The sequence below is a fragment of the Klebsiella sp. JB_Kp004 genome (assembly GCF_040065795.1).
In the GTDB taxonomy this organism is placed as follows: Bacteria; Pseudomonadota; Gammaproteobacteria; order Enterobacterales; family Enterobacteriaceae; genus Klebsiella; species Klebsiella quasipneumoniae.
In genome coordinates this window covers 1-56,548 of the sequence record NZ_JBEAKW010000041.1, presented here as the reverse complement: position 1 = coordinate 56,548, position 56,548 = coordinate 1, and the positions used below count along the sequence as shown (strand labels likewise).

Genomic DNA, 56,548 nt, shown 5'->3' with positions numbered 1-56,548 from the left:
GGCGACTAACGTGCTCAGCCAGCTGCAGCGGATTGGCAATCTGCATAAGCGCCGTCCTGAGCATGCCAGCCTCGGCGTACTGCGCTCGCCGGACATTCCGTCGATCCTCGTGGAAACAGGCTTTATCAGTAACAACGGGGAAGAACGGCTGCTGGGGAGCGATGATTACCAGGAGCAGATTGCGGAGGCGATTTACAACGGTCTGCGCAACTACTTTATGCAGCATCCGCTGCAGTCGGCGCCTCGCGGCGAGGCGGCGCAGACCGCCAGCGCCGCAGCGCCAGGCGGGATGTTGATTAACTAAGGAGCAGGGGATGCCGATTCAGGTTCTGCCGCCGCAGCTCGCCAACCAGATTGCCGCCGGCGAAGTGGTGGAACGGCCCGCGTCGGTGGTGAAAGAGCTGGTTGAAAACAGCCTTGATGCGGGCGCCACGCGAATTGATATTGATATCGAACGCGGCGGCGCGAAGCTCATTCGCATTCGCGATAACGGCTGCGGCATCAAAAAAGACGAGCTGGCGCTGGCCCTGGCTCGCCATGCTACCAGCAAAATCGCCTCGCTCGACGATCTCGAAGCCATTATCAGCCTCGGTTTTCGCGGCGAAGCGCTGGCCAGTATCAGCTCGGTGGCGCGTCTGACGCTCACCTCGCGCACGGCGGAACAGCAGGAAGCCTGGCAGGCGTATGCCGAAGGCCGCGATCAGGCGGTGACGGTGAAGCCGGCGGCGCATCCGGTCGGCACCACCCTGGAAGTCCTCGATCTGTTCTACAACACCCCGGCGCGGCGCAAATTTATGCGCACCGAAAAGACCGAGTTCGGCCACATTGACGAGGTGGTCCGCCGCATTGCGCTGGCGCGCTTCGACGTCACCATCAACCTCAGCCATAACGGCAAGGTGATGCGCCAGTATCGGGCAGTCGCTCAGGATGGCCAGCGGGAGCGGCGGCTGGGAACCATCTGTGGCGCCGCCTTTCTTGAACATGCCCTGGCGATTGAGTGGCAGCATGGCGATCTGACCCTGCGCGGCTGGGTCGCCGATCCGCTGCATACCACCCCTGCGCTGGCGGAAATTCAGTATTGCTATGTTAACGGGCGGATGATGCGCGACCGGCTGATCAACCACGCTATCCGCCAGGCCTGTGAAGACAAACTGGGGGCCGATCAGCAGCCGGCGTTTGTGCTGTATCTGGAGATCGATCCCCATCAGGTGGATGTGAACGTCCACCCGGCTAAGCATGAGGTGCGTTTCCATCAGTCGCGCCTGGTGCATGACTTTATCTACCAGGGCGTACTGAGCGTGCTGCAGCAGCAACTTGACGCGCCGCTGGCGGAAAAAGACGACCCGCCGGCGCCCCGTGCGATGCCGGAGAACCGGATCGCGGCGGGCGGCAACCAGTTTGCGCGGCCGTCGGAAGCGCGTGAACCGGCAACCCGTTTCAGCATCACCCCATCGCGTGAGCCTGCGGCCTCCAGCGGCAGGCCGGGCGGCGCGAGCTGGCCGCACGCGCAGCCGGGTTACCAGAAGCAGCAAGGGGCGCTTTATCGTCAGTTGCTCGACACGCCAACGGCGCCAAAGCCCGCATTACAGACTCCGGGCGCGGCGGAACTGGCCGGTCACAGCCAGAGCTTTGGCAGAGTACTGACGATTGTGAGCCGCGACTGCGCGCTGCTGGAGCGCGAGGGCGGCCTGGCGCTGCTGTCGTTGACCGTTGCCGAGCGCTGGCTGCGCCAGGCGCAGTTAACCCCGGGAGCAGAGGCCGTCTGTGCCCAGCCGCTGCTGATCCCCCTGCGGTTAAAAGTGACGGAAGGGGAAAAACAGGCGCTGGCCGCCGCGCAGCCGGCGCTGACGCAGCTGGGGATCGATATGCATACCGATCCCCTGCACGTGACGGTGCGCGCGGTCCCTTTACCCTTAAGACAACAAAATTTACAAATCTTGATTCCTGAACTGATAGGCTACCTGGCGCAGCAAAACGCATTCGACGTCGGCAATATCGCCCAATGGATGGCGCGTAATCTGACGAGCGAACAGACGTCATGGAATATGGCGCAGGCGATTGCGCTGCTGGCGGACGTTGAGCGTCTTTGCCCGCAGCTGGTGAGAACGCCGCCGGGTGGCCTGTTACAACCTGTAGATCTCCATTCGGCGATGAATGCCCTGAAAGATGAATGATGTAACCGAGGCGAGCCTGCCCAAGGCAATTTTTTTAATGGGCCCGACGGCCTCCGGCAAAACCGCGCTGGCGATAGCCTTACGTAAAGTTTTGCCAGTAGAGTTGATTAGTGTTGATTCCGCCCTCATTTATCGGGGAATGGATATTGGCACCGCCAAACCGGATGCCGCAGAGCTGAGCGCCGCGCCGCACCGGCTGCTGGATATTTTGGATCCTGCAGAGGCCTATTCCGCGGCGGATTTTCGCCGCGATGCGCTGGCGGCGATGGCGGAAATTGTCGCCGCCGGGCGAATTCCGCTGTTAGTCGGCGGGACGATGTTGTATTTCAAAGCGTTGCTGGAAGGATTGTCGCCCTTACCGTCCGCTGACCCAGAGGTCAGAGCGCGGATTGAGCAACAGGCCGCAGAGCAGGGGTGGAACGCGTTACATCAGCAGTTACAGGAGATCGATCCCGTGGCGGCTGCGCGTATTCATCCAAATGATCCGCAAAGGCTTTCCCGGGCACTGGAAGTTTTTTTCATTTCGGGTAAAACTTTAACGGAACTGACGCAAACGTCAGGAGACGCTCTGCCATATCAGGTGCATCAGTTCGCCATCGCCCCGGCGAGCCGTGAACTGCTCCATCAACGCATAGAACAGCGTTTTCATCAGATGTTAGCTTCAGGTTTTGAAGCAGAAGTACGGGCGCTTTTTGCCCGCGGAGATTTGCATACGGATATGCCTTCCATCCGTTGTGTCGGATACCGCCAGATGTGGTCATATCTCAATGGCGAGATCCCATATGATGAGATGGTTTATCGAGGTGTTTGCGCCACGAGACAGTTAGCCAAACGTCAGGTCACCTGGCTGCGCGGTTGGGAAGGTGTGCACTGGTTAGACAGTGAACAACCTGAACAAGCGCTCAACAAAGTATTACAGGTTGTTGGTGCGAGCCAGAACTGAACGTGTACAATTAAACGGTATCGTGCGTAATTTTTTTTGAGAATCGTAAGGTTCTGAGTACAAAACAAGCATACATATAAGGAAAAGAGAGAATGGCTAAGGGGCAATCTTTACAAGATCCGTTCCTGAACGCTTTGCGTCGGGAACGCGTTCCGGTTTCTATTTATTTGGTGAATGGTATCAAGCTGCAAGGGCAAATTGAGTCTTTCGATCAGTTCGTGATCCTGTTGAAGAACACGGTCAGCCAGATGGTCTATAAGCACGCAATTTCTACTGTTGTCCCGTCTCGCCCGGTGTCTCACCACAGCAACAATGCTGGCGGCGGTTCCAGTAACTATCACCACGGTGGTAGCGCGCAGGGCTCTTCTGCGCCACAACAAGACAGCGACGACGCCGAATAAGGCTAGTGCTGTTTTTCCACGCCGGGGAGCCAGGTTTTCTGCGTTCCCCGCTGGTATTTTATAAGGGGTTTACGCTTGTTTGACCGTTATGACGCCGGTGAGCAGGCGGTACTGGTACACATCTATTTTTCGCAAGACAAAGATATGGAAGACCTCCAGGAGTTTGAAACTCTGGCCTCTTCCGCCGGTGTCGAAGCAATGCAGGTGATTACCGGTAGCCGTAAAGCACCGCACCCGAAGTACTTTGTTGGTGAAGGTAAGGCAGTCGAAATTGCGGAAGCCGTTAAAGCGACCGGCGCTTCGGTCGTGCTCTTCGATCATGCCCTGAGTCCGGCGCAAGAACGCAACCTGGAACGCCTGTGCGAATGCCGGGTTATCGATCGTACCGGTCTTATTTTAGATATTTTCGCTCAGCGCGCGCGCACCCATGAAGGGAAACTGCAGGTCGAGCTGGCGCAGCTGCGCCATATGGCGACCCGCCTTGTCCGCGGCTGGACCCACCTTGAAAGACAAAAGGGCGGGATCGGTTTGCGTGGCCCGGGTGAAACCCAGCTCGAAACTGACCGTCGTTTATTGCGTAACCGCATCATGCAGATCCTGTCGCGGCTGGAAAAAGTCGAAAAACAGCGTGAGCAGGGGCGGCGGTCGCGCGCGAAAGCCGATATTCCAACCGTGTCGCTGGTGGGCTACACCAACGCCGGAAAATCAACGCTCTTTAACCAGATCACCGCCGCCGAGGTCTATGCCGCGAACCAGCTGTTCGCGACCCTGGACCCGACGCTGCGCCGCATTGACGTCCCTGACGTCGGCGAAACGGTGCTGGCCGATACCGTCGGCTTTATTCGCCACCTGCCGCACGATCTGGTGGCCGCGTTTAAAGCGACGTTGCAGGAGACGCGTCAGGCGACGCTGCTGCTGCATGTGATTGACGCGGCGGATGTCCGCGTGCAGGAAAACATTGATGCGGTAAATACGGTTCTCGCTGAAATTGAGGCCGATGAGATCCCGGCGCTGCTGGTGATGAACAAAATCGACATGCTGGACGATTTTGAACCGCGCATCGATCGCGACGATGAAAATAAACCGATTCGGGTCTGGCTTTCCGCTCAGACCGGGGTTGGCGTACCACTGCTTTTTCAGGCGTTAACGGAGCGCCTTTCCGGTGAAGTGGCCCAGCATACGCTGCGCTTACCGCCGAAAGAAGGGCGACTGAGAAGCCGTTTCTATCAGCTTCAGGCGATAGAAAAAGAGTGGATGGAGGATGACGGCAGCGTGAGTCTGCAGGTGCGCATGCCGATCGTTGACTGGCGGCGCCTCTGTAAGCAAGAGCCAACGCTTGTTGACTATGTGGTTTGACCTTGCAGCTTGCCTGAAGATATTGACCCCTGTGGGGATATCAAAAACAAATATGGAGCATATACATGGCGTGGAATCAGCCCGGTAATAACGGACAGGACCGCGACCCGTGGGGGAGCAGCAAACCTGGCGGCAACTCTGAGGGAAATGGCAACAAAGGCGGTCGCGAGCAGGGGCCGCCGGATCTGGATGATATCTTCCGCAAGTTAAGTAAAAAACTTGGCGGGCTCGGCGGCGGCAAGGGCGGACTGGGCGGCGGCAATAGCGCACAGGGACCTCGCGGACCGATGGGCGGGCGTATTGTCGGCATCGTTGCCGCGGCGGCAGTGATTATCTGGGCGGCCAGCGGTTTCTATACTATTAAAGAAGCCGAACGCGGCGTGGTCACCCGTTTTGGTAAGTTCAGCCATCTGGTTGAGCCGGGCCTGAACTGGAAGCCGACCTTTATCGATAACGTGCAGGCAGTAAACGTGGAGTCGGTACGTGAACTGGCGGCGTCCGGCGTCATGTTGACCTCTGACGAAAACGTGGTGCGCGTTGAGATGAACGTGCAGTACCGCGTCACCGATCCGGAGCGCTATCTGTTTAGCGTCACCAGCGCGGACGACAGCCTGCGTCAGGCCACCGACAGCGCGCTGCGCGGGGTGATCGGTAAATACACCATGGATCGCATTCTGACCGAAGGTCGTACCGTGATCCGTAGCGATACTCAGCGTGAGCTGGAAGAGACGATTCGCCCGTACAACATGGGCATCACTCTGCTGGACGTCAACTTCCAGACGGCACGTCCGCCGGAAGAGGTGAAAGCCGCGTTTGACGATGCCATTGCCGCGCGTGAGAACGAACAGCAGTACATTCGTGAAGCGGAGGCTTACACCAACGAAGTCCAGCCGCGCGCGAATGGTCAGGCGCAGCGTATCCTCGAAGAGGCACGCGCCTATAAGACCCAGACCGTCCTGGAAGCCCAGGGTGAAGTGGCTCGCTTTGCTAAGATCCTGCCGGAATACAAAGCCGCGCCGGAGATTACCCGCGAGCGTCTGTACATCGAAACGATGGAAAAAGTGCTGAGCCACACCCGTAAAGTGCTGGTTAATGACAGCAAAAACGGCAATCTGATGGTTCTGCCGCTGGACCAGATGCTGAAAGGCGCCGCTGCGCCGGCAGCAAAGAGCGATAGCAGTGACGCCAGCGATCTGCTGCGTCTGCCGCCTGCATCCAGCACTGGCAGCGCCAGCACCTCATCAACCTCGAGCTCAACCGGGGGTAGCATTATGGACCAACGCCGCGCTAACGCGCAGCGTAACGACTACCAGCGTCAGGGGGAATAACGATGCGTAAATCTGTTATCGCGATCATTGTCATCGTGCTGGTAGTGCTTTACATGTCAGTCTTTGTCGTGAAGGAGGGCGAGCGCGGTATCACGCTGCGTTTCGGTAAAGTTCTGCGCGACGACGAAAATAAGCCGCTGGTATATGCGCCAGGCCTGCACTTCAAGATCCCGTTTATCGAATCGGTGAAAATGCTGGATGCGCGTATTCAGACCATGGATAACCAGGCTGACCGTTTTGTCACCAAAGAGAAGAAAGACCTGATCGTCGACTCCTATATTAAATGGCGCATCAGCGACTTCAGCCGTTACTACCTGGCCACCGGCGGCGGCGACGTCTCCCAGGCAGAGGTGCTGCTGAAGCGTAAATTCTCTGACCGTCTGCGTTCTGAAATCGGCCGTCTGGATGTGAAAGACATCGTCACCGACTCCCGTGGCCGTCTGACGCTGGAAGTGCGTGATGCGCTGAACTCAGGGTCGGCCGGTACGGAAGACGAGGTTAGCACGCCGGCAGCTGACGACGCGATTGCCAAAGCGGCAGAGCGCGTGGAAGCTGAAACCAACGGCAAAGTGCAGGTGATCAACCCGAACAGTATGGCGGCGCTGGGTATTGAAGTCGTCGACGTGCGTATCAAGCAGATCAACCTGCCGGCGGAAGTGTCGGAAGCGATCTACAACCGTATGCGCGCGGAGCGTGAAGCGGTTGCTCGTCGCCACCGTTCACAGGGTCAGGAAGAGGCGGAAAAACTGCGCGCGACCGCGGACTATGAAGTCACCAAGACGCTGGCGGAAGCCGAGCGCCAGGGCCGTATCCTGCGTGGTGAAGGCGATGCGGAATCGGCAAAACTGTTTGCCGACGCGTTCAGCCAGGATCCGGGCTTCTATTCCTTTATTCGTAGCCTGCGCGCCTATGAGAAGAGCTTCCAGAGCAATCAGGATGTCATGGTCCTGAGCCCGGATAGCGATTTCTTCCGCTATATGCGTTCACCGGATTCGGTGCGTAAATAAGTCGAAGATGACAGTAACCTACAGTGGTTAATGCAAAAAGGCGCCTGAGACAGGCGCCTTTTTTTATGCTACGACGGCGTGAATTAGTTGCCGAGCAGCTTGTTCAGCAGGCCGCCGATCACCGGCAGGCTCGCCAGCGTACTCTCGATGGTGCCGCCGATAGATGAGCCAACGCTTTCGCCCAGGGTTTTGCCCAGGTCCGGCGCCAGATCGGCCAGATTAATGGTGCCAAGCAGCGGCAGGTTGATGCTCAGGGCATCGGTGCCCATCGTCCATACGGCGGCGCCGACCTTGCTACCTAAGGAGGCCAGGCCATCCTGTAACCAACCTGCGCCGCTCACATTTTCGATTTCAAATGCGGTTAATTCTCTCATGATAATCTTCCTGATTATGTAGACGTACCGGGTTGTAGTACGCGACGGCATAGTTACAGTTTAAAAAATATCCATCAATACAATTAGTTGTGAATTATGTTTCACTTTGCTGGTTCATAATGAAGCTGAAATACGGGACAATGTGAAATGAGTGAATGAATTCACTGTGCTGGCCGATGACGCCTGCGAAGGCGGCGATGATACTTTTCAATTAGGGTTGACGATGAACTCCACCATTTGGCTGGCGCTGGCGCTGGTTTTAGTACTCGAAGGGCTTGGCCCGCTACTTTATCCGCGCGCCTGGCGCAAGATGGTCGCCAGCCTGAGCCAGCTCCCGGATAATTTATTGCGGCGCTTTGGCGGCGGACTTGTGGTTGCCGGGATTGTGATCTACTACATGTTGAGGAAATCGATTGGCTGATCAAAAAGTGGTCGGATTTGCCTTATTTTGGATGCAAAAAGTGCTGTAACTCTGAAAAAGCGATGGTAGAATCCATTTTTAAGCAAACGGTGATTTTGAAAAATGGGTAACAACGTCGTCGTACTGGGCACCCAATGGGGTGACGAAGGTAAAGGGAAGATCGTCGATCTCCTGACAGAACGGGCTAAATATGTTGTGCGCTACCAGGGTGGTCACAACGCCGGCCATACTCTCGTAATCAACGGTGAAAAAACCGTTCTCCATCTTATTCCATCAGGCATTCTGCGTGAAAACGTCACCAGCATCATCGGTAACGGCGTCGTGCTGTCTCCGGCTGCGCTGATGAAAGAGATGAAGGGCCTGGAAGACCGTGGTATCCCGGTTCGCGAGCGTCTGCTGCTCTCTGAAGCCTGCCCGCTTATCCTTGACTATCACGTGGCGCTGGACGTGGCGCGTGAAAAAGCGCGCGGCGCGAAGGCGATCGGCACCACCGGTCGCGGCATCGGCCCGGCTTACGAAGATAAAGTCGCTCGTCGCGGTCTGCGCGTTGGCGATCTGTTCGATAAAGCAACCTTCGCCGATAAACTGAAAGAAGTGATGGAATATCACAACTTCCAGCTGGTGAACTTCTACAAAGCAGAAGCCGTTGACTACCAGAAAGTGCTGGACGATGTGATGGCGATTGCCGACATCCTGACCGGCATGGTGGTAGACGTTTCCGACCTGCTGGATCAGGCGCGTAAACGTGGCGATTTCGTGATGTTCGAAGGCGCGCAGGGCACGCTGCTGGATATCGACCATGGTACTTATCCGTACGTAACCTCTTCCAACACCACCGCGGGTGGCGTGGCGACCGGCTCCGGCCTGGGCCCGCGTTATGTGGATTACGTTCTGGGTATCATCAAAGCTTACTCGACTCGCGTAGGCGCGGGTCCGTTCCCGACCGAGCTGTTTGATGAAACCGGCGAGTTCCTCTGCAAGCAGGGTAACGAATTCGGCGCCACCACTGGTCGTCGTCGTCGTACCGGCTGGCTGGACGCCGTCGCGGTTCGTCGCGCGGTGCAGATTAACTCCCTGTCCGGCTTCTGCCTGACTAAACTGGACGTCCTCGACGGCCTGAAAGAAGTGAAAATCTGCGTTGGCTACCGTATGCCGGATGGCCGCGAAGTGACCACCACTCCGCTGGCAGCCGACAACTGGGAAGGTATCGAGCCTATCTACGAAACCATGCCGGGCTGGTCTGAAACCACCTTCGGCGTGAAAGAGCGCAGCGGCCTGCCGCAGGCAGCGCTGAACTACATCCAGCGTATTGAAGAGCTGACCGGCGTTCCGGTTGATATCATCTCTACCGGTCCAGACCGTACCGAGACCATGATTCTGCGCGACCCGTTCGACGCATAATCACTCGCAAGGGGCGCCGTTCGGGCGCCCTTGTTTTTGCTGTTCGCCCGCCCCATTTTAAATAAATTAGCGGCCTGAGCGCTGGCTGGTTTATCATCAATAATAATGATGTCGCTCGACATACCCTGTTTTCTTTTCCCTGAGGTTTATGTGCAGTTAACGAGTTTCACCGATTACGGACTACGGGCGCTGATTTATATGGCGTCGCTGCCGGAAGGACGGATGACCAGTATCTCGGAAGTGACCGAGGTCTATGGCGTCTCCCGTAATCATATGGTTAAAATAATCAATCAGTTAAGTCGCATGGGCTACGTAACTGCCGTGCGGGGGAAGAACGGGGGCATTCGCCTCGGCAAACCAGCAGGACAGATCCGCGTCGGTGACGTGGTGCGCGACCTTGAACCCTTATCGCTGGTCAACTGCAGCAGCGAGTTTTGCCACATTACACCAGCCTGTCGTTTGAAACAGGCGCTAGCTGAAGCCGCGCAGAGTTTTCTCAAGGAACTGGATAACTATACGCTGGCTGATTTGGTTGAGAAGAATCAACCGCTTTATAAATTATTGCTGGTGGAGTGACGCCACTCTGCCGGAGATGACAACGGAGGAACCGATATGTCACAAGATCCATTCCAGGAACGCGAAGCTGAGAAGTACGCGAACCCAATCCCGAGCCGGGAATTTATCCTCGAACATTTAACTAAACGGGAAAAGCCTGCCAGCCGCGATGAGCTGGCCATCGAGTTAAATATTGAGGGCGAAGAGCAAACCGAAGCGCTGCGCCGCCGCCTGCGCGCGATGGAGCGCGACGGTCAGCTGGTCTTCACCCGCCGTCAGTGCTATGCGCTGCCGGAGCGCCTTGATCTCCTCAAAGGAACCGTTATCGGCCACCGTGATGGCTATGGTTTCCTGCGCGTTGAAGGGCGCAAAGACGATCTCTACCTGTCGTCAGAGCAGATGAAAACCTGTATTCATGGCGACCAGGTGCTGGCCCAACCGCTGGGCGCGGACCGCAAGGGCCGCCGCGAAGCGCGCATTGTCCGCGTCCTGGTGCCGAAAACCAGCCAGATTGTTGGCCGCTACTTTACCGACGCTGGCGTCGGCTTCGTCGTCCCGGACGACAGTCGCCTGAGCTTCGATATCCTGATCCCGCCGGAAGAGATCATGGGCGCGCGGATGGGCTACGTGGTGGTGGTCGAGCTGACCCAGCGCCCGACCCGCCGCACCAAAGCCGTGGGGAAAATCGTCGAAGTGCTGGGCGACAACATGGGTACCGGCATGGCCGTCGATATGGCGCTGCGCACCCATGAAATTCCATACGTCTGGCCGCCGGCGGTAGAAAACCAGGTTTCCGGCCTGAAAGAGCAGGTGCCGGAAGAGGCGAAAGCCGGGCGCGTCGATCTGCGCTCCCTGCCGCTGGTCACCATTGACGGCGAAGATGCCCGCGACTTCGATGACGCGGTGTACTGCGAGAAGAAACGCGGCGGCGGCTGGCGCCTGTGGGTAGCCATTGCCGACGTCAGCTACTACGTGCGTCCGGGGACGCCGCTGGACGCTGAAGCGCGCAGCCGCGGAACCTCGGTCTACTTCCCGTCGCAGGTGGTGCCGATGCTGCCGGAAGTGCTGTCTAACGGTCTGTGCTCGCTGAACCCGCAGGTCGATCGCCTGTGCATGGTGTGCGAGATGACGATTTCGTCAAAAGGCCGTCTGACCGGTTATAAATTCTATGAAGCGGTGATGAGTTCACATGCTCGCCTGACCTATACCAAGGTGTGGCATATGCTGCAGGGCGACCAGGAGCTGCGTGAGCACTACGCGCCGCTGGTGAAGCATATTGAAGAACTGCATAACCTCTACAAGGTGCTCGATGGCGCCCGCGAAGAGCGCGGCGGTATCTCATTTGAAAGTGAAGAAGCTAAATTCATCTTCAACGCCGAGCGCCGTATCGAGCGTATCGAACAGACCCAGCGTAACGATGCGCACAAGCTGATTGAAGAGTGCATGATCCTGGCGAACATCTCCGCTGCGCGCTTCGTTGAGAAGGCGCAGGAGCCGGCGCTGTTCCGTATTCACGATAAGCCGAGCACCGAGGCGATTACCGCGTTCCGCAGCGTGCTGGCGGAGCTGGGTCTGGAACTGCCGGGCGGCAACAAGCCGGAGCCGCGCGATTACGCCGAACTGCTGACCTCCATCGCCGATCGCCCGGATGCGGAAATGCTGCAGACGATGCTCCTGCGGTCGATGAAGCAGGCGGTCTACGATCCGGAAAACCGCGGCCACTTTGGCCTCGCGCTGCAATCCTATGCCCACTTCACCTCGCCGATCCGTCGTTACCCGGATCTGTCGCTGCACCGCGCCATCAAATATCTGCTGGCCAAAGAGCAGGGGCATAAAAGCAATAGCACGGATACCGGCGGCTGGCACTACAGCATGGAAGATATGCTGCAGCTGGGCGAGCACTGCTCGATGACCGAACGTCGCGCCGATGAAGCGACGCGCGAAGTCTCCGACTGGCTGAAGTGTGACTTCATGCAGGATCAGGTAGGCAATATCTTCTCCGGGGTTATCGCCAGCGTGACCGGCTTTGGCTTCTTCGTTCGTCTCAACGATCTGTTTATCGACGGCCTGGTGCATGTTTCCTCCCTCGATAACGACTACTATCGTTTCGACCAGGTGGGGCAGCGTCTGATCGGCGAGTCCGGCGGGCAGACCTATCGCCTGGGCGACCGCGTGGAAGTCCGTGTGGAAGCGGTCAACATGGACGAGCGTAAAATCGACTTTACCCTGATCTCCAGCGAGCGCGCGCCGCGTAATGTCGGCAAAACCGCCCGTGAGAAAGCGAAAAAGAGCACCTCCGGCAAACCGGGCGGCCGTCGTCGTCAGGTTGGTAAGCAGGTGAACTTCGAGCCGGACAGCGCGTTCCGCAAAGAAAAAGACCAGGCGAAAGCGAAGCCGAAAGGCGAGAAGAAAGCGAAAAAACCGTCGGCGAAAACGCAGAAAATCGCCGCCGCGACCAAAGCCAAGCGCGCGGCAAAGAAGAAGAGCGCCGAGTGATTGACCACCCTTCACTCTGAAGTCTGCTGACGCAGGACGGGGTGAAGGGCGGATAACAGAACCTAAAACGAGTACATCAATGAGTGAAATGATTTACGGCATCCATGCGGTGCAGGCACTGCTGGAGCGCGCACCTGAGCGTTTTCAGGAAGTTTATATTCTGAAAGGCCGTGAGGATAAGCGCCTGCTGCCGCTGATCCACGCGCTGGAAGCGCAGGGCGTGGTGATTCAGCTGGCCAACCGCCAGTTCCTCGATGAGAAGAGCGAAGGCGCGGTACACCAGGGGATCATTGCCCGTGTGAAGCCGGGGCGTCAGTATCAGGAGAACGATCTGCCGGATCTGCTGGCGCAGCTCGATCAGCCGTTCCTGTTGATCCTTGACGGCGTGACCGATCCGCATAACCTCGGCGCCTGCCTGCGCAGCGCCGATGCTGCCGGCGTGCACGCGGTGATTGTGCCGAAAGATCGTTCCGCGCAGCTGAATGCGACGGCGAAGAAAGTGGCCTGCGGCGCGGCGGAGAACGTCCCGCTGATCCGCGTCACCAACCTGGCGCGCACCATGCGCCTGCTGCAGGAGGAGAACGTCTGGATCGTCGGAACCGCAGGTGAAGCCGACCATACGCTGTTCCAGAGCAAAATGACCGGGCCGATGGCGCTGGTGATGGGCGCGGAAGGCGAAGGTATGCGCCGCCTGACCCGCGAGCACTGTGATGAGCTGATCAGCATCCCGATGGCGGGCAGCGTCTCCTCGCTGAACGTCTCGGTGGCCACTGGCATCTGCCTGTTTGAGGCGGTACGCCAGCGCAGCTAAGCTGATCCGCTGACGGAACTGAAAAGCCATCCTCCGGGATGGCTTTTTTGTGACCGCTCTCGCGGGCGAGTATCTCCCTGGATAACCATACTTATGGTTATCGCCATTGATGGAGGGAGACACGATGCACTGGCAAACGCACACCGTTTTTAATCAACCGACCCCGCTGAATAACAGCAATCTGTTCCTGTCCGATACCGCCCTGCGTGAAGCGGTGGTCCGTGAAGGCGCCGGCTGGGATGGCGATCTGCTCGCCAGCATTGGCCAGCAGCTGGGGACCGCAGAATCGCTGGAGCTGGGACGCCTGGCCAACAGCAACCCGCCGGAGCTGCTGCGCTATGACGCCACCGGCGCCCGACTGGACGACGTTCGCTTCCACCCCGCCTGGCACCTGCTGATGCAGGGGCTGTGCGCGAACCGGGTGCATAATCTCGCCTGGCAGGAGGAGGCCCGTGAAGGCGCGTTTGTCGCGCGCGCCGCTCGCTTTCTGCTCCACGCCCAGGTAGAGGCCGGAACGCTGTGCCCGATTACCATGACCTTCGCCGCGACGCCTCTGCTGCAGCACGCCCTGCCTGCGCCTTTTGGCGACTGGCTGTCGCCGCTGCTGAGCGACCGTTACGATCCCCACCTCGCGCCGGGCGGCCAGAAGCGCGGCCTGCTGATTGGCATGGGGATGACCGAGAAGCAAGGGGGCTCCGATGTGCTGAGCAATACCACCCGCGCGGAGAAAACGGCGGAAGGGTTTTACCGGCTGGTGGGACACAAATGGTTCTTCTCGGTGCCGCAGAGCGATGCCCACCTGGTGCTGGCCCAGGCGCCTGCGGGCCTGTCGTGCTTCTTTGTGCCGCGCCTGCTGCCCGACGGACAGCGCAACGGCGTGCGGCTGGAGCGCTTAAAAGAGAAGCTCGGTAACCGCTCCAATGCCAGTAGCGAAGTGGAGTTTTATGACGCCTGCGGCTGGCTGGTGGGCGAAGAGGGCGACGGCGTGCGGCAGATCCTCAGGATGGGCGGCCTGACCCGCTTTGACTGCGCGCTGGGTAGCCATGCCCTGATGCGCCGGGCCTTCTCGGTGGCGCTGTATCATGCGTTACAGCGCCAGGCGTTCGGTAAAAATCTGGTCGATCAACCGATGATGCGCCAGCTGCTGGGGCAAATGGCGCTCCGTCTTGAAGGACAAATCGCGTTCCTGTTTCGTCTGGCGCGGGCCTGGGACCGTCGGGATGATGCCCGGGAAAGCGCCTGGGCGCGTCTGTTTACGCCTGCGGCCAAGTTTGCCATCTGCAAGGCCGGCATCCCGTTCGTCGCTGAGGCGATGGAAGTCCTGGGAGGGATCGGCTATTGCGAGGAGAGTGAGCTGCCGCGGTTGTATCGCGAGATGCCGGTCAACAGCATCTGGGAAGGCTCCGGCAATATTATGTGCCTCGATGTGATGCGGGTGCTGAGCAAGCAGCCGGCGGCGATGGAGCTGCTGGCCGCGGAGTGTGCGGAGGTGAAAGGACAGAACCGCCATCTCGACCGCGCATGGCGTCAGCTGCAGCAATTGCTGAAACGACCCGCCGAAGAGCAGGGCAGAGAGATTGCCCGGCTGGTCTATCGTCTGGGGGCGGGGGCGCAGATGCTGCGTTTCGCTTCGCCGCCGCTGGCCGAAGCCTGGTGCCGGATGATGCTCGACACGCGCGGCGGCATACGTCTTGACGCGCCGACCCTCGACGACCTGCTGCTGCGGGCCATGGGGCGCGGGCGCCAGGCGCCTCAGGCGTAGAGAATGGCCTGCACGCGCCAGCTGTCCGGCTGTTGTTCCTCGTACATCTGAATAATGCGATACCAGGAGGCGCCTTGCTCGTCCGCTTTGCGGGCAATGGCGTGCTCCACATCCTGTTGACTGCCGGAAAGATTAGCGACGGAGATCAGACCGATTTCATTCAGGCCGGTGACGCAATCCGCGCTGGCGAATTCGGCTGACTGCGCGGAGGTGTTGGCCGTCGCAGTGGTTAACAGCAGGCTGGATAGGGTAAAAGATCGTTTCATCGTCAGCTCCATTTCACGTAGTCCCAAGGGCAGTCCGTTGCTAACGTCCTGCCAGGTGGCTGGCCGAACGTTATTATGCACAGGAGAACGTGAATGGACGCAAAGCTGTGTAAAGCAGATTTAAAGACGCCGCCTCGTCATCGACGATAGAGGATCGCCTGCGAATACCACTGGCCGGGTACCATGGTGTCATCGATCATGATGATGACGTAGTAATCGGCTTTGGCCGCTTCTGCTTTGGCCTTCAGCGCCGCTTCGACATCCATCGGCGAACCGTACATCAGTACGCTCACCGTGGCCATTTTCTGCAGGCCAGCCGTCTGGTTGCGCTGGATCTCCTGCGGATGGTCGGTGGCGGGCGGCGGGGCTTCCGGCGTTCCCTGCAGAGCGCTACACCCGCTGAGGACGATAGCCAGTAACCACGGACAAAACCTGCGCATAACCATATCTCGTTTCCTGATAGTGATAGTGTAGTGGTAGCCTTAACAGGATTTCCGGGGAATGTTCCCGAACTGTTATCTCTGACGCGATTTTCGAATGAAAATGTTGTGAAAGCGTAACCGGGTTCTCAACATTATGAATCGTAGCAAACGGGGTTGCCTGGTGAATGCATTTTCCCATGCCGCCTAACCACCATAGAGAAGGGAGACGATAAATGATTGCACTAGAAATGCGCAACCTCGGCGGTGGCGAAATTTTGCATGCCTGCCCGCAGGAGAGTCTGGATAAGCCACTGCCCTGTATCGTCTTTTATCATGGCTTTACTTCGTCAAAACTGGTTTACAGCTACTTTGCGGTGGCGCTGGCCCAGGCGGGTTTCCGGGTGATTATGCCGGACGCGCCGGAGCATGGCGCGCGCTATCACGGTGATGAGACCGGGCGGATGCAGCGCTTCTGGCCGATCCTGCAGCAGAATTTCAGAGAGTTTCCCGCGCTGCGCGAGGCGATTATCGCCGAAGGCTGGCTGGAAGGAGAGCGACTGGCGGTGGCGGGGGCGTCGATGGGGGGAATGACGGCCCTGGGTATCATGACGCATCATCCCGAGCTGAACAGCGTCGCCTGCCTGATGGGGTCGGGCTATTTTCGTTCGCTGTCGCAAACCCTGTTTCCCTCGCCTGGCTTTGATGGCGACAGCCTCAGCGAGTGGGATGTCAGTCATCAGCTGGCGTCGCTCGCCCGGCGGCCGCTGCTGCTCTGGCATGGCGATGCCGACGATGTGGTGCCGCCGGCAGAGACCTTCCGGCTTGAGCAGGCGCTCAGGCAGAGCGATCTTGCCGCCAGGCTGACCTGCGTCTGGCAGAAAGGCGTCCGCCATCGCATCACCCCGGAGGCGCTGGCCACGACGGTCGCCTTTTTCCAGCAGCATCTTTAAACGCGGATCACGCTGACGTCCCTCCTCTGATACCGCTACCCATCTGGCGCTCTATCGCCGTTATCCCGGCCTTGGCGGGGTGGTGCATACCCATTCGACGCACGCTACCGCCTGGGCGCAGGCGGGGCTGGCGATCCCGGCGCTCGGCACCACCCATGCGGACTACTTTTTCGGCGATATCCCTTGCACCCGGGCGCTTAGCGCGCAGGAGGTGGATGAGGGCTACGAGCTGAACACCGGGAAGGTGATTATCGAAACGCTGGGCGAGGCAAACCCGTTGCATACGCCGGGGATCGTCGTCTATCAGCACGGGCCGTTCTCCTGGGGGAAAGACGCCCACGAGGCGGTGCACAATGCGGTGGTGATGGAAGAGGTGGCGCGCATGGCGTGGATTGCCCGCGGCATTAATCCGCGGCTGCAGCCGATTGACAGCTGGCTGATGGAAAAACATTTTCTGCGTAAACACGGGCCGAACGCCTACTACGGGCAGAAGTAAACGACGCGCTCCGGGGCTTTCACCGTCACGGTAAAGCAACTGGTCTGGCCCCGGAGCCGTTTTTAGCCCTGACGATAAGCCGACGGCATAGCGCGCATGCCGATGAGCGTGACCACGCAAATTATCGCGCCAGCGTAAAACGTCGAAGCGGCGCCGAAGGTTTCCCACAGCACGCCTGCGCCGGTACTGGCCAGCAACAGCGCCAGGCCGCTCATCAGGTTGAACATACCGAACGCCGTGCCGCGTAGCGCCGGCGGCGCCGTATGGGCGACCATCGCCGCCAGCAGCCCCTGGGTCATCCCCATATGAATTCCCCACAGCGCGACCCCGACCAGCAGCGTGCTCCAGTGGGCGCTGAGGGCCAGCACGATATCGGCGAGGATCAGCACCAGCAGTCCCCACTGCAGCAGTTTGCTGTGGCTCATGCTGTCAGAGAGCTTGCCGAACGGGTAGGCCGTAACGCTGTAGACCAGGTTCATCGCCACCATTACCAGCGGAATGGTAAACAGCGGGATCTCCATCTGCTGGGCGCGCAGCACCAGAAAGGCTTCGCTGAAGCGGGCGAGGGTGAAGATGCTGCCGATGGCGACCACCCACCAGTAGGCGGCGGAGAGCTTTTGCAGATTTTCGCGCTTCAGCGGATTACTGCGTTGATGGTCGATGGCGGATTTTGGCTCCTGCAGGCCAAAACCCAGCAGGAGAATAGAGAGCACGGCGGGAATAACCGCCACCCAGAATATAGCGTGAAAATCGTTGGCCCAGATAAACATCAGCAGCACCGCCAGCAGCGGGCCGAGAAAGGCGCCAACGGTATCCAGCGCCTGACGTAGCCCGTAGGCGGCGCCGCGGATCTCCGGTGGGGTGACGTCGGCGACCAGCGCGTCGCGCGGCGCGCCGCGAATGCCTTTGCCTACGCGGTCGATCATGCGGGCGCTAAACACCACGCCGGCGGTCGGGGCGATGGCAAACAGCGGCTTGCTGAGCGCGCCCAGGCCGTAGCCCAGCAGCGCCAGCCCTTTGCGCTTACCGACGTAGTCGCTGATCGCGCCGGAGAAGATTTTCAGGATCAGGGCGGTGGCTTCCGCCAGCCCCTCGATAAGACCGATGATAATCACGCTGGCGCCGAGGGTGGTGGCCATAAACAGCGGTAAGAGACTGTGGATCATCTCGGACGACACATCCATCAGCAGGCTGACGCCGCCGAGCACCCAAACGCCTTTGGGGATGCGGCCTAAGGTGGCGAAACGCGGAACCATCAATCACTCCTGAATATCAAATGGCGAGTGGCTGATTAAATCAGGTTGCGATGACGCTGATAAGTTGATTTATAAAATTATTCTCAATTGCGTTTAGCCGCTGGCCTTGCTTCGCCCCTCGCGAGGAGAGGCGAAGAATGGGCCCTCGCGAGGAGAGGCGAAGAATGGGCCCGACATTAGCGGTAAATCACCGCGCTGGCGCGAAGCGGGCCGTTGGTTTCTGGTTCGTGCATCAGGATGGGCTGAAAATATTTCGCCCCCTGCGCATCGCTCAACTGGCTAAGGGCCTGTTCGGCCTCGTGCTCAGTGGCCATATTGTGATTGATATAGATAACGCCGAGGCTCTGCACATCGTCCATGTTGCGGGCCTGTCGTTCGGTGATTTGGATAGCTGCCAACGCGTTGGCGCTGAAGAAAAGCGCAGCCATCATGGCGATGATTTTCAGTTTCATATACTACGCTCCTGACTGACAGTCCTGACGCTGACTCGGGGCTCTCCTGTGGTCATTGGGTTTCTGATTTAAGTGTAATCGCTGATTGAACGGCGTATCGCGACCTTTTCTGATGCAGTTGTTCAAAAAAATGCCGCTTCCTTTGCTGGTTAATTTTAAATCACCCACTTAGCGCCACTTGGCGCTTAGTGCGAATTATTTGTGCAAATGCGCTTGTGTTCCTGGGGGGCCGCCATTAGAATGACGCGTCAATTTTTCAGCCGCCCTTTAACACGTTCCTTGCCTCCATGGGCCGCGGCTGACCCAGACAGGAGGCTGAATAATCCGTAAGGAGCAATTCGATGCGTCATTACGAAATCGTTTTTATGGTCCATCCTGACCAGAGCGAACAGGTTCCGGGCATGATCGAACGTTACACTGGTGCAATCACTGCAGCAGCAGGTACGATCCACCGTCTGGAAGACTGGGGCCGCCGTCAGCTGGCTTATCCGATCAACAAACTGCACAAAGCTCACTACGTTCTGCTGAACGTTGAAGCGCCGCAGGAAGCGATCGATGAGCTGGAAACTAACTTCCGCTTCAACGACGCCGTTATCCGCAGCATGGTAATGCGTACTAAGCACGCTGTTACCGAAGCATCTCCGATGGTTAAAGCGAAAGACGAGCGCCGTGAGCGTCGCGAAGATTTCGCCAACGAAACCGCAGATGATTCTGAAGCTGGGGATTCTGAAGAGTAATCCTGATGACCAACCGTCTGGAGCTGTCCGGCATTATTTGCAGGACTCCACTTCGTAAGGTCAGCCCGTCAGGAATTCCTCACTGCCAGTTCGTGCTTGAGCATCGTTCAGTGCAGGAGGAAGCCGGTTTTCACCGGCAGGCATGGTGTCAAATGCCCGTTATTATTAGCGGTCACGAGAACCAGGCCATTACTCACAGTATAACGGTCGGTAGCGCAGTAACCGTTCGAGGGTTCATCTCTTGCCATAAGGCAAAGAACGGCTTGAGCAAAATGGTTCTGCATGCCGAGCAGATTGAATTGATAGATTCTGGAGACTAGCCATATGGCACGTTATTTCCGTCGTCGCAAGTTCTGCCGTTTCACCGCGGAAGGCGTTCAAGAGATCGACTATAAAGATATCGCTACGCTGAAAAACTACATCACCGAAAGCGGTAAGATTGTCCCGAGCCGTATCACCGGTACCCGTGCAAAATACCAGCGTCAGCTGGCTCGCGCTATCAAACGCGCTCGCTACCTGTCCCTGCTGCCGTACACTGATCGTCATCAGTAATCGGTCACGGTCCATTAATACGACTTTGAGAGGATAAGGTAATGCAAGTTATTCTGCTTGATAAAGTAGCAAACCTGGGTAGCCTGGGTGATCAGGTTAACGTTAAAGCGGGCTATGCTCGTAACTTCCTGGTCCCGCAGGGTAAAGCTGTTCCTGCTACCAAGAAAAACGTTGAATTCTTCGAAGCACGTCGCGCTGAACTGGAAGCCAAACTGGCTGACGTTCTGGCAGCTGCTGAAGCTCGTGCTGCGCAGATCAACGCCCTGGAATCCGTAACCATCGCGTCTAAAGCTGGCGACGAAGGTAAACTGTTCGGTTCCATCGGTACTCGCGACATCGCTGACGCTGTCACTGCAGCAGGCGTTAAAGTTGCTAAGAGCGAAGTTCGCCTGCCGAACGGCGTTCTGCGTAACGTTGGCGAGCACGAAGTGGACTTCCAGGTTCACAGCGAAGTTTTCGCTAAAGTTATCATCAACGTGGTTGCTGAGTAATCGGCCTCTGACGTTCTGGTAACAACAAATCGCCGGCCTTGTGCCGGCGTTTTGCTTTTTAGCGCCCTTCATTTTGCGGCGGCGTAACGCTCGCTGTCGTCTTCGCTGCTAGCGCGCACGCACAAAGCTGCCGTTCGACTGGCGGGTAAACAGCACCTGCTGTCCGTTGCCGGTATCAATAGTGAGCCCGGTGACCACGCCGTTGGCGTTCTGCCGAATCTGCACCGTCTGTCCGCTCTGCAACGTGCTTAATGGTTTACCTGCGCCTTCAACCTGCGCCATGGCGTAAACGTCGGTGGCCGGCAGCCCATGATCGCGGAACAGCTGGGCCAGGGTTTTGCCTGACTCGATGCGATAGGTCCGCCATTGCTGTTCAATACCCGGCGCGGACTGCTGCGATGAGGATTGATAGGGCTGGGAGGCGGCGGGCTGCTGCGTCTGCGCCTGATCCGGCTGCTCATCCTGAATCGGCTCCGGGGCGACCGGCGCCATCTGGTCGGCATCGCTCACGGTAGGCGTATTGGTGATCGGCGGCAGCGGAACGGCCTGATTGCCGCCAGCTTGCGGTTGGGACTGCGACTGCAGATTCAGGTTTGCTTCACGGCTGGTGGACGCCGGGTTTTGGCTATCGTCTGAGGGAAGCAGAATGCCGATAATCACCAACAGGAAGCCAGCGATAATTCCCCGGCGGTGCATCGGGGGCAGTGGGTCCAGGAGGCGAAAATGATCCGGGGCGTGCCAGATTTTCGCCAGGGTAGATGTCAGTTCAAAGCGCCCGGGCATGGCTTTCCTCCTGCTCCGCATATTTTTATCCTGCCTATGAGTATAGATGGCTAACGTCCTGATGACCGGAACAAAGTGAAGTTAACCTGATGCCGCCTATTGTTTCTTTTTCGCTGAGATTTGTCATCATCCGCCGACAAAGTTTTACCCATTTCGCTATGGCTGTTATGCTTCCGGACGCTTTTCTCTTGATGTTTATCACCCAAAAAAGGAACAAAGATGGCAACCCCAACTTTTGACACTATCGAAGCGCAGGCAAGTTACGGTATCGGCTTGCAGGTTGGACAACAGCTGAGCGAATCCGGCCTGCAGGGGCTGCTGCCGGAAGCGTTGGTGGCGGGTATCGCCGATGCGCTGGAAGGTAACCAGCCGCAGGTGCCGGTAGAAGCCGTCCACCGTGCGCTGCGTGAAATCCACGAGCGCGCCGACGCCGTGCGTCGCGAGCGTTTCCAGGCGATGGCCGCTGACGGCCAGAAATACCTTGATGAAAACCGCGAGAAAGAGGGTGTGAACAGCACCGAGTCCGGTCTGCAGTTCCGCGTGCTGACCCAGGGCGAAGGCCCGATCCCGGCCCGTACCGACCGCGTACGCGTGCACTACACCGGTAAACTGATCGACGGCACCGTCTTCGACAGCTCCGTCGCCCGCGGCGAACCGGCAGAGTTCCCGGTGACCGGCGTAATCGGCGGCTGGATTGAAGCGCTGACCCTGATGCCGGTAGGTTCCAAATGGGAACTGACCATCCCGCACAACCTGGCCTACGGCGAGCGCGGCGCTGGCGCGTCGATCCCTCCGTTCAGCACTCTGATCTTCGAAGTTGAACTGCTGGATATTATCTAAACAGCAGAGGCTTCCTCTTCCCCGGCGGCGGGGGAAGCCACAAAAATAGCGTAAAATCCTTAAGTTAAAAATTAATTGGAATTATGTTTTGCATTCATCGCGTATGGGTGTATTTTTGTGAGCTATTTCGCGTTAGATGAGTGATATAACACTCACTTTAAACATAAAATTAACATTATATCTAAATCATAGTATTCATCCCTCCGATTCTTACCTAATATCGACTAGCCCTTGCTGGGGTTAATGACAGACGACAGGCCATCAGAGCCTGAACAACACAGACAGGTACAACAGGAAGAAATCACATGGTAGATCAGGTTAAAGTCGCTGCTGTCGAGCAGGAGCCGACTGAACAATCGCTACGGCGAAATCTCACAAACCGACATATTCAGCTGATTGCAATTGGCGGGGCGATCGGCACTGGATTATTTATGGGTTCTGGCAAAACCATCAGCCTTGCCGGGCCATCCATTATTTTTGTTTATATGATTATCGGTTTTATGCTGTTTTTCGTTATGCGAGCCATGGGCGAATTACTGCTGTCGAACCTCGAATATAAATCCTTCAGCGATTTTGCGGCCGATCTGCTGGGGCCGTGGGCGGGCTACTTTACCGGCTGGACCTATTGGTTCTGTTGGGTCGTCACCGGAATGGCGGACGTAGTGGCGATCACCGCCTACGCGCAGTTCTGGTTTCCCGGACTCTCCGACTGGGTCGCGTCGCTGGCGGTGATCCTGCTGCTGCTGGGCCTGAACCTCGCCACCGTTAAAATGTTTGGCGAAATGGAGTTCTGGTTCGCGATGATCAAAATCGTCGCCATCGTGGCACTGATCGTGGTCGGCCTGGTGATGGTCATGATGCATTTCAAATCGCCGACCGGCGTCGAAGCCTCTTTCGCCCATCTGTGGAATGACGGCGGCTGGTTCCCGAAAGGGCTGAGCGGCTTCTTCGCCGGCTTCCAGATTGCGGTATTCGCCTTCGTGGGGATTGAGCTGGTCGGTACCACCGCGGCTGAAACCAAAGACCCGGAAAAATCCCTGCCGCGAGCGATTAACTCCATCCCGCTGCGTATCATTATGTTCTACGTCTTCGCGCTGATTGTGATTATGTCGGTGACGCCGTGGAGCTCCGTGGTGCCGAGCAAGAGCCCGTTCGTTGAGCTGTTCGTGCTGGTTGGTCTGCCGGCGGCGGCGAGCCTGATTAACTTCGTGGTGCTGACTTCCGCAGCCTCATCGGCCAACAGCGGCGTCTTCTCCACCAGCCGTATGCTGTTCGGTCTGGCGCAGGATGGTCAGGCGCCGAAGATGTTCGCCAAGCTGTCGAAGCGTGCGGTGCCGGCGAAGGGCTTAACCTTCTCCTGCATGTGCCTGCTGGGCGGTGTGGTGATGCTGATGGTCAACCCGAGCGTGATCGCCGCGTTCACCATGATCACCACGGTGTCGGCGATCCTGTTCATGTTCGTCTGGACCATTATCCTTTGCTCTTATCTGGTCTACCGTAAACAGCGTCCGCAGCTGCACGAGAAGTCCAAATATAAGATGCCGCTGGGCAAATTAATGTGCTGGGTGTGCATGGCCTTCTTCGTCTTCGTACTGGTGCTGTTGACCCTCGAAGATGACACCCGTGAAGCGCTGATGGTCACCCCGCTGTGGTTCGTTCTGCTGGGTGCGGGCTGGCTGTTTGCCGGCAAAAAACGTCTGGCGAAATAAAAGAACATTTTAACGTTGCTTGCAACGGACCGTCATAAAAAAGGCCACCCGGAGTGGCCAAATAAGACGGACAATGTCGAGGGCGCCTGCGGGCGCCTTTTTCGTTATTCTCCTGCGAGGGCACGCGGGAACAGCACGTTATTTTCCAGGCTGATGTGCTCCATCAGATCGTCAATCATCTCGTTGATACCGTTATACATCGCTTTCCAGGTGGTGCACGCTTCCGGCGGCGGCGTCACGTTATGGGTGATATGTTTGATCACCTCCAGCAGTTCACCCGCTTCGTCATGCTCGCTTTCCATCACGCTGATGGGGCCCCCGGCCTGGGCGCCCATCCCCTGTTTGATCATCGGGAACAGGATCTGCTCCTCTTTCATCATGTGGCTGGAGAGCTCCTGCTGCAGCATGGTCAGGTACTTCGTCAGCCCTTTCGGCACGTTCGGTTTATCGGCATGGACCCGTTCCACCTTGGTGGCCTGCAGGATCAGCTCCGGCAGCTGTTCGCGGTGCCGATCATGATAGCGAACGATGATATGGTCGATAATCTCCGCGAGAGGCGCCGCGCGCCAGTCGTGGGTGACGGGCTGCTCGGCCAGTTTCGCCAGCTCGGCTTCGATCACCGCGACATCCAGCGCTTTACGCGATGCGGCGCGCGCCAGCGTCTGTTTGCCGCCGCAGCAGTAGTCCATATCGTATTGACGGAACAGGGCGGAGGCGCGGGGGATGGTGAGCGCCAGCTCGCCTAAAGGTTGGTCACGGAAAGCCATAGCAGTTACCTCGTCATCAGGAATATAAGGTGCATTTTAAATGCATCTTTATGGCGAGGGAATACCCCTTAAGAGGGCCCGGCTACTTTTTTTCGTGCGTCAGCGGTTGCAACGTCGGTTTGTCCGGCCTGGCGCGTACGGCGGAGACCACGCCGAGCACCAGCAGCAGGATACCGCTCAGGGTCAGCAGCGGTGGTAAACTTTGCCGCAACAGAAAGGTATACAGTAGCCCGGCCAGGGTTTCGAAAACGATAAGCGGCCCGAGGATCACCGTCGGCAGCCGTTGACTGGCAATATTCCAGCACAGCGCGCCGACCCATGAGCAGAGCACCGCGATGGCCAGCATCAGCGTAATGAACACCGCCGGGCGCGGGCCGAAGGGCAGGGGGAACCCGGCCTGCTGACCGTGCAGCCAGGCGCAGGCGGCGAGATAACCGGCCAGCGAAACCGGAAGCGTCACCAGCGCCTGAGCAGTAGCCCACATCATCGGCGGTTGATGCGGATTCTCCCGCAGCCAGCGGGCGTTGCGCAGCGCATACCAGGCCCAGCAGACCACCGACCCCAGCGCCAGCGCAATGCCGGAGCCGTAGCGCCACGGACTAAAATCAGGCAACCCCTGGCGCAGTTCCGCGACGTTAACGCAGATCAGGCCGATGGCGATGCAGACCAGCGCCGGAAACAGGCGCCGCCACGGCAGCTTTCCGTCGCGCTGGCTGTAGAGCAGATTGGCGAAGACCGGCAATACCACCGGCAGCGTGCCGATAATCATGGTGGAGACCGGCGCCCCGGTGCGCTGAATGGCGCTGGCCAGACAGACGTAATAGATAAGATTTCCCATCATCGTCAGACCCAGCGCGGTCCACCAGTCGTTCCGGCTCAGCTGGCGCAAACGCGCGCGCCCGAGCCATGCCAGTGGCAGGGCGATCAGACCCAGCGCCAGATAGCGTCCCATCGACTGGAGCATCGCCGGATACTCGGGCACCAGCAAAGGCCCGACAAAGATTAATCCCCACATCAGCCCCGCCAGCAGGGCGTACAACACACCACTAATCATCATTGCATCCATTGTCATCACGGTTGTCTGCAGTGTAGAAGGAGGGGGGGCGGGAATATTGTATGAGATTGCGCATCAGCGCCTGGCGACCTGCTTCTGATAGCGTACCGGCGTAATGCCGTAACGCTGGGTGAAGGCGCGGGTCAGATGAGACTGGTCGGTAAGGCCGACGGCTATCGCCACCTCGGCGGCGGGCATGCCGTGGGTGAGAAACGCCTTGGCGCGCCACAGGCGGATGGCCATCAACATCTGATGGGGCGTCACATGATAGTGGGCTTTAAACTGGCGCTGAAAGTGGTACGGGCTAAGCGTCGCCACCTGAGCCAGCTCGTCGAGGGTGATGGGGCGCATATAGTTATCGTGCAGGTAGTCGCGCACGCGGTCGAAGCGATGTCCTGTCTCGCCCTGCGCCGAGGCATGGTGGGCCAGAGGGCGGAAGGTGTCGATGAGGTCGAGCAGCATTCCCTGCTGGGCCAGCGCATCGTCGCTGTGCCACAGGCCATATATTAGCTGGCCAATCCGCCGGGACCGCAGGGGATCCTCGCGGACCACCTCGCTGAACCACCAGTCGCGCACCCCGGTGATGGCCTCCAGACGGTCCGGCTCCAGATAAATCATCCTGTAGCGCCAGCCGTCGGCGGTTTCCGCTTCGCCGGTGTGCAGCTCGTCGGGATTCATGGTAACAATGGCGTTCGCGGCGGCGATATGCTGGCTGCCACGGTAGCGAAAGCGCTCGGCGCCTTGCTCAATCACGCCAATGCCGAAGGCTTCGTGAGTATGAGGTTCAAAGGCGTAGCGGGAGATATGGGCGTGGTAAAGCTCCACCCCGGGCAGCTGTTCGAGATGGCGAAAGCGCGCACGATCTTTTTCATCACTAAATTGGGGTGGTACGCCCTGCATGCCTGCCTCCCGACGGTTGATCTCTTCAATATGAGAGAGGAACCGCCGGGACGCAACCGCAAAAGCTGAGAGGGGCGGTTACAGCATGCCTTTCACGCTTTCGGCAAGGGAAGTGGTCGGACGGCCGATCAATGTACTCAGGGTGTGGCTGTCGTCAAACAGCCCGCCTTTCGAGGCGCCGACGTCGGAGTCCGCCAGCATATCCGCCAGACCCGCCGGCAGGCCGACGCTTTTCAGCGCGGCGGCGAAGTCGGCTTCGCTGAGGTTCTGATAGACCACGTTTTTCCCGCTGTGCGTGCTCAGCTCGGCAGCCAGGTCGCTCAGCGTCCAGGCGTTATCGCCCGCCAGTTCGTAAACTTTCCCTGCATGGCCTTCACCGGCGATAACGCGGGCGGCCGCGGCGGCATAATCCGCGCGGGTAGCGGAGGCAATTTTACCTTCGCCGGCGGCGCCGATAAACACGCCGTGCTCCAGCGCCGGCGGCGCGCTGGCCAGATAGTTTTCGGTATACCAGCCATTGCGCAGCAGGGCGTAAGCGATGCCAGAGTCGGCCAGCATCTGCTCGGTTTCAATATGCTCTGCGGCCAGGCCCAGCGGCGAAGTGTCGGCGTGCAGCAGGCTGGTATAGGCGATGAATGTCACCCCAGCGGCTTTGGCGGCGTTGATGACGTTGCGGTGCTGTACGGCACGCTGGCCGACTTCGCTGGAGGAGATTAACAGCAGTTTATTCACACCCTGCAGCGCGGCGGTCAATGCCGCTTCGTCGCTATAGTCGGCCTGGCGGACGACGACGCCCTGCTGGCTGAGCGCCTGGGCTTTGGCCGGGTTGCGGACAATCGCCACAATCTGGCTGGCAGGAACGGTTTTAAGCAGGTCTTGCAGAACGTAGTGGCCAAGCTGGCCGGTGGCACCGGTAAGGGCGATCATGGGGCTTCTCCTTCGTGTTTATTGGCAGTTGTGGTAAGCTAACACCTTAACTAACTTTTAGTAAGTACGTACAAAAAGGTAAGTATGAAAATGGCCGAACCGACGCTGAGCGATAAACTGCGCAACGGCAATCTGTTTGCGGAACAGTGCCCGTCGCGCGATGTGCTTAAACATGTCACCAGCCGCTGGGGCGTGTTGATTCTGGTGGCGCTGCGCGAGGGGACCCATCGCTTCAGCGATCTGCGGCGCAAAATGGGCGGGGTCAGCGAAAAGATGCTGGCGCAGTCGCTGCAGGCCCTGGAGCAGGATGGTTTTATCGACCGCGTCTCTTATCCGGTGGTGCCGCCGCACGTTGAATATAGCCTGACGCCGCTCGGTCTGCAGGTGAGCGATAAGGTGGCCGCCCTGGCGGACTGGATCGAGGTTAATCTGCCCGCGGTGCTGGCGAGCCACGGGGAGTGAAAATGTATCACTCCCTGTAGCCCCGGTAAGCGCAGCGCCACCGGGGAACAGGCATTACTGACTCAAATCCAGCTGATAAATGGCGAAGCCGATATCATCGGCGGCCATCTGGCGCATCGGATACTGGGCTTTCTCTTTGATAAACGCCGTGGCTTTGTCGCCAGGCGAGGTCTCAAAACGAATATCCAGCGGTGTCTTACTGTGGATCGGCGCCAGGCGCCAGTTGTTATCCGCCGCCGGATGGATCGCGCCATCCTTCTTCGATTGCGCGCCAATCCACGCCGCCAGCACCGAACGGTTTTCATCCGGTGAGGCAAAGGCGATATGGCTTTCGCCGGTGCCGGCGAATTTACCGCCGTAAGCGCGATAGTTATTGGTGGCGACCAGGAAAGTGGCCTGCGGATCGACCGGTTTGCCATTGAAGGTCAGGCCCTTGATGCGCTCTGCCTGCGGATGGATCATCTGGCACTCGCCGTCGTAGCGGGCCGGCTGGCTAACGTCGATCTGGTAGTTCACCCCGTCAATCACGTCGAAGTTATAGGTGCGGAAGCCGTCCCAGTTGATCAGCGACTGCGGCTTGCTGCTGGCCGGGTCTATCTGGTTAAACTGCCCGGCGGAGCACTCAAGCCACTCCTTGACCTCCTTCCCGCTGACCTTCATCACCACCAGGGTGTTGGGGTAGAGATAGAGGTCGGCGGCGTTGCGGAAGGTGAGCTGGCCTTTTTCCACTTCCACGAAGCTCGCCGGATCGTTTTTACGCCCGCCGACTTTAAACGGCGCGGCGGCGGAGAGCACCGGCAGTTTCGCCAGATCCGGGTCGCCCTGAATGTAGTGTTCGACGTAGGCTTTTTGCGCCATGTTGACCACCTGCACCGTCGGGTCGTCCTGCACCAGCGCCAGATAGCTGTACATGTTGTCGGCGGACTTGCCGATCGGCTGACTGACGAACTCGCGAGTGGCGTCGTGATCGGCTTTCAGCACCGCCACCAGCTTGCCGTCTTCCGCCGCCAGCGATTTCTTCGCCACCGCGTCGTAGATTGGCCGCGCTTCCGCTTTACTCTGAGTCACCTGCCATTTTCCGCTGTCGTTGTTCAGCACCAGATCGACCACCCCGAGGTGATCGCCCCACATTCCCGGCATTACCGCCGGCACGCCGTTCAGCGTCCCTCTGGCGATATCCGCGCCTTTAATGTTGGCGAAGTCTTTGCCGGGGAACACCGCATGGGCGTGGCCGAACATGATGGCGTCAACGCCGGGCAGCTGGCTTAAGTAGTAGACCGAGTTCTCGGCCATCGCCTGATACGGGTCGGCGGAGAGGCCGGAGTGCGCGACCACCACGACCACGTCAGCGCCTTTCGCCCGCATCTCCGGGATATATTTGCGCGCGGTTTCGGTAATGTCGTTGACCGTCACTTTGCCGCTAAGATTGGCTTTATCCCAGGTCATGATCTGCGGCGGCACAAAGCCGATATAGCCGATGCGCAGGGTATGGGATTGACCGTCGCTGTCCTGAACCGGGGTGTCCTGGATCAGGTAGGGGGTGAACAGCGGTTTGCCGGTTTTGGCATCGATGATATTGGCGTTCACGTAGGGGAATTTCGCCCCCGCCAGCGCTTTGTGCAGGAAGTCGAGGCCGTAGTTGAATTCATGGTTGCCCAGGTTGCCGACGGCATAATTCAGGGTGTTCATCGCCTTATACACTGGATGAACATCGCCCTCTTTCAGCCCCTTAGCGGCCATGTAGTCGCCCAGCGGGCTCCCCTGGATTACATCCCCGTTATCCACCAGTACGCTGTTTTTCGCTTCTGCCCGCGCCTGTTCGAGCAGGGTGGCGGTACGCACCAGGCCGAATTTCTCCGTGGCGGCATCTTTGTAATAGTCAAAGTCCATCATATTGCTGTGCAGATCGGTGGTTTCCATGATCCGCAGGTCGACCGTTGCGGCGCTGACGCTGGCGGCGATCAGCGTGGCCAGGAGCGTTGCGCTAAACTTAATCATCAGAGGCGTCCTTTTTTTATGAGCGATAGCACAGAAGAAAATGTATTTATATTCTGTTGCTTACAGAAATGTGAATCTTGCCAGAAAAGTGGGCAGCGAAACCGCCATCGTTATCACAGATAGCGGAACTTGCGGTGATGCGATATAAATAAAACAACGAGTTAACGCCACTGTAACCAGACGAGGTGGAGAATGTTAGAACAAGTATGTCAGCTTGCACGGAACGCGGGCGATGCCATCATGGAAGTTTACGATGGAAACCAACCGATCAACGTCGCCAGCAAGAAAGATGATTCTCCGGTCACGGCGGCGGATATCGCGGCGCATAAAGTCATTGTCAGCGGCCTGCAGGCGCTGGATGCCACCATTCCTGTTTTGTCGGAAGAGGACCCGCCGGCCTGGGAAGTGCGTCAGCACTGGCAGCGCTACTGGCTGGTCGACCCGCTGGACGGCACCAAAGAATTTATTAAGCGTAACGGCGAGTTCACCGTCAATATCGCGCTGATTGAAAACGGCAAGCCGACGCTGGGCGTGGTCTACGCGCCGGTGATGAAGGTGATGTACAGCGCGGAAAAAGGCAAAGCCTGGAAAGAAGAGTGCGGCGTGCGCAAGCAGATCCAGGTCCGCGATGCCCGTCCGCCGCTGGTGGTGATCAGCCGCTCCCATGGCAACGATCCCGAGCTGCAGGAGTACCTTGAGCAGCTGGGCGAGCACCAGACCACCTCTATCGGCTCCTCGCTGAAGTTCTGCCTGGTGGCGGAAGGTCAGGCCCAGCTCTATCCGCGCTTCGGGCCGACCAGCACCTGGGACACCGCCGCCGGCCATGCGGTCGCGGTCGCCGCCGGGGCGCATGTTCACGACTGGCAGGGGAAAACCCTCGACTACACGCCGCGTGAATCCTTCCTCAACCCCGGCTTCCGGGTCTCTATTTATTAAGCAGCTTACGCAGCAGGTCGATCACCTGCTGCACCTCCTGCTGGGTGAGCGCGCCGTCTTTGGCCCACTGTACGCGCCCGCTCTTATCCAGCACCACAATCGCGGAGCTCTTCTCGTCCAGCTGCCAGGCTTTCCGCACCAGCCCGTTGCTGTCGACGATAAATTGCGACCACGGGAAGAGCTGTTTATTACTCTCGATACTGTTGCGCACGAACATGCCGGTGCCCGGGATGGCATCGTCGGTATTGACAATGGTGGTGGTCTGATAGCGATCGTGTGGGAAGCTCGCCGCTTTAATCGCCTCGATCAGGTTGGCATTTTTCTCTTTTGCTGACGAGCGACCAGCGATGTGCTGGATGACTCGCACTTTTCCCACCAGCTGCGAGCTATTCCAGTTTTTATAGCTAAACTTATCATTATCCAGAATAAGTTCGCCCCGATCCGCGACGCCGACCGGCGCCACGCGCTGGCCGTCGACAAAGTTATGCGCTGAGGCCAGCAGCGGGAAGAGGAGTAACGAGGCGGCCAGTATGCTACGTAGGGTCATGCGGAATCCTTAATCATTTTTGTGCAGGTGATCCGACCACTTGGTCTCGCTTAATGATAAGTGCGATTGGCGACGATTACCCGCAATGAGGATGCCAGTTTGCGTGTTGACGCACAAATTAGTCGAAAAACGGCGACTTATACTTACTTCATCGTATGTCCGAAACGAAAATTCTGAATTATTGTCATCAAACGGTAAATAAACTTATACACACTGGGTCCCTCTGAGATTGTGGACTATAGTTTTAGGGCATTAAAATTTGCGCTCCCGATACGTGGGCTAACTGTGGCACCACAGGAGCGTAACCCTGGCAGGAGAGAAGAATGAAAATTTTCCAACGCTACAATCCGCTGCAAGTGGCGAAGTACGTGAAGATCCTGTTTCGTGGACGGTTGTACATCAAGGACGTTGGCGCATTTGAATTTGATAAGGGCAAAATCCTTATCCCGAAGGTCAAGGACAAGCTGCATCTGTCAGTGATGTCCGAAGTCAATCGTCAGGTGTTGCGTCTGCAAACTGAGATGGCATAACCTGACACGTAGCAGTACGTAGTAGGTAAAAGACGGCTCCCGATGGGGGCCGTTGATGTTTTCAGCCCTTCATCTCCGCATAGCGTTTGCGATACTCCCCCGGTGGAATGCCGTTGTGTTTACGAAACAAGCGGGTGAAATAGACCGGATCGCTGTAACCCACCGATAAGGCAATCTTGTTAAGCGGGAGTGTGGTGCTCTGAATGAGCCACCTGGCGCGGTTGATGCGCTGAGCTTCCCGCCAGGCGTAAACCGTCTGCCCCAGCTCATTTTTGAAAAGGTGCGCCAGACGTGAAGGAGAGATAAATACCATCGCCGCCAGGGTCTCGATTTTTACCTCTTGCGCGATATGGGCGTTAAGGTAGTCGCAGACGGCGTTAATTCGCGGATCGTGGGCGTGGCGGTTGCTGATGGGCTGTTGCTGAAAACAGCGGAGGATCAACCTTTCCAGGGCGTTCATCGCCAGCGCTTCCGACAGCGGCGCGGAGGCCGAGTGGTGGCGTATCACTTCATGGAACAGATCGCGCAGGTGCTGGAGCTGGTCGGGGTCAGCAACGGTCGTTTTGCCGATGCCGTGCGTGGTTTGGTCCCATTTTAGCCAGTCTATCCAGTAGGGGCGGGGAATAAAGTAGATCCAGAGATGGTCCCAATACTCGCTGTGTTCGTCTCTGCCGTAATGATGAGGCACGCCGGGGGGAAACAGCAGCAGATCGTTTTCCCGACAAAGAAGAAAGCCATCGCCCGCTTTCGCCCGCGCCTGGCCACGCAGGGTCAGATTGATGATGTAACCTTTCATCCCCTGCGGACGATTAATGTAGTAGTCCAGTTTGGAGCCGCGGGTTATCGGCGTGAAGCCCGCGACAACCCAGGCATTGAAGGTAAAGGTTTTCATCAATGGCGAGAAATTAAGTAGCTCATTGATATCAAGTTCCATTCTCTCCCCCACCTGAGCGTCGCAGCGTCATTACCTTTCGATGATAGTAAATTCCCATGCCCTGAGGCGCAACGGCTGGCCGCAGCGCACTGTTTCCCCGCTCAGCAGGTCGTTCCCCGCCGTTTCGCTACCGAAATCGAGCGTCTCGCCAGAGTAATTGAACAGGAAGTGGATGGTTTTCCCGGCACGATTACGCATCTTTTTGACCACTAATGGGTAGCGATAGGCGGAAGTGCGCGAGCGCAATGCGAGATCGGCAGTGAGTACATCAAACAGCTGGCTAATCAATCGCTTCTGCGGCAGGAAGCCAACGTACATCGCTCGTCCCCGGCCATAATCCGCTTCGGTGGCGGCCGCGTACTCGCCCCATGCCGGATGCTGATAGCGCAGCAGAGTGCGGGTCCCGGCATCGGGCGTCAGCAGCTCCATCCACAGCTCAGCCTGATTGTCGTTGCGGCAATCAATATCCGCGCAGCATGAGCTTACCGTTGTCCCTTCCGGCAGGGTGAACTGGCTGTAGCTGACGCCGCAGCTCTGCCGCAGGATCCCAGGCTGCGCGCTGCGGCGCACTTTGACGTTTTCATCGCTAAAGCCCGATTTAAAGCCGATAAGCGCTCTGCCGCCCTCGGCGATATAGTGGTTGATACGCGCCAGCAGGCTATCATCGGCAGCGTACAGGCCGGGAACGATCAGCACCCGGTAGCGAGAGGTCTCCTCGTTGACGTCGTGGATGATATCGAGGCTGATATTGTGGTCATACAGCGCATCGTGGAAGCGGCGGAAAATATCGTTATAAATATTGCCCTCGGCGTCGCCGGGGCGGAACTGGTTAAGGGCGTCCATTGCCTCATTGCTTATCAGCAGCGCAACGTCGTTTTCGGCCTTCAGCTCCGCCAGCTGCGGCGACAGGCGGGCAAAGTCAGCCCCGATAGTGGTGGCCTCCTGCCAGGTCGGATTACGCGAGAAGTCGTGGCTGAGCAGCCCCTTCCAGTAGGTTTCGAAGGCGTTATGAATCGAATGCCAATGCCAGTAGGAGACCATGGCGGCGCCGGAGGCGATATGGCTGAACGCCTGCAGGCGCAGCTGGCCCGGGAAGGGAGTCCACTGGGCGAAACCCTGCGCCTGCGTTTCCAGCACGAAGTAGTTCTGGCCCGGCTTAAGCGAGCGGGTGATGGCGCCGCCGAAGGCGATTTCCCGCCCGGTCAGGTGCGCCTGGCTCGGGTGATAGATATCAACACCGGCGATATCCAGTGCCTGCGCTGCCGCAAAATGGTCGACCCGCGGCTGCACGCCGTAAGAGTAACCGCGCCATTCAAAATCGAAGTTGTGGGTGACGAACTGGTGCGGCTGGGCGTACTCGCGCACGATCTCCGCCTGCCAGGCCAGATACTCGGTGACCTGCTGGCGCTGATAATGGAAAAAGGCGCAGGCGAGGCTGGCGTTGATGGTATTTTCCACCGGCGGAAAATCCTGCCAGCGGTCAATGCGGTTGCTCCAGTAATCCAGACCGAAATCGTGATTCAGCTGCCGGAGGTCAGGATATTTCTCCTGCAGGCTGCGCACAAAGCCCTCCTGCATATAGCGGCCGATATTGTCGTAATGCTTGGTTTCGTTATCCAGTTGCCAGCCGATAATTGCCGGATGGTGCTGCACATGGACCATCAGCGTGCGGATAATTTTTTCGGCATAGCGGCGAAAGGTCGGGTTGACGATATCCATGATCTGCCGTGGGCCATACTTTTGCTGCCCTGTGACGGTGGTGACCAGAATATCGGGATGTTTCGCCGCCAGCCAGGCCGGGACTGCGTAGGTCGGCGTCCCGACGATGACCGCGATGCCGGCCTCATGCATCGCCGCCAGCACCCGGTCGATATGGTAGAAATTGTACTGGCCCTCTTTCGGCTCCAGCGTACTCCATGTGGACTCGGCGATACGCACTACGTTAATGCCGGTTTCGCGCATTAAGGCAATATCCTTGGCCAGCCGATCTTCCGACATATATTCATCGTAATACGCCACGCCATAAAATAACTGAGACATGCAGACTACCTCCTGACATTAATTCGCGGGCACAGGTTGTGAAGAGAACACGCGCGCTTTATCCAGCGTGATAAACGAAATGAGCGTGAAGCACAGGGCGATACTTCCCAGCACGATATAGCTGCTGGTAAAGCCCATTCTCTGGTACATATGGCCGATGCCGGTGGAGAGGAAAATAGAGCTAAAGCTTTTTGAAAACTGAAAACCAATTAAGTAAACCGTCGCAGAAAGCAGGGGGTTAAAGTTAGCGGTAATATATTTAAGCGCCGCGACGAGTAACACCGAGCTTTCGAATCCATGGAGAAGTTTAATCAGGCTGATGGATATCGGGCCAATAGCCCACGCGGAACCGATAATGCGCAAGCTCATAATCAGCCCGCAGTATAACAGCGCATTTTTGGGGCCGATTTTATTCACAAACCACGGCGCAAAGAACATGACGACGGCATCAAGGAAAATCTGCCCTGTCGTTAAATAACCGAAGACTTCTGCGCCCCGGGCTTTACTCTCAAAGAAGTGGCTGTAGTAGATAGCGAACTGCTGGTCATAGGTTTCATAGACCGCGCCCACGCCAATCACATAGAGCGCGAAGAACCAGAATTTTTTAATTTTCAGCAGCGAGGCGGCATCGCGGAGGGTGACCGGAGACGTTTTGCCAGACAGTAGCCCCTGCTGCTGATGGGTGCTGATCTGCATTTTCCAGACAATCACCAGCAGGCAGACACCTGCCGCGCTGGCCAGCCAGAAAATCATGTTCTGATCGATGCCGTAGAGCTTTCCTGCCGCAAAGGTGCCGATCGCGGCGCCGATGCCGCCGAACATCCTCGCCCGACCAAATTCGAAGCCGGAGGCGCGGCTGACCTTATCGATGTAGGCTTCGCAAATCCCGCAGCCTGCGCCGTAGGCCATGCCAATATAGAGGCCGCCAGCCAGTGCGCCGAGGAACACATTTATTTTTAACAGAGGCGCGAAGACATAGATCCAGTATGGGGCGAATAAGGTGATAATGATCGCCAGCATCCACATCAAATTCTTACGATACACCAGCTTATCCGATATAAAACCGAATAATGGCTGAACGCAGACGGCCACAATGGCGGTGAAAGAATAAACCAGACCGACGTCCGTGTAGTTAATACCGATGGTTTCCGTTAACCACAGTGATAAATAGGGGTAGCAGCATCCCCAGCCTATAAAGAAAAACAGGAAAAACAGACAGCTGATAAAGTAATTTTTATTCGACGTTATCATGGTAACCCTCGCTTCCTTTATTCAGGAATATGATCGTGTAGACGCGAGCAACGTTACCTTTTTGCGCACTGGGGAGTCATAAACGTTTCGCTATCGAGCAGTAATAATCTGCTATCGGCAGTGGGGCGTGAGCCGCTTCACATTCGGGTAATAAAAAGGGCGGATGATCATCCGCCCTTAAGAGAGAGAAAAGATGACGCTCAGGCGTTCTGGCTTTCCGCCGCTTCCGACTGCTTGGGCACCAGCACCGTTGGCTTGTTATCGATGCGGGTCACCAGCAGCTGGTCGATACGGTAGTTGTCGATATCCACGACCTCGAACTTATAGCCGGAGAACTTCACCGCGTCGGTGCGCTTGGGGATTTTACGCAGCATAAACATCATAAAGCCGCCGATGGTCTCGTAGTTCCCGGACTGCGGAAACTCGTCGATATCCAGCACGCGCATCACGTCATCAATCGGCGTACCGCCATCGATCAGCCACGAGTTTTCATCGCGAGCGACGATCTGCTCTTCCAGCCCCTGGCCGACGAGATCGCCCATCAAAGTCGTCATCACGTCGTTAAGGGTGATGATCCCGACCACCAGCGCATATTCATTCATGATCACCGCGAAGTCTTCCCCGGCGGTTTTGAAACTTTCCAGCGCTTCGGAGAGGGTCAGGGTATCCGGGACGATCAGCGTGTTGCGGATCTGCACGCCGCCGGTCAGCACCAGGCTCTGGTTCGCCAGCACGCGGTTCAGCAGATCTTTGGAATCGACGTAGCCGATAATATGGTCGATATCTTCATTACAGACGAGGAACTTCGAGTGCGGATGCTCGGCCACTTTATTCTTCAGGCTCTGCTCGTCTTCATGCAAATCAAACCAAATGACGCTTTCACGCGGGGTCATGGAGGAAGGAACGGTGCGGGACTCCAGCTCGAACACGTTCTCAATCAGCTCATGCTCCTGCTTGCGCAGCACCCCGGCCAGCGCGCCGGCCTCAACCACGGCATAGATATCGTCGGAGGTGATATCGTCTTTCCGCACCATCGGCAGTTTGAAGATGCGGAAGATCATATTAGCCATGCCGTTAAACAACCACACCAGCGGGCGGAAGACTAACAGGCAGAAGCGCATCGGGTTGATGATGCGCAGGGCCACGGTTTCGGGCGCAATCATACCGATGCGTTTCGGAGTCAGGTCAGCAAACAGGATGAACAAGCTGGTGACCAGGGTAAAAGAGATGATGAAGCTCAGCTGCTCGGAGAGCTCCGGTGACATATACCCGCTGAGCAGGCTATAAAACGCCGGGGAGAAGGCCGCGTCGCCCACGATACCGCCCAGAATGGCGACGGCGTTAAGGCCAATCTGCACAACGGTAAAGAAGGTGCCCGGGTTCTCCTGCATCTTCAGCACCCGCTGTGCGTTGACGTTGCCTTCATCGGCCAGCAGTTTCAGTTTGATTTTACGTGAGGCGGCCAGTGAGATTTCCGATATCGAAAAAAAGGCACTGACGGCTATCAGACAGAGTATTACTAAAATACTGTTTAACATATCTTTTCTGACCGTTGAGGTCAGATCCTCGGAAGGGAAGTTGATAACTCAAATGTGGAATACATAAAAAACCGGTCCGAAGGCGCTGGACCGGCTGTCACACTGGATAGTATAGCGTAAGGGAATGTAAAGCCGCCAGAGCGTTCATTAACCGCCTCGCTGTTGAGGCGGAAATCAGAATTACGCCTGAGGTGGCAGGCAGACGCCAATGCCGCCGATGCCGCAATAGCCGTGCGGGTTCTTATACAGATACTGCTGGTGATCGTCCTCGGCATAGTAGAACGGTTTGGCGGTGGCGATCTCAGTGGTGATGTGCCGGGTATCGTGCGCGTCGTTCATCGCCGCCTGGAAGCGCGCGAGGCTGGCCTTTGCCGCTTCCGTCTGTTCCGGCGTCAACGGGTAAATCGCCGAGCGGTACTGGGTGCCGTGGTCGTTACCCTGTCTCATTCCCTGCGCCGGGTCGTGATTTTCCCAGAACACCTGCAATAACTGCTCATAGCTGATGACCTGCGGATCGTAGACCACGCGCACCGCTTCCGCGTGACCGGTCTGGCCGCTGCACACTTCGCGATAGGTCGGATTGGGCGTATAGCCGCCAGTGTAGCCGGCGGCGGTGCTGTAAACCCCCGGCAATTGCCAGAACAGACGTTCAACTCCCCAGAAGCAGCCCATGGCGAACAGCGCGACTTCCATCCCCGCCGGGACGTTGGTCATCGAGTGGCCGTTAACTGCGTGGAGCGTCGCCACAGGCATCGGGGTATTGCGTCCAGGCAGCGCATCCGCCTGGGCGACAAGATGCGTTTTATCAAATAGACTCACGGTGGGCCTCTCAATACAGAAATCGTCGTTAAGGTTGTAACGAAGCGTGTCTTTTAACACAATAAATACGCGTAATACGTCTAGATTAATACATAAGAATTATTTGGGTTATTGCCACTTTTTCAACCCTACGTTGTTAGGGTTTTGTTAAGCCGTGGAGCGGCGCCAGTGTTTCCTGTAGGGGGAAACAGGGATATTCAGGAGAAAATGTGCTAAAAATCCGCCAGTTATGTGTCACCAGCCTTTTGCTGGTCAGCGGGATCGCCAGCGCAGCGAATGTGCGTTTGCAGGTTGAAGGATTATCCGGGGAGCTGGAGAAAAACGTTCGCGCCCAGCTTTCCACCATCCAGAGTGATGAGGTCACGCCGGATCGTCGCTTTCGCGCGCGCGTCGATGACGCCATTCGCGAAGGTCTGAAAGCGCTGGGGTATTACGAGCCGACGATTGAATTTGATCTTCGTCCGCCGCCGAAAAGGGGCCGTCAGGTGCTGATCGCCAAAGTGACCCCGGGTGAGCCGGTGCGCATTGGCGGCACCGAGGTGATTCTGCGCGGCGGCGCCCGCACCGACAGCGACTATCTGGCGCTGTTGAAAACCCGCCCGGCCATCGGGACGGTGCTCAACCACGGCGATTACGACGGTTTCAAGAGCTCCCTGACCCGCGTCGCCCTGCGCAAAGGCTACTTTGACAGCGAGTTCAATAAAAGCCAGCTGGGGGTCTCCCTCGACCGCCATCAGGCGTTCTGGGATATCGATTACGACAGCGGCGAACGCTATCGCTTTGGCCACGTCACCTTCTCCGGATCGCAAATCCGTGATGAATACCTGCAAAACCTCGTGCCGTTTAAAGAGGGCGACTACTACACCTCTCAGGACCTGGCCGAGCTAAACCGCCGCCTGGCGGCGACCGGGTGGTTCAGTTCGGTGGTGGTGGCGCCTGATTTTGCTAAGTCACGTAAAACCAAGGTGCTGCCTCTGCAGGGCGTTGTCTCGCCACGCAAAGAGAACACCGTGGAAACCGGGGTAGGGTACTCCACAGACGTCGGTCCGCGGGTAAAAGCCACGTGGAAAAAACCGTGGATGAACTCCTATGGCCACAGCCTGACCTCCAGCGTCAGCCTCTCCGCCCCGGAGCAGCAGTTCGACTTCACCTATAAAGTCCCTCTGCTCAAGAGCCCGCTCGAGCAGTACTATCTGATGCAGGGCGGCTTTAAGCGTACCGATCTCAATGACACCCAGGCTGACTCCACCACCCTTGGGTTGTCGCGTTTCTGGGAGATGTCGAGCGGCTGGCAGCGGGCGATCAACCTGCGCTGGAGCCTGGACCACTTTACCCAGGCGAACGTCACCAACACCACCATGCTGATTTACCCCGGGGTCTCGGTGAACCGCACTCGCTCCCGCGGCGGCCTGATGCCCACCTGGGGCGATTCCCAGCGCTACTCGGTGGACTACTCCAACACCATGTGGGGCTCGGACATCAACTTCATCGTGATGCAGGCCCAGGATGTCTGGATCCGTACCCTCTATGACCGCCACCGCTTTGTGGTGCGCGGCAACCTGGGCTGGATCGAAGCGGACAACTTTGACAAGGTGCCGCCGGACCTGCGCTTTTTCGCCGGGGGCGATCGCAGTATTCGCGGCTATAAATACAAATCCATCTCGCCGAAGGACGATGACGGCAAGCTGATCGGGGCCTCGAAGCTGGCCACCGGCTCGCTGGAATATCAGTACAACGTCAGCGGCAAATGGTGGGGCGCCGTGTTTGTCGATAGCGGCGAAGCGGTCAGCGATATTCGCGAAAGTGATTTCAAAACCGGCGCCGGGGTGGGCGTGCGCTGGCAGTCGCCGGTGGGGCCGATCAAGCTGGATATCGCCCGGCCAATCGGCGACAAAGAAGAGCATGGTTTACAGTTTTACATCGGTCTGGGGCCTGAATTATGAGTTTATGGAAGAAGATAAGCCTCGGCGTCTTAATCGTGTTGGTCCTCCTGCTGGGCACCGTCGGGTTCCTGGTGGGCACCACCACCGGCTTGCATCTGGTGTTCAAAGCGGCGGATCGCTGGGTACCGGGGCTGGAAATCGGCAAAGTGACCGGCGGCTGGCGTGATTTAACCCTCGATAATGTCCGCTATGAGCAGCCTGGCGTGGCGGTCACCGCCGGCCAGTTTCATCTCAGCGTCAGGTTGCGCTGCCTGTGGGACAGCAGTCTGTGCGTAAACGACATCTCGCTGCGCGATATTTACGTCGCCGTCGATACGAAGAAGATGCCGCCCTCTGCGCCGGTCGAGGAAGAGGACAGCGGGCCGCTGAATCTCTCCACCCCTTATCCGATCGCCCTTAGCCGCGTCGCGCTGCATAACGTCAACGTCAAAATCGACGATACCGCGGTCTCTGTGCGCGATTTTTCCACCGGCCTGAACTGGCAGGAGAAAAACCTGACCCTGACGCCGACCTCGCTGCAAGGGCTGCTGATCGCCCTGCCGAAGGTGGCGAAAGTGGCGCAGGAGCAGGTGGTTGAACCGAAAATCGACAACCCGCAGCCGCAGGAAAAACCGCTCGGCGAGACGATGACCGACCTCTTCTCGCAGCCGGTGCTGCCGGCGATGACCGACGTCCATCTGCCGCTGAACCTCAATATTGAGGCGTTCCGCGGCGAACAGCTGCGCCTCACCGGCGATACCGATATCACCGTGTATAACCTGCTGCTGAAAGTCAGCAGTATCGACGGGCAGATGAAGCTCGACGCCCTCGACATCGACTCCGATCAGGGCAAAGTCACCGCCTCGGGCAGCGCCCAGCTGCAGGATAACTGGCCGGTAGACATCACCCTCGCCGGAACGCTGAACGTCGACCCGATGAAAGGGGAGAAAGTGCAGCTGAAGGTGGGCGGCGAGATACGTAAAACGCTTAAGGTCGGGGTGGACTTAAGCGGGCCGGTAGCGGCCACGCTGCGGGCGGACGCGCAGCTGGCGGAGGCCGGGCTGCCGCTCAATATGGAGCTGAAGAGCAAGCAGCTCGCCTGGCCATTCAGCGGCGAGAAGCAGTTCCAGGCCGACGACGTCCAGCTGAAGTTCAGCGGCAAAATGACCGACTACGCGCTGGCCTTCTCCACCGCGGTGAAAGGCCAGTCGCTGCCGCCGGCGAAAATTGCCCTCAACGCCAAAGGCAATGAGCGGCAGATCAATCTCGACAAGCTGACGGTCAATGCCCTCGAAGGGAAAACCGAGCTGAAGGCGCTCCTCGACTGGCAGCAGGCGATCAGCTGGCGCGGCGAGCTGACCCTCGACGGCATCAACACCGCCAAAGAGGTGCCGGACTGGCCGTCGAAGCTCAACGGCAGGATCAAGACCCAGGGCAGCCTGTACGGCGGCAGCTGGCAGATGTCGGTGCCGGAGCTGAAAATTACCGGCAACGTGAAACAGAACAAGGTGGATGTCTCCGGCTCGCTGCAGGGCAACAGCTATCTGCAGTGGAAGATCCCGGGGCTGCATCTGGCGTTAGGCCCGAACAGCGCCGATATCAAAGGCGAGCTGGGGGTGAAGGATCTGAATCTCGACGCCACCATCGATGCGCCGCACCTGGATAATGCGCTGCCGGGGCTCGGCGGGACGGCGAAGGGGCTGGTGAAAGTGCGCGGCACTGTCGATGCGCCGCAGCTGCTGGCGGACATCACCGCCCGGGCGCTGCGCTGGCAGGAGCTGAGCATCGCCCAGGTTAACGTCAAAGGGGATGTGAAATCCACCGATCAGATTGGCGGCAACCTGGACGTGCGGGTGGATCGCATCAGCCAGCCGGGGGTGAATATCAGCCTGGTGCAGCTCAATGCCAAAGGCACTGAGAAGCAGCATGAGCTGCGACTGCGGGTGCAGGGCGATCCGGTTTCCGGCCAGCTGGCGCTGGCGGGTAGCTTCGATCGTCAGGCCGAGCGCTGGAGAGGCGCGCTAAGCGATACCCGCTTCCAGACGCCGGTAGGGCCGGTAGCGCTGACGCGCAGTATTGCGCTGGACTACCGTAACCAGGAGCAGAAAATCAGCATCGGGCCACACTGCTGGACCAACCCGAACGCCGAGCTCTGCGTGCCTGAGACCATTGACGCGGGCGCCAGCGGGCGGGCGCGGGTGAATCTCAACCGCTTCGACCTGGCGATGCTTAAGCCGTTTATGCCGGAGGCGACCCAGGCCAGCGGCGTGTTTACCGGTAATGCCGATGTCAGCTGGGACACCACCAAAGAGGGACTGCCGCAGGGCAAAGTGACCCTCAGCGGGCGCAACGTCAAAGTGACCCAGGTGGTCAATGACGCCCCGCTGCCGGTGGCGTTCGATACGCTGAACCTCAGCGCCGATCTGCACAACAATCGCGCGGAGCTGGGCTGGCTTATCCGCCTGACCAACAATGGCCAGCTGGATGGGCAGGTGCAGGTCACCGACCCGCAGGGGCGGCGTAATCTCGGCGGCAACGTCAATATCAGCAACTTCTCGCTGGCGATGATCAACCCGATTTTCGCCCGCGGTGAAAAGGCGGAGGGACGGCTCAACGCCCGTCTGCGCCTGGGCGGCAACGTGAAAAGTCCGCAGCTGTTCGGCCAGATGCAGCTAAGCGGGGTGGATATCGACGGCAACTTTATGCCGTTTGATATGCAGCCGAGCCAGCTGGCGATGAACTTCAACGGTACGCGCTCGACCCTGCAGGGGACGGTGAACACCCGTCAGGGGCAAATCGCCCTTAGCGGGAACGCCGACTGGACGCAGATCGATAACTGGCGGGCGCAGATTGCGGCGAAGGGCAGCCGGGTGCGGATCACCGTGCCGCCGATGGTCCGTCTTGATGTATCGCCGGACGTGGTGTTTACCGCCACGCCAAGCCTGTTCAACCTCGATGGCAAGGTGGATGTGCCCTGGGCGCGGATCGTGGTCAACGAGGTGCCGGAGAGCGCGGTCGGCGTGTCGTCGGACGAAGTGATGCTCGACAAAAACCTCAAGCCGATTAAGCAGCAGAGCGCCGGGATCCCGATCAACAGCAACCTGACGATCCACGTCGGCAACAACGTTCGTCTGGAAGCCTTCGGTCTGAAAGCGCGTCTGACCGGCGATCTGAAAGTGGCGCAGGACAAGCAGGGGCTGGGACTCAACGGGCAGATCAATATTCCGGACGGCCGCTTCCACGCCTATGGCCAGGATTTGATTGTGCGCAAAGGGGAGCTGCTGTTCTCCGGTCCGCCGGATCAGCCGTTGCTGAATATCGAAGCGATTCGTAACCCGGATGCCACCGAAGACGACGTGATCGCCGGCGTTCGCGTCACCGGCTCCGCCGATCAGCCGAAAGCGGAGATCTTCTCCGACCCGGTTATGTCCCAGCAGGAAGCGCTGTCTTATCTGCTGCGCGGACAGGGTTTGAGCAGCGGACAGAGCGATAGCGCCGCGATGACCTCAATGCTTATTGGTATGGGGGTTGCACAAAGTGGTCAGGTTGTGGGTAAAATCGGCGAGACGTTTGGCGTAAGCAATTTGGCGTTGGACACCGAAGGGGTAGGCGACTCTTCCCAGGTGGTGGTCAGCGGCTATGTACTGCCGGGTCTGCAGGTAAAATACGGGGTCGGTATCTTCGATTCCCTGGCGACGCTGACTTTACGTTATCGCCTGATGCCTAAGCTATATGTGGAAGCGGTGTCTGGCATCGACCAGGCGCTCGATTTGCTCTATCAGTTTGAGTTTTAGCAATGCGAATATTTGTTTACGGCAGTTTACGACGCAAACAAGGCAACAGCCACTGGATGACCAACGCCCAGTGGCTGGGCGCTCATAGTGTCGACGATTATCAGCTGTACAGCCTGGGCCACTATCCAGGCGCGGTGCCCGGCGAAGGCACAGTACATGGTGAAGTTTATCGTATTGATGCATCGACGCTGGCCGAACTGGATGCGCTCCGCACCAAGGGGGGCGAGTATGCGCGCCACCTGATTCAGACGCCTTACGGCAGCGCATGGATGTATGTCTATCAACGTTCCGTTGAGGGTTGTACGTTGATAGCGAACGGCAACTGGTTGGATCGCGACCAGTATTAACCACGACAGCGCCACCTTCGGGTGGCGTTGTTTTTTCTGCGCCCGCCTCTTACCAGAGCGGCAGATAATCTCTCGCCAGCCACATCGTGGAAGCCAGCGTCGTCAGCGCGAGGAATAATAATCGTCGTGTTGAGGTGCTGAACATTACATGACCTCCTCGGGCGTGGTTTGGGGGGCTGCCTCCCGCAGGTAACGCCGCATCGCCGATCGCAGCTTCAGCCAGTCAGCCACCCGGTGTGACAATAACCAGGCCGTTGGGCCAATCAGCTCCAGTACCGCCAGTATCCCGCCAAAGCAGAGTAACAGTAAGGACAGCATGTCCAGTGAATCCTGAACCTGCCACCAGACGCGCCGGCCTGACTGAAGGGCGCTGATGATTTCTACCCCGAGAAATAGCAGATACATCACCAGCGCGAGGCCGTAAAACAGGTAATAAAGCAGCGACAGCTGTCTGCGTCCAGGATAGAGCGGATGGTGTTTTACATAAGCCGCGCCGTCGCTGGCATTGTATAGCGCATGGATCGCCCGGCTGTCGCGCTCGTATACGGCGACGATACGATCGCCAGTGGCAAGAAACGGTGGCTGACGACGATAGAGAACAGGATGCAGCGCGAAATTAGCGCAGCCTGCCTGCCACCAGAAGGCCAGCGGCAGGGAACCGCATTGTATCCCGAGGCCGTGATATTCCCGCGTAGGACTGCCCGCATACCACTTCTTAAAGTGGGTATCGGTGATGATGTCGGTCTTAACCGCATAGCGTTCCGGCAGGGCATGCGTAAAAGGCATTGCCGACCGGCGGACGGCCCGCGGCGTTGCGGGTAGCGGCTGGCAAAAAGAAAAGTCGCGGCGGCGGGCCCGCGCCATCTTCGCCAGCAGATCGCGCATGGCGGGGTGCCGTTTTAGCGCCGGGTGGAACAGTCGCTCGCAGAGCCCGGTTAACAGCGCGATGAAGGCCAGTACCGCGATAATGCCGCAGCCGAACTTTGCCCATTCTGAGGCGCTCACCAGGAGCGGAATAAGGGAGACGATGAGCGTCAGCAGGCTGATAATCAGCAGCGGCCGGGCCCAGCGCTTGACGCGTTGACTGGGCTCAAGGAGCGTTTCACCATCGCTGAGCCAGTGGATCCAGTAACTGCCGTTGTCCAGGCGGCGGGCGCCGAGATACAGAGGCTGATGGGTCTTCAGGCGGTCAAAAAGCGAGGGGTCGTTAAAATAGCGTTTATCGGTATAAAAGACATGGTCGCCGGCGATAAGGCGCAGATACCCCTGTTTTTCAGAGGCGGCGGTTGTGAAGCCAGAAAAGTTAAGAGTGAAATAGCGAACGCTTTTCACGGGACACCCTCCATGGTGTTATCGCGGCTATCCGTACCGCAATCAGGCAGGGTATGACCCTGCCTGAGACAGAATTACTTCTGCTTAGCGCGCTCGAAAGAGGCAACGATTTCAGCTTTCGCCGCTTCTGCGTTGTCCCAACCGTCGACTTTAACCCACTTGCCTTTTTCCAGATCTTTGTAGTGCTCAAAGAAGTGAGTGATCTGGGCTTTCAGCAGTTCCGGCAGGTCGTTCACATCGTTGATGTGATCGTATTCTTTGCTCAGCTTGGTGTGCGGTACCGCAACCAGTTTCGCATCTTCACCGGATTCGTCGGTCATCTTCAGAACGCCAACCGGACGGCAGCGGATCACGGAGCCCGGCTGCAGCGGGTACGGGGTCGGGACCAGCACGTCAACCGGGTCGCCGTCCAGGGACAGGGTGTGGTTGATGTAGCCGTAGTTGCACGGATAGAACATCGCTGTGGACATGAAACGGTCAACGAACAGTGCACCGCTCTCTTTGTCGACTTCGTATTTGATGGGATCTGCGTTCGCCGGGATCTCGATCACGACGTAGATGTCTTCCGGCAGATCTTTGCCCGCAGGTACGTTGAGTAAGCTCATGTCTGTTTCCTTTAAAATGTATGGCAAACAAGTGCTCGGTATTATAGCCAACTCACATCGAATGTCTTCGCTTCTTTTTCCCGATCTCGCCGTGGAGTGCTCTGAATTTTGCGCGCAATAATGGCATGAAAATCCATAAACATAGCCACATCATGAATAAATTTATGTAACCGTTTTCATTGCATGTGATTGATTTATCAAACCGCTTAAAAAAACGTCATAAACCGCAACAGCCGCGCTCCCTGCGAAGCCTTATCGGCTCTCCACTGGGCAATGGGGCCGTCATTAACATCTCATTTACTTTTTTGAAGTGTGATGTAACGCATTCAGTTACATCACCGATTGTCTATAGTTTGTCCGCAGGTGAGATTTTAACCAACAATAACCCTACGAGGATACCCTTATGTGGAAGCGCTTACTTCTTGTCACAGCAGTTTCCGCAGCTATGTCGTCTATGGCGATAGCTGCCCCGCTAACCGTAGGTTTTTCGCAGGTCGGTTCTGAATCCGGCTGGCGTGCGGCGGAAACCAGCGTCGCGAAAGAGGAAGCCGCCAAGCGCGGTATCACGCTGAAGATCGCCGATGGTCAGCAAAAACAGGAAAACCAGATCAAAGCGGTGCGCTCCTTTATCGCCCAGGGGGTAGACGCGATCTTCATTGCGCCGGTGGTGGCTACCGGCTGGGAGCCGGTGCTGAAAGAGGCGAAAGAGGCCAAAATCCCGGTCTTCCTCCTCGACCGTTCCATTGATGTGAAAGATAAAGATCTCTACATGACCACCGTGACCGCCAACAACGTGCTGGAAGGTCAGCTGATTGGCGACTGGCTGGTGAAAACCGTCGACGGTAAGCCGTGTAACGTCGTGGAACTGCAGGGCACCGTCGGGGCCAGCGTGGCCATCGACCGTAAGAAAGGCTTCGCTGACGCCATCGCCAAAGCGTCGAATATCAAAATCATCCGCTCTCAGTCCGGCGACTTCACCCGCAGCAAAGGGAAAGAGGTTATGGAGAGCTTTATCAAGGCTGAGAATAACGGCAAAAACATCTGCATGGTATTCGCTCATAACGACGATATGGTCATCGGCGCCATCCAGGCCATTAAAGAAGCTGGCCTGAAGCCGGGCAAAGATATTCTGACCGGCTCCATCGACGGCGTGCCGGATATCTATAAAGCGATGATCGCCGGCGAAGCCAACGCCAGCGTCGAGCTGACGCCAAATATGGCCGGCCCGGCGTTTGATGCGCTGGAGAAATACAAAAAAGACGGCACCCTGCCGGAGAAGCTGACCATTACCAAATCGACGCTGTATCTGCCGGATACGGCGAAAGAAGAGTTAGAGAAGAAGAAAAATATGGGCTACTGAGTGGATAGCCCCTCATCCCGCCCCTCTCCTCAGCCGGAGAGGGTAACAGGCAGCGTTCCAGCAACCCCGGCAAGCACAGCGCGAGCCGGGGCAACCTGACATCATTTGAAGGTGATATCGATTATGAGCGCCGAGGCACACCAGGAGATCCTTCGCACCGAAGGACTCAGTAAATTCTTCCCCGGCGTTAAGGCGCTGGATAACGTCAACTTTAGCCTGCGGCGCGGCGAAATCATGGCCCTGTTGGGCGAAAACGGCGCCGGGAAATCGACGCTGATCAAAGCGCTTACCGGCGTTTACCATGCCGATCGCGGCACTATCTGGCTGGAAGGCCAGACCATTTCCCCGAAAAATACCGCCCATGCCCAGCAGCTGGGGATCGGCACTGTCTACCAGGAAGTGAACCTGCTGCCCAATATGTCGGTGGCGGATAACCTGTTCATCGGCCGTGAGCCGCGGCGGTTTGGCCTGCTGCGGCGGAAAGAGATGGAGGCCAGGGCAACGGCGCTGATGGCCTCCTACGGCTTTTCCCTCGATGTGCGCGAGCCGCTGAACCGCTTTTCAGTGGCGATGCAGCAGATCGTCGCTATCTGCCGGGCCATCGACCTGTCGGCCAAGGTTCTGATCCTCGACGAGCCCACCGCCAGCCTCGATACCCAGGAGGTGGAGATGCTGTTTACCCTGATGCGCCAGCTCAGGGATAACGGCGTCAGCCTGATCTTCGTCACCCATTTTCTCGACCAGGTCTATGCGGTCAGCGACCGCATTACCGTGCTGCGCAACGGCAGCTTCGTCGGCTGCCGCGAGACCCGCGAACTGCCGCAGATTGAGCTGGTGAAAATGATGCTGGGCCGCGAACTGGACCACAACGCCCTGCAGCGGGCTGGCCGAACCCTGCTGAGCGATAAGCCGGTGGCGGCATTTGAAGGCTACGGTAAAAAAGGCACCATCGCCCCGTTCGACCTGCAGGTGCGTCCGGGCGAAATCGTTGGCCTCGCCGGCCTGTTGGGTTCCGGCCGCACTGAAACCGCCGAGGTGATCTTCGGTATTAAAACGGCGGACAGCGGGAAGGCGTGGATCAAAGGCAAACCGCAAACCCTGCGTTCTCCGCATCAGGCCTCCTGCCTCGGGATCGGCTTCTGTCCGGAGGATCGCAAAACCGACGGCATTATCGCCGCCGCCTCGGTGCGGGAAAATATCGTCCTCGCTCTGCAGGCGCAGCGCGGCTGGCTGCGGCCGATACCCCGGCGCGAACAGAACGAGATCGCCGAGCGCTTTATTCGCCAGCTGGGGATCCGCACCCCCAGCGCGGAGCAGCCGATCGAGTTTCTCTCCGGCGGCAACCAGCAGAAGGTGCTGCTTTCCCGCTGGCTGCTGACCAAACCGCAGTTCCTGATCCTCGATGAGCCGACCCGCGGCATCGACGTTGGCGCCCATGCGGAAATCATTCGCCTGATTGAAACCCTCTGCGCCGATGGCCTGGCGCTGCTGGTCATCTCCTCTGAACTGGAGGAGCTGGTGGGTTACGCCGATCGGGTCATTATCATGCGCGATCGCCGGCAGGTAGCCGAGATCCCGCTCGCCGAGCTCTCTGTACCGGCGATCATGAACGCAATTGCGGCATAAGGAGTAACCCATGATGCCTCGATCTCTTTCGCAAACCGGCCCGGAGAAGCGACGCTTCACCTGGCCGAAGGGCACCCCGCAGATCATTGCCCTGCTGCTGGTTCTGCTGGTCGACAGCCTGGTGGCGCCCCATTTTTATCAGGTGGTGCTCCAGGATGGCCGCCTGTTTGGCAGCCCAATCGATATTCTCAACCGCGCCGCCCCGGTGGCGCTGCTGGCCATCGGCATGACGCTGGTGATCGCCACCGGTGGTATCGACCTGTCGGTGGGGGCGGTAATGGCGATAGCCGGCGCGACGGCCGCCTCGATGACCGTCGGCGGTCACAGCCTGCCGGTGGTGCTGCTGGCCTCGCTGGCGGCGGGCGCGCTGGCCGGGCTGTGGAACGGCATTCTCGTGGCGGTCCTGAAGATCCAGCCCTTTGTGGCGACGCTGATCCTGATGGTGGCCGGACGCGGGGTGGCGCAGTTGATCACCGCCGGGCAGATCGTCACCTTTGATTCCCCGGCGCTGGCGTGGCTCGGCAGCGGATCGTTCCTCCTGTTTCCGACGCCGGTGATCATCGCCGCCGCGACCCTGCTGCTGTTCTGGCTGTTTACCCGCAAAACGGCGCTGGGCATGTTTATCGAAGCGGTAGGGATCAATATCCGCGCGGCGAAAAACGCCGGCGTCAATACCCGCATCGTGGTGATGCTGGCCTATGTCCTGAGCGGCGTCTGCGCGGCGATCGCCGGGATCATCGTGGCGGCGGACATTCGCGGCGCGGATGCCAATAACGCCGGGCTATGGCTTGAGCTGGACGCCATTCTGGCGGTAGTCATCGGCGGCGCTTCGCTGATGGGCGGGCGCTTCAACCTGCTGCTGTCGGTGGTGGGGGCGCTGATTATCCAGGGAATGAACACCGGGATTTTGCTCTCCGGCTTCCCGCCGGAGCTCAACCAGGTGGTGAAAGCGGTGGTGGTGCTGTGCGTACTGATTGTCCAGTCGCCGCGCTTTATCGGTTTACTGAAAGGGGTACGCGGCCATGATAAAACGTAATTTACCGTTGATGATCACCCTCGCGGTGTTTGTGCTGGGCTATCTCTACTGCCTGACGCAATTCCCCGGCTTTGCCTCGACGCGGGTGATCTGCAATATCCTGACGGATAACGCCTTCCTCGGGATCATCGCCGTGGGCATGACCTTCGTGATCCTCTCCGGCGGGATCGATCTGTCTGTCGGGTCGGTGATCGCCTTTACCGGCGTCTTTCTCGCCAAAGCGATTGGCTTTTGGGGAATATCACCGCTGGTGGCGTTTCCGCTGGTGCTGGTGATGGGCTGCGCCTTCGGCGCGTTTATGGGGCTGCTGATTGACGCCCTGAAGATCCCGGCCTTTATCATCACCCTCGCCGGCATGTTCTTCCTGCGCGGCGTGAGCTATCTGGTGTCAGAGGAGTCGATTCCGATTAACCACCCGGTGTACGACACCCTGTCCGGGCTGGCATGGACTATTCCCGGCGGCGGACGCCTCAGCGCCATGGGGCTGCTGATGCTGCTGGTGGTGGTGGCCGGTATTTTTGTCGCCCACCGCACCCGCTTCGGCAACCAGGTGTATGCCATTGGCGGCAACGCGACGTCGGCGAATTTAATGGGGATTTCCACCCGCAGCGCCACGATCCGTATCTATATGCTCTCCACCGGGCTGGCGACGCTGGCCGGGATCGTCTTTTCCATTTATACCCAGGCGGGCTATGCGCTGGCGGGCGTCGGCGTGGAGCTGGACGCCATTGCCTCGGTGGTGATCGGCGGCACGCTGCTCAGCGGCGGCGTCGGCACTGTGCTGGGAACCCTGTTCGGGGTGGCGATCCAGGGGCTGATTCAGACCTACATCAACTTCGACGGCACCCTCAGCTCATGGTGGACCAAAATCGCCATCGGCATTTTGCTGTTTATCTTTATCGCGCTACAGCGTGGGCTGACCGTGCTGTGGGAAAACCGGCAGAATGCGGCGGTCACGCGGGTGAGCGGGGCGGGGAGTCGCTAAGAGAGAGGCTCCTCCCGCAGGCGCGGGAGGAGCGGGCAGGGCGCTTAGGCGTCCGGGAACGACTTAATAAAGTTCTCGACGTCTTCCACCATGTGGTTGTTGCCGACGAAGAAGGAGCGGCGCTGGTGCAGGCTTTCCGGAACAATATCCAGAATACGCTCTTTACCATCGCTGGCCTTACCGCCCGCCTGTTCGGCGAGGAAGGCCATCGGGTTGCATTCATACAGCAGGCGCAGCTTGCCGTCCGGGTGGCTGGCGGTGCTTGGATAGAGGTAGATGCCGCCTTTCAGCAGGTTGCGGTGGAAGTCCGCCACCAGCGAGCCGATATAGCGTGAGGTATAAGGACGCTGAGTCGCTTTGTCCTCTTCCTGGCAGTACTTAATGTACTTCTTCACGCCCTGCGGGAATTTGATGTAGTTGCCTTCGTTAATGGAGTAGGTATTGCCCTTCTCCGGGAAGCGCATGCGCTCCTGGCACAGACAGAAGACGCCGAGGGACGGGTCGTAGGTGAAGGCGTGGACGCCGCAGCCGGTGGTATACACCAGCATCGTCGAGGAACCGTAAACCACATAGCCGGCGGCGACCTGGCGGTTACCCGGCTGCAGGAAGTCTTCTTCTGTCACCGGCGTGCCAACAGGCGTCACGCGGCGGTAGATAGAGAAGATCGTACCAACAGAGACGTTAACGTCGATGTTAGAGGAGCCATCCAGAGGGTCCATCAGCACCACGTATTTGGCGTGTTCACACCCTTCGAAGACGACAATCTCATCTTCTTCTTCAGAGGCGATCCCGGCAACAATATCGCGTGCTCGCAGTGCGGCTTTTAATTTTTCATTCGCGAACAGATCGAGTTTTTGCTGCACCTCGCCCTGAACGTTTTCTGCACCGCTGGCACCCAGGATATCGACCAGACCGGCCTTGTTGATATCGCGGTGGATGATCTTGGCGCCCAACTTTATTGCTGACAACAAAGCAGTCAGCTCACCGGTGGCGTGGGAGAACTCGTGCTGCTTTTCAACAATAAACTCACCTAACGTTTTCATAACTCGTTCCCTGCATTTTTATGTTGAGTAAAACGAACGCAACAATCTTAACAAAGAATCAAAAAAGTGCGCACTAGTGAATCGCGCCAGCAAAATACAGATTCGCCTGAAATGCATTTCGCCAGGGCCCGGGATATGGGTAAAATGTGCCCCGGATAAGAGAAGGAAATGACGAATGCGCATTCATATTTTAGGAATCTGTGGCACGTTTATGGGGGGCCTGGCCATGCTGGCGCGCTCCCTCGGTCATGAGGTAACGGGGTCGGATGCTAACGTCTATCCGCCGATGAGCACCCTGCTGGAAAACCAGGGGATTGATTTAATTCAGGGCTATGACCCCAGCCAGCTGGAGCCCCGGCCGGACCTGGTGATCATCGGTAACGCCATGACTCGCGGCAACCCGTGCGTTGAAGCGGTGCTGGAAAACAATATTTCCTATATGTCCGGCCCGCAGTGGCTGCACGACTTCGTGCTGCGCGATCGCTGGGTGCTGGCCGTCGCCGGGACCCACGGCAAAACCACCACCGCCGGCATGGCGACCTGGATCCTTGAAGCCTGCGGTTACCAGCCGGGCTTCGTGATCGGCGGCGTGCCGGGCAATTTTGACGTCTCTGCGCGCCTGGGCGACAGCCCGTTCTTCGTCATTGAAGCGGATGAATACGACTGCGCCTTCTTCGACAAGCGCTCCAAATTTGTTCACTACTGCCCGCGGACGCTGATCCTCAACAACCTTGAGTTCGACCACGCGGATATCTTTGACGACCTTAAGGCGATTCAGAAGCAGTTCCACCATCTGGTGCGCATCGTGCCGGGCAAAGGCAAAATTATCCTGCCGGAGAACGACATCAACCTGAAGCAGGTGATGGCGATGGGCTGCTGGAGCGAGCAGGAGCTAGTGGGCGAGCAGGGCCACTGGCAGGCGAAGAAGCTGAACGCTGACGCCTCGCAGTGGGAAGTGCTGTTCGACGGTGAAAAGGTCGGCGAGGTGAAGTGGGCGCTGGTCGGCGAGCATAATATGCATAACGGCCTGATGGCCATTGCCGCGGCGCGTCACGTCGGGGTACTGCCGGCGGATGCCGCGAACGCACTGGGCAGCTTTATCAACGCCCGCCGTCGCCTGGAGCTGCGCGGCGAAGCCAACGGCGTCACCGTGTATGACGATTTCGCTCATCATCCGACGGCCATCCTCGCTACGCTGCAGGCGCTGCGCGGCAAAGTGGGCGGCACCGCGCGCATTCTCGCCGTGCTGGAGCCGCGCTCTAACACCATGAAAATGGGCGTCTGCAAGGACGATCTGGCGCCGTCTCTTGGCCGCGCCGATGAGGTGTTCCTCCTGCAGCCGCAGCATATCCCGTGGCAGGTGGCGGAAGTGGCGGAAGCCTGCGTCCAGCCGGCTCACTGGAGCGCCGACGTCGATACCCTGGCGGAGATGGTGGTCAAAACCGCCCATCCTGGCGACCATATCCTGGTGATGAGCAACGGCGGCTTCGGCGGCATTCATCAAAAGCTGCTGGATAAACTGGCGCAAAAAGCGGCCGCGACAGAGTAACGTCCCGCCTCCGGTCACTGCCCTCCGCGTGAGGGCAGTTTTGTTTTTACCAACAGGGATGGTGTGATGCTTACCCGCGAAAGCGTACTTTCTACCGACTCGCCCCATTTCGCCATGCTGGACGCGCTCTACGTGCGCGCCTTTCCGTGGCACGAGCAGCGCGAAAGCGAGGCCAAACGCCAGGCGCTGAGCAACCCGCACTACGCGCTGGAGGCGTGGTTCGATGAGGAGGTATTTATCGGCCTCAGCGGTTGCTGGCAGTTTGCCGGCTACTATTATGTCGAACATTTGGCGATCGACGATACGCTGCGCTCCCGCGGCTATGGTAAACAGCTGCTGGCGCAGATCCTGACGCGCGCGCCGCTGACCATTCTGGAAATCGATCCGCTGAGCAGCGAGATCGCCCATAAACGGCTGCGCTTTTATCAGTCGATGGGATTCCACGCTAACCCCTGGGCGCATCGTCATCCGACCTATCATCAGGGCATCGCGGATCATGAGCTGCTGGTGCTGAGCTACCCGCAGCCGATCGATGAGCGACAGTATCAGCAGTTTGCCCGGGATCTTGGGCGCGAGGTGATGGGGTGGGCGTAGCCCGGCGCGGCGTACCGCTCCGGGCGTTTGGCTGGGGTATTTTTACTCTTTGGCGATCGGCGTGTCGTTCTCCGCCACTTTATTGTCGCCCTGAATCTGCGCGATTTTCTGCTCGACGGCGGCCACCTGGGCACTGTCATGCAGCAGGGTGTAGGTCAGATCAAACTGCGCGCTGGCGCCCGGCTGCAGCTGTTTTACGCGTTTTTGCTCGCGTTCAATGGTCACCGGATAGGCGTAGCTGGTCCCCGGCTCGATACCGGTGACATAGCCCTGTTTGACGGTGTCGGTGTTTTTCCACAGCGTCAGGACCGGCAGCTGGCGGGTGTCGAACTGAATGGAGGCTCCTTTATCGCCCGCTTTGTTGACCACGGCGGCCAGCGTCTGGTGATTTTCATCGGCCAGCGGCTGAATATTAAACACCATCTCGTCAAAGTCTTTGGTAGGCCCCTGATAGGTTTGCCAGGTTTTTAATCCGCTCTTAGCGTAATCATTGAACGGGCTGATGCTGGACATCGGGGCGAGGAAACGCGCGCCTTCTTCCAGAATCGGGGTGCCGAAGTTGCTGTGGTAGATGATCTGGTAATCATGTGGATAGTCGGCGTGATTGGTTAAGACATCGTGCAGGCTGAAGCTGTTGCTGCCCGGGATATAGCGCAGCTCGGTCATGGTTTGCAGATCGGCTTTTTTGAAGGTGCTCTCTTTCACCAGCCCGCGGACGCGAATTTCATACGGCGCGCTGTCGGCCACCTCTACCTCCACCAGAGAGGCCGGCGTGTTGCCTGCCTTGCCGTGCAGGGTATAAATTTGCCCGTCCGCAGTCACCGGATGGCCGGTCCACTCATAGCCGCAGCGGACCATCATCTCGTTGAACCCTTCCAGCCAGCCGAGCCCGTTGCGACTCTCCAGGTTGATAAACGCCGGGTTAACAACCTCTTTGACCGGCGAATCCCAACCCATCCGGCTGCCGAAGCCTTCCACTCGCAGCAAGTTCATGCCGCGCGTCGGGCTGAGGGTGATGGTCAGGCCGTCTTTACTGCGAATGGTGAGGATTTTGCTGCCTTCCTGCTTGCCGCCGTGCAGGACTTTCTGCTCAATGCTGAACGCATGGTCTTTCACCTTCAGCTGATCGCTGCCGATCTGCCAGTTTCCTTTATCCATGCCCTCTTCAGCATTCGTCAGCACCCATGTTTTTGCCGCGGCGGAGCCAGAAACCAGCAGAGCGATAGCAGTCAGAACCAATGTCTTTTTCATTTTTATTCCCTTTTTGCTGAATCGATTGTGTCATTGACGTGTGAAATCTACCGGCATGGGGGTGATTAAAATGTGAAGCGCCTCACCTGGTGAGAAAGTGGCCGTTTTTAAGATGTTAAATGCGATAGTAGTCGTATTATTGTGATAAACCATGCTTAATTATCACCACAAGATGTGATCTGTATCGCTTTTAGCTTTAACGATTCAGCTTAAGAGAAGGCAAAAAACGACAGTCTCGTTGTGTGGACTTGGGGGTTCAGGGGAGGCTGCGGGGAACCCCCTGCTGGCGTGATGCTTGCGTTGAAGAAGGAGAAGGTGGGCCGGATACAGCCTGCCCGGCGGCGCTGCGCTTGCGCGGGCCTACGGAGTTGAGCAACTGTTTGATAACTCAGGTTCAGCAGCCTTCCGTAGGCCGGAT

At 58.1% G+C, this 56,548-nt stretch carries 53 protein-coding genes and 1 pseudogene (1 of these 54 cut by a window edge); 33 read left to right on the top strand and 21 right to left on the bottom strand.

Translation table 11 applies throughout. From position 1 onward, the window contains the following. The 7 genes from amiB to hflC form a co-directional block, all read left to right on the top strand. Positions 1-304: the 3' portion of an N-acetylmuramoyl-L-alanine amidase AmiB gene (gene amiB / locus ABLX76_RS17740; protein WP_044525185.1), read on the top strand. 1,055 nt of this gene lie to the left of the window's left edge; only the last 304 of its 1,359 coding nucleotides appear in the window; its start codon lies off the left edge, out of view; the stop codon is at positions 302-304. Positions 305-314: 10 nt separating this feature from the next. Then, positions 315-2,174 (top strand): DNA mismatch repair endonuclease MutL, encoded by a 1,860-nt coding sequence (mutL, locus tag ABLX76_RS17735; RefSeq protein WP_348874986.1) that lies wholly within the window; start codon positions 315-317, stop codon positions 2,172-2,174. After that, entirely contained in the window at positions 2,167-3,117 is a 951-nt protein-coding gene (gene miaA, locus ABLX76_RS17730) for a tRNA (adenosine(37)-N6)-dimethylallyltransferase MiaA (protein WP_004206442.1), read from the top strand. The genes mutL and miaA overlap by 8 nt, the downstream gene beginning before the upstream one ends. Positions 3,118-3,209: 92 nt before the next feature. Further along, complete coding sequence (gene hfq, locus ABLX76_RS17725) at positions 3,210-3,518, top strand: RNA chaperone Hfq (protein ID WP_002885659.1); 309 nt, start codon at positions 3,210-3,212, stop codon at positions 3,516-3,518. A 75-nt stretch (positions 3,519-3,593) separates the two neighbouring features. Then, on the top strand, positions 3,594-4,874 hold the full coding sequence (gene hflX / locus ABLX76_RS17720) for a ribosome rescue GTPase HflX (RefSeq protein WP_004146725.1): 1,281 nt from the start codon (positions 3,594-3,596) through the stop codon (positions 4,872-4,874). Between the two features lie 65 nt (positions 4,875-4,939). Then, complete coding sequence (gene hflK, locus ABLX76_RS17715; protein WP_004206443.1) at positions 4,940-6,202, top strand: FtsH protease activity modulator HflK; 1,263 nt, start codon at positions 4,940-4,942, stop codon at positions 6,200-6,202. 2 nt (positions 6,203-6,204) lie between these two features. Then, entirely contained in the window at positions 6,205-7,209 is a 1,005-nt protein-coding gene (gene hflC / locus ABLX76_RS17710) for a protease modulator HflC (protein ID WP_004192484.1), read from the top strand. Positions 7,210-7,292: 83 nt separating this feature from the next. Here hflC and ABLX76_RS17705 read toward each other — a convergent pair whose 3' ends face one another. Then, positions 7,293-7,583 (bottom strand): hypothetical protein, encoded by a 291-nt coding sequence (locus ABLX76_RS17705; RefSeq protein ID WP_023291715.1) that lies wholly within the window; start codon positions 7,581-7,583, stop codon positions 7,293-7,295. Between the two features lie 223 nt (positions 7,584-7,806). On the opposite strand from ABLX76_RS17705, the gene ABLX76_RS17700 reads away from it, so the two are divergent. The 6 genes from ABLX76_RS17700 (at position 7,807) to ABLX76_RS17675 (ending at position 15,029) form a co-directional block, all read left to right on the top strand. Next, a complete protein-coding gene (locus tag ABLX76_RS17700; protein WP_002885664.1) occupies positions 7,807-8,004 on the top strand; it encodes a DUF2065 domain-containing protein in 198 nt (65 codons plus the stop codon). A gap of 102 nt (positions 8,005-8,106) precedes the next feature. Further along, positions 8,107-9,405, top strand: a complete 1,299-nt coding sequence (locus tag ABLX76_RS17695; RefSeq protein WP_012543110.1) for an adenylosuccinate synthase — start codon at positions 8,107-8,109, stop codon at positions 9,403-9,405. A 150-nt stretch (positions 9,406-9,555) separates the two neighbouring features. Beyond that, complete coding sequence (gene nsrR, locus ABLX76_RS17690; protein WP_002885667.1) at positions 9,556-9,981, top strand: nitric oxide-sensing transcriptional repressor NsrR; 426 nt, start codon at positions 9,556-9,558, stop codon at positions 9,979-9,981. 36 nt (positions 9,982-10,017) lie between these two features. Continuing rightward, complete coding sequence (gene rnr / locus ABLX76_RS17685) at positions 10,018-12,456, top strand: ribonuclease R (RefSeq protein WP_348874984.1); 2,439 nt, start codon at positions 10,018-10,020, stop codon at positions 12,454-12,456. 79 nt (positions 12,457-12,535) lie between these two features. Then, positions 12,536-13,267, top strand: a complete 732-nt coding sequence (rlmB, locus tag ABLX76_RS17680) for a 23S rRNA (guanosine(2251)-2'-O)-methyltransferase RlmB (protein WP_002885669.1) — start codon at positions 12,536-12,538, stop codon at positions 13,265-13,267. A 124-nt stretch (positions 13,268-13,391) separates the two neighbouring features. Beyond that, positions 13,392-15,029 (top strand): isovaleryl-CoA dehydrogenase, encoded by a 1,638-nt coding sequence (locus ABLX76_RS17675; protein WP_238874939.1) that lies wholly within the window; start codon positions 13,392-13,394, stop codon positions 15,027-15,029. Here ABLX76_RS17675 and yjfN read toward each other — a convergent pair. Next, positions 15,020-15,295, bottom strand: a complete 276-nt coding sequence (gene yjfN / locus ABLX76_RS17670) for a DUF1471 family protease activator YjfN (protein ID WP_004206450.1) — start codon at positions 15,293-15,295, stop codon at positions 15,020-15,022. The genes ABLX76_RS17675 and yjfN overlap by 10 nt on opposite strands. Before the next feature lie 137 nt (positions 15,296-15,432). Beyond that, on the bottom strand, positions 15,433-15,741 hold the full coding sequence (gene bsmA, locus ABLX76_RS17665; protein WP_023291718.1) for a biofilm peroxide resistance protein BsmA: 309 nt from the start codon (positions 15,739-15,741) through the stop codon (positions 15,433-15,435). A 209-nt stretch (positions 15,742-15,950) separates the two neighbouring features. On the opposite strand from bsmA, the gene yjfP reads away from it, so the two are divergent. Then, the gene (gene yjfP, locus ABLX76_RS17660; protein ID WP_023291719.1) at positions 15,951-16,667 is read left to right on the top strand and encodes an esterase; all 717 of its coding nucleotides are present in this window, start codon (positions 15,951-15,953) and stop codon (positions 16,665-16,667) included. A gap of 16 nt (positions 16,668-16,683) precedes the next feature. Then, positions 16,684-17,163, top strand: a pseudogene (locus ABLX76_RS17655) (L-ribulose-5-phosphate 4-epimerase); the annotation flags it as partial. Positions 17,164-17,225: 62 nt separating this feature from the next. Here the strand turns inward: ABLX76_RS17655 and ABLX76_RS17650 are convergent. Continuing rightward, the gene (locus ABLX76_RS17650; RefSeq protein WP_023291728.1) at positions 17,226-18,419 is read right to left on the bottom strand and encodes an MFS transporter; all 1,194 of its coding nucleotides are present in this window, start codon (positions 18,417-18,419) and stop codon (positions 17,226-17,228) included. 176 nt (positions 18,420-18,595) lie between these two features. Further along, a complete protein-coding gene (locus ABLX76_RS17645; RefSeq protein WP_004206463.1) occupies positions 18,596-18,871 on the bottom strand; it encodes a DUF1471 domain-containing protein in 276 nt (91 codons plus the stop codon). A 341-nt stretch (positions 18,872-19,212) separates the two neighbouring features. Between ABLX76_RS17645 and rpsF the strand changes: the two genes are divergently transcribed. Genes rpsF through rplI form a run of 4 tightly spaced genes read left to right on the top strand, consistent with a single transcriptional unit; the run spans position 19,213 to position 20,651 of the window. Beyond that, on the top strand, positions 19,213-19,608 hold the full coding sequence (gene rpsF / locus ABLX76_RS17640; protein ID WP_008807174.1) for a 30S ribosomal protein S6: 396 nt from the start codon (positions 19,213-19,215) through the stop codon (positions 19,606-19,608). A gap of 5 nt (positions 19,609-19,613) precedes the next feature. Beyond that, on the top strand, positions 19,614-19,928 hold the full coding sequence (gene priB, locus ABLX76_RS17635; RefSeq protein ID WP_002885722.1) for a primosomal replication protein N: 315 nt from the start codon (positions 19,614-19,616) through the stop codon (positions 19,926-19,928). Between the two features lie 4 nt (positions 19,929-19,932). Then, a complete protein-coding gene (gene rpsR / locus ABLX76_RS17630) occupies positions 19,933-20,160 on the top strand; it encodes a 30S ribosomal protein S18 (protein WP_000135199.1) in 228 nt (75 codons plus the stop codon). Between the two features lie 41 nt (positions 20,161-20,201). Continuing rightward, positions 20,202-20,651: a 50S ribosomal protein L9 gene (rplI, locus tag ABLX76_RS17625; protein ID WP_004206464.1), complete on the top strand. Its 450-nt coding sequence runs from the start codon at positions 20,202-20,204 to the stop codon at positions 20,649-20,651. A gap of 108 nt (positions 20,652-20,759) precedes the next feature. On the opposite strand, the gene ABLX76_RS17620 is transcribed toward rplI, so the two are convergent. Continuing rightward, a complete protein-coding gene (locus tag ABLX76_RS17620; RefSeq protein ID WP_023291729.1) occupies positions 20,760-21,434 on the bottom strand; it encodes a LysM-like peptidoglycan-binding domain-containing protein in 675 nt (224 codons plus the stop codon). A gap of 219 nt (positions 21,435-21,653) precedes the next feature. Between ABLX76_RS17620 and fklB the strand changes: the two genes are divergently transcribed. Beyond that, complete coding sequence (fklB, locus tag ABLX76_RS17615) at positions 21,654-22,274, top strand: FKBP-type peptidyl-prolyl cis-trans isomerase (RefSeq protein WP_002886687.1); 621 nt, start codon at positions 21,654-21,656, stop codon at positions 22,272-22,274. Positions 22,275-22,579: 305 nt separating this feature from the next. Continuing rightward, the gene (gene cycA, locus ABLX76_RS17610; RefSeq protein WP_080901605.1) at positions 22,580-23,983 is read left to right on the top strand and encodes a D-serine/D-alanine/glycine transporter; all 1,404 of its coding nucleotides are present in this window, start codon (positions 22,580-22,582) and stop codon (positions 23,981-23,983) included. A gap of 104 nt (positions 23,984-24,087) precedes the next feature. Here cycA and ytfE read toward each other — a convergent pair whose 3' ends face one another. The 4 genes from ytfE to ABLX76_RS17590 all read right to left on the bottom strand — a co-directional run bounded on the left by ytfE (position 24,088) and on the right by ABLX76_RS17590 (position 27,631). After that, complete coding sequence (gene ytfE, locus ABLX76_RS17605; RefSeq protein WP_032454637.1) at positions 24,088-24,750, bottom strand: iron-sulfur cluster repair protein YtfE; 663 nt, start codon at positions 24,748-24,750, stop codon at positions 24,088-24,090. An 82-nt stretch (positions 24,751-24,832) separates the two neighbouring features. Then, positions 24,833-25,804 (bottom strand): DMT family transporter, encoded by a 972-nt coding sequence (locus ABLX76_RS17600; protein WP_348874990.1) that lies wholly within the window; start codon positions 25,802-25,804, stop codon positions 24,833-24,835. Between the two features lie 75 nt (positions 25,805-25,879). Beyond that, positions 25,880-26,704, bottom strand: a complete 825-nt coding sequence (locus ABLX76_RS17595) for an AraC family transcriptional regulator (RefSeq protein WP_085551701.1) — start codon at positions 26,702-26,704, stop codon at positions 25,880-25,882. A gap of 78 nt (positions 26,705-26,782) precedes the next feature. Continuing rightward, positions 26,783-27,631 carry an SDR family oxidoreductase gene (locus ABLX76_RS17590; protein WP_023291734.1) on the bottom strand — a complete coding sequence of 283 codons (849 nt, stop codon included), beginning with the start codon at positions 27,629-27,631 and terminating at the stop codon, positions 26,783-26,785. A gap of 90 nt (positions 27,632-27,721) precedes the next feature. Between ABLX76_RS17590 and ABLX76_RS17585 the strand changes: the two genes are divergently transcribed. Next, positions 27,722-28,093, top strand: coding sequence for a helix-turn-helix domain-containing protein (locus ABLX76_RS17585; RefSeq protein ID WP_032429258.1), 372 nt, complete (start codon positions 27,722-27,724; stop codon positions 28,091-28,093). Between the two features lie 54 nt (positions 28,094-28,147). Here ABLX76_RS17585 and cpdB read toward each other — a convergent pair whose 3' ends face one another. After that, a complete protein-coding gene (cpdB, locus tag ABLX76_RS17580) occupies positions 28,148-30,091 on the bottom strand; it encodes a 2',3'-cyclic-nucleotide 2'-phosphodiesterase (RefSeq protein ID WP_348874982.1) in 1,944 nt (647 codons plus the stop codon). Between the two features lie 192 nt (positions 30,092-30,283). On the opposite strand from cpdB, the gene cysQ reads away from it, so the two are divergent. Continuing rightward, positions 30,284-31,027, top strand: a complete 744-nt coding sequence (gene cysQ / locus ABLX76_RS17575) for a 3'(2'),5'-bisphosphate nucleotidase CysQ (RefSeq protein ID WP_023291737.1) — start codon at positions 30,284-30,286, stop codon at positions 31,025-31,027. Here cysQ and ABLX76_RS17570 read toward each other — a convergent pair. After that, complete coding sequence (locus tag ABLX76_RS17570; RefSeq protein WP_023291738.1) at positions 31,017-31,574, bottom strand: YtfJ family protein; 558 nt, start codon at positions 31,572-31,574, stop codon at positions 31,017-31,019. The two genes, cysQ and ABLX76_RS17570, sit on opposite strands and share 11 nt — an antisense overlap. Before the next feature lie 323 nt (positions 31,575-31,897). Here ABLX76_RS17570 and ABLX76_RS17565 point away from each other — a divergent pair, with 323 nt between their 5' ends. After that, on the top strand, positions 31,898-32,104 hold the full coding sequence (locus ABLX76_RS17565; RefSeq protein ID WP_002886707.1) for a DUF1107 domain-containing protein: 207 nt from the start codon (positions 31,898-31,900) through the stop codon (positions 32,102-32,104). A 61-nt stretch (positions 32,105-32,165) separates the two neighbouring features. On the opposite strand, the gene araC is transcribed toward ABLX76_RS17565, so the two are convergent. The 5 genes from araC to msrA all read right to left on the bottom strand — a co-directional run bounded on the left by araC (position 32,166) and on the right by msrA (position 38,686). Further along, entirely contained in the window at positions 32,166-33,038 is an 873-nt protein-coding gene (araC, locus tag ABLX76_RS17560) for an arabinose operon transcriptional regulator AraC (RefSeq protein WP_023291739.1), read from the bottom strand. Between the two features lie 30 nt (positions 33,039-33,068). Beyond that, the gene (locus ABLX76_RS17555) at positions 33,069-35,078 is read right to left on the bottom strand and encodes a beta-galactosidase (RefSeq protein WP_348874980.1); all 2,010 of its coding nucleotides are present in this window, start codon (positions 35,076-35,078) and stop codon (positions 33,069-33,071) included. Between the two features lie 18 nt (positions 35,079-35,096). Then, a complete protein-coding gene (locus ABLX76_RS17550; RefSeq protein ID WP_032454642.1) occupies positions 35,097-36,329 on the bottom strand; it encodes an oligosaccharide MFS transporter in 1,233 nt (410 codons plus the stop codon). 200 nt (positions 36,330-36,529) lie between these two features. Then, positions 36,530-37,867 carry a hemolysin family protein gene (locus ABLX76_RS17545; RefSeq protein ID WP_023291742.1) on the bottom strand — a complete coding sequence of 446 codons (1,338 nt, stop codon included), beginning with the start codon at positions 37,865-37,867 and terminating at the stop codon, positions 36,530-36,532. A gap of 180 nt (positions 37,868-38,047) precedes the next feature. Next, entirely contained in the window at positions 38,048-38,686 is a 639-nt protein-coding gene (msrA, locus tag ABLX76_RS17540; RefSeq protein ID WP_002886721.1) for a peptide-methionine (S)-S-oxide reductase MsrA, read from the bottom strand. 209 nt (positions 38,687-38,895) lie between these two features. Between msrA and tamA the strand changes: the two genes are divergently transcribed. Genes tamA through ABLX76_RS17525 form a run of 3 tightly spaced genes read left to right on the top strand, consistent with a single transcriptional unit; the run spans position 38,896 to position 44,749 of the window. Beyond that, positions 38,896-40,629: an autotransporter assembly complex protein TamA gene (gene tamA / locus ABLX76_RS17535; protein ID WP_023291743.1), complete on the top strand. Its 1,734-nt coding sequence runs from the start codon at positions 38,896-38,898 to the stop codon at positions 40,627-40,629. Then, a complete protein-coding gene (gene tamB, locus ABLX76_RS17530) occupies positions 40,626-44,402 on the top strand; it encodes an autotransporter assembly complex protein TamB (RefSeq protein WP_048296487.1) in 3,777 nt (1,258 codons plus the stop codon). The genes tamA and tamB overlap by 4 nt, the downstream gene beginning before the upstream one ends. 2 nt (positions 44,403-44,404) lie before the next feature. Continuing rightward, positions 44,405-44,749 carry a gamma-glutamylcyclotransferase gene (locus ABLX76_RS17525; protein ID WP_002886724.1) on the top strand — a complete coding sequence of 115 codons (345 nt, stop codon included), beginning with the start codon at positions 44,405-44,407 and terminating at the stop codon, positions 44,747-44,749. Positions 44,750-44,893: 144 nt separating this feature from the next. On the opposite strand, the gene ABLX76_RS17520 is transcribed toward ABLX76_RS17525, so the two are convergent. Both ABLX76_RS17520 and ppa read right to left on the bottom strand, forming a co-directional pair. Beyond that, entirely contained in the window at positions 44,894-46,081 is a 1,188-nt protein-coding gene (locus ABLX76_RS17520) for a hypothetical protein (protein WP_348874977.1), read from the bottom strand. Positions 46,082-46,155: 74 nt separating this feature from the next. Then, on the bottom strand, positions 46,156-46,686 hold the full coding sequence (gene ppa, locus ABLX76_RS17515; RefSeq protein WP_002886766.1) for an inorganic diphosphatase: 531 nt from the start codon (positions 46,684-46,686) through the stop codon (positions 46,156-46,158). A gap of 403 nt (positions 46,687-47,089) precedes the next feature. Here ppa and ytfQ point away from each other — a divergent pair, with 403 nt between their 5' ends. From ytfQ to yjfF, 4 genes are all read left to right on the top strand, one after another. Then, the gene (gene ytfQ / locus ABLX76_RS17510) at positions 47,090-48,046 is read left to right on the top strand and encodes a galactofuranose ABC transporter, galactofuranose-binding protein YtfQ (protein WP_008807147.1); all 957 of its coding nucleotides are present in this window, start codon (positions 47,090-47,092) and stop codon (positions 48,044-48,046) included. 123 nt (positions 48,047-48,169) lie between these two features. After that, positions 48,170-49,672, top strand: a complete 1,503-nt coding sequence (ytfR, locus tag ABLX76_RS17505) for a galactofuranose ABC transporter, ATP-binding protein YtfR (protein ID WP_032736727.1) — start codon at positions 48,170-48,172, stop codon at positions 49,670-49,672. Between the two features lie 10 nt (positions 49,673-49,682). Then, on the top strand, positions 49,683-50,708 hold the full coding sequence (gene ytfT, locus ABLX76_RS17500; protein WP_087848667.1) for a galactofuranose ABC transporter, ATP-binding protein YtfT: 1,026 nt from the start codon (positions 49,683-49,685) through the stop codon (positions 50,706-50,708). Then, positions 50,695-51,693, top strand: coding sequence for a galactofuranose ABC transporter, permease protein YjfF (gene yjfF, locus ABLX76_RS17495; RefSeq protein WP_002886825.1), 999 nt, complete (start codon positions 50,695-50,697; stop codon positions 51,691-51,693). Before ytfT ends, yjfF begins: the two co-directional genes overlap by 14 nt. Before the next feature lie 44 nt (positions 51,694-51,737). Here the strand turns inward: yjfF and fbp are convergent, their stop codons facing one another. Continuing rightward, on the bottom strand, positions 51,738-52,736 hold the full coding sequence (gene fbp / locus ABLX76_RS17490) for a class 1 fructose-bisphosphatase (protein WP_065882706.1): 999 nt from the start codon (positions 52,734-52,736) through the stop codon (positions 51,738-51,740). Positions 52,737-52,911: 175 nt separating this feature from the next. Here fbp and mpl point away from each other — a divergent pair, with 175 nt between their 5' ends. Together mpl and ABLX76_RS17480 are read left to right on the top strand one after the other, a co-directional pair. Next, positions 52,912-54,285: a UDP-N-acetylmuramate:L-alanyl-gamma-D-glutamyl-meso-diaminopimelate ligase gene (mpl, locus tag ABLX76_RS17485; protein WP_348874975.1), complete on the top strand. Its 1,374-nt coding sequence runs from the start codon at positions 52,912-52,914 to the stop codon at positions 54,283-54,285. A 66-nt stretch (positions 54,286-54,351) separates the two neighbouring features. Next, positions 54,352-54,879, top strand: a complete 528-nt coding sequence (locus ABLX76_RS17480; RefSeq protein WP_348874973.1) for a GNAT family N-acetyltransferase — start codon at positions 54,352-54,354, stop codon at positions 54,877-54,879. A 42-nt stretch (positions 54,880-54,921) separates the two neighbouring features. Here the strand turns inward: ABLX76_RS17480 and ABLX76_RS17475 are convergent, their stop codons facing one another. Continuing rightward, positions 54,922-56,130, bottom strand: a complete 1,209-nt coding sequence (locus ABLX76_RS17475; protein ID WP_023291750.1) for an aldose 1-epimerase family protein — start codon at positions 56,128-56,130, stop codon at positions 54,922-54,924. Between the last annotated feature and the right edge of the window lie 418 nt (positions 56,131-56,548).

Excerpts from the sequence above, each read along its gene's own strand:
- ytfE (WP_032454637.1), bottom strand. The coding sequence starts at position 24,750 with ATGGCTTTCCGTGACCAACCTTTAGGCGAGCTGGCGCTCACCATCCCC.
- ABLX76_RS17595 (WP_085551701.1), bottom strand. The coding sequence starts at position 26,704 with ATGCAGGGCGTACCACCCCAATTTAGTGATGAAAAAGATCGTGCGCGC.
- ABLX76_RS17545 (WP_023291742.1), bottom strand. The coding sequence starts at position 37,867 with ATGTTAAACAGTATTTTAGTAATACTCTGTCTGATAGCCGTCAGTGCC.
- rpsF (WP_008807174.1), top strand. The coding sequence starts at position 19,213 with ATGCGTCATTACGAAATCGTTTTTATGGTCCATCCTGACCAGAGCGAA.
- ABLX76_RS17700 (WP_002885664.1), top strand. The coding sequence starts at position 7,807 with ATGAACTCCACCATTTGGCTGGCGCTGGCGCTGGTTTTAGTACTCGAA.
- rnr (WP_348874984.1), top strand. The coding sequence starts at position 10,018 with ATGTCACAAGATCCATTCCAGGAACGCGAAGCTGAGAAGTACGCGAAC.
- mpl (WP_348874975.1), top strand. The coding sequence starts at position 52,912 with ATGCGCATTCATATTTTAGGAATCTGTGGCACGTTTATGGGGGGCCTG.
- araC (WP_023291739.1), bottom strand. The coding sequence starts at position 33,038 with ATGGAACTTGATATCAATGAGCTACTTAATTTCTCGCCATTGATGAAA.
- fbp (WP_065882706.1), bottom strand. The coding sequence starts at position 52,736 with ATGAAAACGTTAGGTGAGTTTATTGTTGAAAAGCAGCACGAGTTCTCC.
- ABLX76_RS17525 (WP_002886724.1), top strand. The coding sequence starts at position 44,405 with ATGCGAATATTTGTTTACGGCAGTTTACGACGCAAACAAGGCAACAGC.
- ABLX76_RS17555 (WP_348874980.1), bottom strand. The coding sequence starts at position 35,078 with ATGTCTCAGTTATTTTATGGCGTGGCGTATTACGATGAATATATGTCG.
- ytfR (WP_032736727.1), top strand. The coding sequence starts at position 48,170 with ATGAGCGCCGAGGCACACCAGGAGATCCTTCGCACCGAAGGACTCAGT.
- yjfP (WP_023291719.1), top strand. The coding sequence starts at position 15,951 with ATGATTGCACTAGAAATGCGCAACCTCGGCGGTGGCGAAATTTTGCAT.
- ytfT (WP_087848667.1), top strand. The coding sequence starts at position 49,683 with ATGATGCCTCGATCTCTTTCGCAAACCGGCCCGGAGAAGCGACGCTTC.
- rpsR (WP_000135199.1), top strand. The coding sequence starts at position 19,933 with ATGGCACGTTATTTCCGTCGTCGCAAGTTCTGCCGTTTCACCGCGGAA.
- ABLX76_RS17585 (WP_032429258.1), top strand. The coding sequence starts at position 27,722 with ATGGCCGAACCGACGCTGAGCGATAAACTGCGCAACGGCAATCTGTTT.
- yjfF (WP_002886825.1), top strand. The coding sequence starts at position 50,695 with ATGATAAAACGTAATTTACCGTTGATGATCACCCTCGCGGTGTTTGTG.
- cycA (WP_080901605.1), top strand. The coding sequence starts at position 22,580 with ATGGTAGATCAGGTTAAAGTCGCTGCTGTCGAGCAGGAGCCGACTGAA.
- ABLX76_RS17600 (WP_348874990.1), bottom strand. The coding sequence starts at position 25,804 with ATGATTAGTGGTGTGTTGTACGCCCTGCTGGCGGGGCTGATGTGGGGA.
- ppa (WP_002886766.1), bottom strand. The coding sequence starts at position 46,686 with ATGAGCTTACTCAACGTACCTGCGGGCAAAGATCTGCCGGAAGACATC.
- miaA (WP_004206442.1), top strand. The coding sequence starts at position 2,167 with ATGAATGATGTAACCGAGGCGAGCCTGCCCAAGGCAATTTTTTTAATG.
- ABLX76_RS17565 (WP_002886707.1), top strand. The coding sequence starts at position 31,898 with ATGAAAATTTTCCAACGCTACAATCCGCTGCAAGTGGCGAAGTACGTG.
- hflK (WP_004206443.1), top strand. The coding sequence starts at position 4,940 with ATGGCGTGGAATCAGCCCGGTAATAACGGACAGGACCGCGACCCGTGG.
- rlmB (WP_002885669.1), top strand. The coding sequence starts at position 12,536 with ATGAGTGAAATGATTTACGGCATCCATGCGGTGCAGGCACTGCTGGAG.
- hflC (WP_004192484.1), top strand. The coding sequence starts at position 6,205 with ATGCGTAAATCTGTTATCGCGATCATTGTCATCGTGCTGGTAGTGCTT.
- ABLX76_RS17480 (WP_348874973.1), top strand. The coding sequence starts at position 54,352 with ATGCTTACCCGCGAAAGCGTACTTTCTACCGACTCGCCCCATTTCGCC.
- mutL (WP_348874986.1), top strand. The coding sequence starts at position 315 with ATGCCGATTCAGGTTCTGCCGCCGCAGCTCGCCAACCAGATTGCCGCC.
- ABLX76_RS17675 (WP_238874939.1), top strand. The coding sequence starts at position 13,392 with ATGCACTGGCAAACGCACACCGTTTTTAATCAACCGACCCCGCTGAAT.
- ABLX76_RS17550 (WP_032454642.1), bottom strand. The coding sequence starts at position 36,329 with ATGATAACGTCGAATAAAAATTACTTTATCAGCTGTCTGTTTTTCCTG.
- priB (WP_002885722.1), top strand. The coding sequence starts at position 19,614 with ATGACCAACCGTCTGGAGCTGTCCGGCATTATTTGCAGGACTCCACTT.
- yjfN (WP_004206450.1), bottom strand. The coding sequence starts at position 15,295 with ATGAAACGATCTTTTACCCTATCCAGCCTGCTGTTAACCACTGCGACG.
- cysQ (WP_023291737.1), top strand. The coding sequence starts at position 30,284 with ATGTTAGAACAAGTATGTCAGCTTGCACGGAACGCGGGCGATGCCATC.
- ABLX76_RS17695 (WP_012543110.1), top strand. The coding sequence starts at position 8,107 with ATGGGTAACAACGTCGTCGTACTGGGCACCCAATGGGGTGACGAAGGT.
- ABLX76_RS17650 (WP_023291728.1), bottom strand. The coding sequence starts at position 18,419 with ATGGTTCCGCGTTTCGCCACCTTAGGCCGCATCCCCAAAGGCGTTTGG.
- ABLX76_RS17645 (WP_004206463.1), bottom strand. The coding sequence starts at position 18,871 with ATGAAACTGAAAATCATCGCCATGATGGCTGCGCTTTTCTTCAGCGCC.
- fklB (WP_002886687.1), top strand. The coding sequence starts at position 21,654 with ATGGCAACCCCAACTTTTGACACTATCGAAGCGCAGGCAAGTTACGGT.
- ABLX76_RS17620 (WP_023291729.1), bottom strand. The coding sequence starts at position 21,434 with ATGCCCGGGCGCTTTGAACTGACATCTACCCTGGCGAAAATCTGGCAC.
- ABLX76_RS17590 (WP_023291734.1), bottom strand. The coding sequence starts at position 27,631 with ATGATCGCCCTTACCGGTGCCACCGGCCAGCTTGGCCACTACGTTCTG.
- rplI (WP_004206464.1), top strand. The coding sequence starts at position 20,202 with ATGCAAGTTATTCTGCTTGATAAAGTAGCAAACCTGGGTAGCCTGGGT.
- ytfQ (WP_008807147.1), top strand. The coding sequence starts at position 47,090 with ATGTGGAAGCGCTTACTTCTTGTCACAGCAGTTTCCGCAGCTATGTCG.
- hfq (WP_002885659.1), top strand. The coding sequence starts at position 3,210 with ATGGCTAAGGGGCAATCTTTACAAGATCCGTTCCTGAACGCTTTGCGT.
- ABLX76_RS17570 (WP_023291738.1), bottom strand. The coding sequence starts at position 31,574 with ATGACCCTACGTAGCATACTGGCCGCCTCGTTACTCCTCTTCCCGCTG.
- bsmA (WP_023291718.1), bottom strand. The coding sequence starts at position 15,741 with ATGGTTATGCGCAGGTTTTGTCCGTGGTTACTGGCTATCGTCCTCAGC.
- ABLX76_RS17475 (WP_023291750.1), bottom strand. The coding sequence starts at position 56,130 with ATGAAAAAGACATTGGTTCTGACTGCTATCGCTCTGCTGGTTTCTGGC.
- ABLX76_RS17705 (WP_023291715.1), bottom strand. The coding sequence starts at position 7,583 with ATGAGAGAATTAACCGCATTTGAAATCGAAAATGTGAGCGGCGCAGGT.
- cpdB (WP_348874982.1), bottom strand. The coding sequence starts at position 30,091 with ATGATTAAGTTTAGCGCAACGCTCCTGGCCACGCTGATCGCCGCCAGC.
- tamB (WP_048296487.1), top strand. The coding sequence starts at position 40,626 with ATGAGTTTATGGAAGAAGATAAGCCTCGGCGTCTTAATCGTGTTGGTC.